46 protein-coding genes, 1 tRNA gene and 1 riboswitch (1 of these 48 running past the window's edge) are annotated in these 57,671 nt (G+C 50.3%); of the genes, 36 read left to right on the top strand and 11 right to left on the bottom strand.

The genetic code is table 11. The annotated features are described in order from the left end of the window. Positions 1-164 precede the first annotated feature (164 nt). Complete coding sequence (locus tag B5F07_RS22375) at positions 165-338, bottom strand: Arc family DNA-binding protein (RefSeq protein WP_140398034.1); 174 nt, start codon at positions 336-338, stop codon at positions 165-167. A 405-nt stretch (positions 339-743) separates the two neighbouring features. Between B5F07_RS22375 and B5F07_RS14870 the strand changes: the two genes are divergently transcribed. Further along, a complete protein-coding gene (locus B5F07_RS14870) occupies positions 744-1,016 on the top strand; it encodes a hypothetical protein (RefSeq protein ID WP_087162076.1) in 273 nt (90 codons plus the stop codon). Positions 1,017-1,412: 396 nt separating this feature from the next. Then, entirely contained in the window at positions 1,413-2,441 is a 1,029-nt protein-coding gene (locus tag B5F07_RS14875; RefSeq protein ID WP_162613146.1) for a site-specific integrase, read from the top strand. Positions 2,442-2,528: 87 nt separating this feature from the next. Here B5F07_RS14875 and B5F07_RS14880 read toward each other — a convergent pair. Further along, a tRNA-Trp gene (locus B5F07_RS14880) sits at positions 2,529-2,599 on the bottom strand. A gap of 160 nt (positions 2,600-2,759) precedes the next feature. Further along, positions 2,760-3,632, bottom strand: a complete 873-nt coding sequence (locus B5F07_RS14885) for a hypothetical protein (RefSeq protein ID WP_087162078.1) — start codon at positions 3,630-3,632, stop codon at positions 2,760-2,762. A 433-nt stretch (positions 3,633-4,065) separates the two neighbouring features. Between B5F07_RS14885 and B5F07_RS14890 the strand changes: the two genes are divergently transcribed. The 13 genes from B5F07_RS14890 to B5F07_RS14950 all read left to right on the top strand — a co-directional run bounded on the left by B5F07_RS14890 (position 4,066) and on the right by B5F07_RS14950 (position 18,403). Next, on the top strand, positions 4,066-4,596 hold the full coding sequence (locus B5F07_RS14890; protein WP_087162079.1) for an RNA polymerase sigma factor: 531 nt from the start codon (positions 4,066-4,068) through the stop codon (positions 4,594-4,596). Continuing rightward, complete coding sequence (locus tag B5F07_RS14895; RefSeq protein WP_087162080.1) at positions 4,593-5,555, top strand: hypothetical protein; 963 nt, start codon at positions 4,593-4,595, stop codon at positions 5,553-5,555. The genes B5F07_RS14890 and B5F07_RS14895 overlap by 4 nt, the downstream gene beginning before the upstream one ends. Further along, a complete protein-coding gene (locus B5F07_RS14900) occupies positions 5,537-6,502 on the top strand; it encodes an ABC transporter ATP-binding protein (RefSeq protein ID WP_087162081.1) in 966 nt (321 codons plus the stop codon). The genes B5F07_RS14895 and B5F07_RS14900 overlap by 19 nt, the downstream gene beginning before the upstream one ends. Continuing rightward, the gene (locus tag B5F07_RS14905) at positions 6,489-7,595 is read left to right on the top strand and encodes a hypothetical protein (RefSeq protein ID WP_087162082.1); all 1,107 of its coding nucleotides are present in this window, start codon (positions 6,489-6,491) and stop codon (positions 7,593-7,595) included. The genes B5F07_RS14900 and B5F07_RS14905 overlap by 14 nt, the downstream gene beginning before the upstream one ends. 141 nt (positions 7,596-7,736) lie before the next feature. Beyond that, a complete protein-coding gene (locus B5F07_RS14910) occupies positions 7,737-10,367 on the top strand; it encodes a beta-glucosidase (protein ID WP_242972546.1) in 2,631 nt (876 codons plus the stop codon). 330 nt (positions 10,368-10,697) lie between these two features. Further along, entirely contained in the window at positions 10,698-11,798 is a 1,101-nt protein-coding gene (locus B5F07_RS14915) for an iron-containing alcohol dehydrogenase family protein (protein ID WP_087162084.1), read from the top strand. 2 nt (positions 11,799-11,800) lie between these two features. Continuing rightward, positions 11,801-12,934: a YkvI family membrane protein gene (locus tag B5F07_RS14920; protein ID WP_087162085.1), complete on the top strand. Its 1,134-nt coding sequence runs from the start codon at positions 11,801-11,803 to the stop codon at positions 12,932-12,934. Positions 12,935-13,000: 66 nt separating this feature from the next. Beyond that, positions 13,001-14,422 (top strand): alanine/glycine:cation symporter family protein, encoded by a 1,422-nt coding sequence (locus tag B5F07_RS14925; RefSeq protein ID WP_191404578.1) that lies wholly within the window; start codon positions 13,001-13,003, stop codon positions 14,420-14,422. A 29-nt stretch (positions 14,423-14,451) separates the two neighbouring features. Continuing rightward, a complete protein-coding gene (locus B5F07_RS14930) occupies positions 14,452-15,600 on the top strand; it encodes a TIGR02452 family protein (RefSeq protein ID WP_087162087.1) in 1,149 nt (382 codons plus the stop codon). Then, positions 15,587-15,976 carry an HI0074 family nucleotidyltransferase substrate-binding subunit gene (locus B5F07_RS14935; protein ID WP_087162088.1) on the top strand — a complete coding sequence of 130 codons (390 nt, stop codon included), beginning with the start codon at positions 15,587-15,589 and terminating at the stop codon, positions 15,974-15,976. Before B5F07_RS14930 ends, B5F07_RS14935 begins: the two co-directional genes overlap by 14 nt. Positions 15,977-16,048: 72 nt before the next feature. Beyond that, positions 16,049-16,672 (top strand): sugar O-acetyltransferase, encoded by a 624-nt coding sequence (locus B5F07_RS14940; protein ID WP_087162089.1) that lies wholly within the window; start codon positions 16,049-16,051, stop codon positions 16,670-16,672. Between the two features lie 10 nt (positions 16,673-16,682). Continuing rightward, a complete protein-coding gene (locus B5F07_RS14945) occupies positions 16,683-17,399 on the top strand; it encodes an HAD family hydrolase (RefSeq protein WP_087162090.1) in 717 nt (238 codons plus the stop codon). A gap of 131 nt (positions 17,400-17,530) precedes the next feature. Continuing rightward, positions 17,531-18,403, top strand: a complete 873-nt coding sequence (locus B5F07_RS14950) for a DegV family protein (RefSeq protein WP_162613147.1) — start codon at positions 17,531-17,533, stop codon at positions 18,401-18,403. A gap of 67 nt (positions 18,404-18,470) precedes the next feature. Here the strand turns inward: B5F07_RS14950 and dapA are convergent, their stop codons facing one another. Both dapA and B5F07_RS14960 read right to left on the bottom strand, forming a co-directional pair. Next, positions 18,471-19,355, bottom strand: a complete 885-nt coding sequence (gene dapA, locus B5F07_RS14955; protein WP_087162092.1) for a 4-hydroxy-tetrahydrodipicolinate synthase — start codon at positions 19,353-19,355, stop codon at positions 18,471-18,473. Between the two features lie 79 nt (positions 19,356-19,434). Further along, positions 19,435-19,606: riboswitch (Lysine riboswitch) on the bottom strand. Positions 19,607-19,647: 41 nt separating this feature from the next. Then, positions 19,648-20,712, bottom strand: coding sequence for a reverse transcriptase family protein (locus B5F07_RS14960; protein WP_087162093.1), 1,065 nt, complete (start codon positions 20,710-20,712; stop codon positions 19,648-19,650). A gap of 496 nt (positions 20,713-21,208) precedes the next feature. On the opposite strand from B5F07_RS14960, the gene B5F07_RS14970 reads away from it, so the two are divergent. The 3 genes from B5F07_RS14970 to B5F07_RS14980 are packed head-to-tail and all read left to right on the top strand — an operon-like array spanning position 21,209 to position 24,826. After that, positions 21,209-22,012 carry an FAD binding domain-containing protein gene (locus tag B5F07_RS14970; RefSeq protein WP_087162137.1) on the top strand — a complete coding sequence of 268 codons (804 nt, stop codon included), beginning with the start codon at positions 21,209-21,211 and terminating at the stop codon, positions 22,010-22,012. A 1-nt stretch (position 22,013) separates the two neighbouring features. Then, complete coding sequence (locus tag B5F07_RS14975) at positions 22,014-22,538, top strand: (2Fe-2S)-binding protein (RefSeq protein ID WP_087162095.1); 525 nt, start codon at positions 22,014-22,016, stop codon at positions 22,536-22,538. Beyond that, the gene (locus B5F07_RS14980) at positions 22,535-24,826 is read left to right on the top strand and encodes a xanthine dehydrogenase family protein molybdopterin-binding subunit (protein ID WP_087162096.1); all 2,292 of its coding nucleotides are present in this window, start codon (positions 22,535-22,537) and stop codon (positions 24,824-24,826) included. Before B5F07_RS14975 ends, B5F07_RS14980 begins: the two co-directional genes overlap by 4 nt. A gap of 346 nt (positions 24,827-25,172) precedes the next feature. On the opposite strand, the gene B5F07_RS14985 is transcribed toward B5F07_RS14980, so the two are convergent. Then, a complete protein-coding gene (locus B5F07_RS14985) occupies positions 25,173-25,661 on the bottom strand; it encodes a GNAT family N-acetyltransferase (RefSeq protein WP_087162097.1) in 489 nt (162 codons plus the stop codon). A 153-nt stretch (positions 25,662-25,814) separates the two neighbouring features. On the opposite strand from B5F07_RS14985, the gene B5F07_RS14990 reads away from it, so the two are divergent. From B5F07_RS14990 to B5F07_RS15015, 6 genes are all read left to right on the top strand, one after another. Continuing rightward, positions 25,815-27,032, top strand: coding sequence for a Gfo/Idh/MocA family protein (locus B5F07_RS14990; RefSeq protein WP_242972547.1), 1,218 nt, complete (start codon positions 25,815-25,817; stop codon positions 27,030-27,032). A 230-nt stretch (positions 27,033-27,262) separates the two neighbouring features. Further along, positions 27,263-29,521, top strand: a complete 2,259-nt coding sequence (gene pflB / locus B5F07_RS14995) for a formate C-acetyltransferase (RefSeq protein WP_087162099.1) — start codon at positions 27,263-27,265, stop codon at positions 29,519-29,521. A 247-nt stretch (positions 29,522-29,768) separates the two neighbouring features. Then, positions 29,769-30,497: a pyruvate formate-lyase-activating protein gene (gene pflA, locus B5F07_RS15000; RefSeq protein WP_087162100.1), complete on the top strand. Its 729-nt coding sequence runs from the start codon at positions 29,769-29,771 to the stop codon at positions 30,495-30,497. Positions 30,498-30,673: 176 nt separating this feature from the next. Continuing rightward, positions 30,674-30,901 carry a hypothetical protein gene (locus tag B5F07_RS15005; RefSeq protein WP_087162101.1) on the top strand — a complete coding sequence of 76 codons (228 nt, stop codon included), beginning with the start codon at positions 30,674-30,676 and terminating at the stop codon, positions 30,899-30,901. A 31-nt stretch (positions 30,902-30,932) separates the two neighbouring features. Then, entirely contained in the window at positions 30,933-31,808 is an 876-nt protein-coding gene (locus B5F07_RS15010) for a DUF3737 family protein (RefSeq protein WP_087162102.1), read from the top strand. Between the two features lie 25 nt (positions 31,809-31,833). Next, complete coding sequence (locus B5F07_RS15015) at positions 31,834-33,150, top strand: MATE family efflux transporter (RefSeq protein WP_087162103.1); 1,317 nt, start codon at positions 31,834-31,836, stop codon at positions 33,148-33,150. Between the two features lie 159 nt (positions 33,151-33,309). On the opposite strand, the gene B5F07_RS15020 is transcribed toward B5F07_RS15015, so the two are convergent. Continuing rightward, entirely contained in the window at positions 33,310-35,340 is a 2,031-nt protein-coding gene (locus tag B5F07_RS15020; RefSeq protein WP_087162104.1) for a glycoside hydrolase family 31 protein, read from the bottom strand. Positions 35,341-35,471: 131 nt separating this feature from the next. Between B5F07_RS15020 and B5F07_RS15025 the strand changes: the two genes are divergently transcribed. From B5F07_RS15025 to B5F07_RS15060, 8 genes are all read left to right on the top strand, one after another. Further along, complete coding sequence (locus tag B5F07_RS15025) at positions 35,472-36,479, top strand: AraC family transcriptional regulator (RefSeq protein ID WP_087162105.1); 1,008 nt, start codon at positions 35,472-35,474, stop codon at positions 36,477-36,479. 119 nt (positions 36,480-36,598) lie between these two features. Further along, positions 36,599-37,657 (top strand): phosphotransferase family protein, encoded by a 1,059-nt coding sequence (locus B5F07_RS15030; RefSeq protein WP_087162106.1) that lies wholly within the window; start codon positions 36,599-36,601, stop codon positions 37,655-37,657. Positions 37,658-37,710: 53 nt separating this feature from the next. After that, entirely contained in the window at positions 37,711-39,057 is a 1,347-nt protein-coding gene (locus B5F07_RS15035; RefSeq protein WP_087162138.1) for an MATE family efflux transporter, read from the top strand. A 125-nt stretch (positions 39,058-39,182) separates the two neighbouring features. Further along, positions 39,183-40,910 (top strand): ABC transporter ATP-binding protein, encoded by a 1,728-nt coding sequence (locus B5F07_RS15040; RefSeq protein ID WP_087162107.1) that lies wholly within the window; start codon positions 39,183-39,185, stop codon positions 40,908-40,910. Beyond that, entirely contained in the window at positions 40,910-42,799 is a 1,890-nt protein-coding gene (locus B5F07_RS15045; RefSeq protein ID WP_087162108.1) for an ABC transporter ATP-binding protein, read from the top strand. Before B5F07_RS15040 ends, B5F07_RS15045 begins: the two co-directional genes overlap by 1 nt. A gap of 25 nt (positions 42,800-42,824) precedes the next feature. Then, complete coding sequence (locus B5F07_RS15050; RefSeq protein WP_162613149.1) at positions 42,825-43,271, top strand: MarR family winged helix-turn-helix transcriptional regulator; 447 nt, start codon at positions 42,825-42,827, stop codon at positions 43,269-43,271. 139 nt (positions 43,272-43,410) lie between these two features. Next, positions 43,411-44,358 carry a hypothetical protein gene (locus B5F07_RS15055; protein WP_087162110.1) on the top strand — a complete coding sequence of 316 codons (948 nt, stop codon included), beginning with the start codon at positions 43,411-43,413 and terminating at the stop codon, positions 44,356-44,358. A gap of 250 nt (positions 44,359-44,608) precedes the next feature. Then, positions 44,609-45,895: an aminotransferase gene (locus tag B5F07_RS15060; RefSeq protein ID WP_087162139.1), complete on the top strand. Its 1,287-nt coding sequence runs from the start codon at positions 44,609-44,611 to the stop codon at positions 45,893-45,895. 100 nt (positions 45,896-45,995) lie between these two features. Here the strand turns inward: B5F07_RS15060 and B5F07_RS15065 are convergent, their stop codons facing one another. Then, positions 45,996-46,880: a LysR family transcriptional regulator gene (locus B5F07_RS15065; protein WP_087162111.1), complete on the bottom strand. Its 885-nt coding sequence runs from the start codon at positions 46,878-46,880 to the stop codon at positions 45,996-45,998. A gap of 308 nt (positions 46,881-47,188) precedes the next feature. Here B5F07_RS15065 and B5F07_RS15070 point away from each other — a divergent pair, with 308 nt between their 5' ends. The 3 genes from B5F07_RS15070 to B5F07_RS15080 all read left to right on the top strand — a co-directional run bounded on the left by B5F07_RS15070 (position 47,189) and on the right by B5F07_RS15080 (position 51,373). Next, on the top strand, positions 47,189-47,665 hold the full coding sequence (locus tag B5F07_RS15070; protein WP_087162112.1) for a MarR family winged helix-turn-helix transcriptional regulator: 477 nt from the start codon (positions 47,189-47,191) through the stop codon (positions 47,663-47,665). Beyond that, the gene (locus B5F07_RS15075; RefSeq protein ID WP_087162113.1) at positions 47,662-49,401 is read left to right on the top strand and encodes an ABC transporter ATP-binding protein; all 1,740 of its coding nucleotides are present in this window, start codon (positions 47,662-47,664) and stop codon (positions 49,399-49,401) included. The genes B5F07_RS15070 and B5F07_RS15075 overlap by 4 nt, the downstream gene beginning before the upstream one ends. Positions 49,402-49,489: 88 nt before the next feature. After that, positions 49,490-51,373 (top strand): ABC transporter ATP-binding protein, encoded by a 1,884-nt coding sequence (locus B5F07_RS15080; RefSeq protein ID WP_087162114.1) that lies wholly within the window; start codon positions 49,490-49,492, stop codon positions 51,371-51,373. A 105-nt stretch (positions 51,374-51,478) separates the two neighbouring features. On the opposite strand, the gene B5F07_RS15085 is transcribed toward B5F07_RS15080, so the two are convergent. The 3 genes from B5F07_RS15085 to B5F07_RS15095 form a co-directional block, all read right to left on the bottom strand. Continuing rightward, positions 51,479-53,380, bottom strand: coding sequence for a sigma-70 family RNA polymerase sigma factor (locus tag B5F07_RS15085; protein WP_087162115.1), 1,902 nt, complete (start codon positions 53,378-53,380; stop codon positions 51,479-51,481). 16 nt (positions 53,381-53,396) lie between these two features. Continuing rightward, on the bottom strand, positions 53,397-55,388 hold the full coding sequence (locus B5F07_RS15090; protein WP_087162116.1) for a sigma-70 family RNA polymerase sigma factor: 1,992 nt from the start codon (positions 55,386-55,388) through the stop codon (positions 53,397-53,399). Between the two features lie 141 nt (positions 55,389-55,529). Beyond that, positions 55,530-56,546: a YeiH family protein gene (locus tag B5F07_RS15095; RefSeq protein WP_087162117.1), complete on the bottom strand. Its 1,017-nt coding sequence runs from the start codon at positions 56,544-56,546 to the stop codon at positions 55,530-55,532. Between the two features lie 201 nt (positions 56,547-56,747). Here B5F07_RS15095 and B5F07_RS15100 point away from each other — a divergent pair, with 201 nt between their 5' ends. Then, positions 56,748-57,671, top strand: the 5' portion of a protein-coding gene (locus B5F07_RS15100; protein ID WP_087162140.1) for a LysR family transcriptional regulator. The gene runs 18 nt beyond the window's last position; only the first 924 of its 942 coding nucleotides appear in the window; it begins with the start codon at positions 56,748-56,750; its stop codon lies off the right edge, out of view.

Raw genomic sequence — 57,671 nt, forward strand, 5'->3', positions numbered from 1 at the left:
AGAAAGAGACACCTTCACAGGGAATTCAGGTTTGAAAAAGCCTGGATTTTGTGGGAGTGTCTCTTTCCTGTATATCAGGGGCTAAAAATTGGTATTATCCGACAGCCCCCTGCAAGATACAATTACTTCCTTATAGGTGGGCGGCTAAAGAGAACGGCACCTTTTTATAGTTCTGTGTTTATTTTCCCATGTTCTTTTTCAAACTTGGCTACATGCCGTTTCATCAGTACCTCAAGTTCGCGATTTGCTGAACGGGCATTGTATTCAGCCACATACCGGAATTTCTTTAATAACTCGGGATCTGTCCTCAATGTGAATTTTGCTGTATCAGATGGCATATAAAGTTCCTCCAATTTGTTATGCCACTAGTATAACGTCTAAATGACGGCAATATTCGATGTGACGGCTTTGTGACGGCTCAAACTATTAATCCTCTATTTTCCCATAACGTTCTTCAAAATTACGGATATGCCTATTGATAATTATCTGCAATTCATTATTTGCAGAACGCCCATTATATCCGGCTATATATCGAAATTTTTTCAATGAATTGGTGTCTATTCTTAACGTGAATTTAGATTTATCCTTGTTCAAAATGTTCCCCCGTTTATCAACATTTCTTTGACTTTATTATACCGTCAAAGCGACGGCATTTTTGAATTGACGGCATTGTGACGGCATATTATAATTTATTCAAATCAGTATAAAAATATACAATGTCGATTAAGAAAGAAGGAAAAACAATGAAGAAATTTAAAAATTTGTTTCGTATATTAGGATATGCAATATATTTTTTGTTGGGCTCTTTTGTTATATTTATCAATTTCATGACGATTCCGAATATCTCTACATCATCATCTGCACGGTTAGAAATTGCTGTCGCTATTTTGGCAGCACTATATTTTCCCGGAATGATCTGCATACAGTTTCACACTATCCGTAATTTGGAAAATAAAATTGAAGAGTTAGAAAACGAAAGATCCGATAAAAATCCGGATGCGCATCTATCTTTGTAAAGATTTAAATTATAGTTATGCCATGTATTTGGCAGATTTGTACTTAAATCTGCTTGAGTGCTATTCAAAATGAAAATAAGTCAGTGTCAACAAGACGTGCAAACGTCGGCGCAAGCCCTTGTTGTTGATAATGGCTTATTTTTATTTTACTGAAAAAAACTCTCAGAATCGAGTGTAAAAACTTAAATCGAAGTATTCTCCCATATTACTTCTGAATCCGTTGCAATAGCAAATTTTGCGGATTCAGAAGGAGCAAGAATATGGATCCAATAGAACTAAAAGAAGAAAAAACGAAAACAATCCTTTTTCTCAATTTGTATCATACTTAGAGCCGAACGCAGACAAGGGAAAAATATGTACTGGTATACATATCTGCCGGATACACGGAAAGGACGTGTGCTGACCAAGAGAAAAAATAGAAAAGACCTGGAAAATGCTATCGTGAAAGATTTTAGAGACCGTGACAAATGCATGACTATTCATGATTTATTTTATGAATGTTATTTAAAACGTGTCGAGTGTCGTTCAATCTCAGAAGCCACATATACACGATATTGTAATGTTTTTAAAAAGTACTATGTGAATTCAGAAATGGAAAATAGAATAGTAAAAGAACTGGACGAACGGGAATTGTATGATTTTATCCTTACGATCGTAGCGGAAAACCATATCAGTGCAAAAGAATACGGACTACTTAGAACGATAACAACTGCAATGTTGAAAACCGCAAAACGCTTCGGATTAACTAATATCAGTCCCTCGGCATTTTTCAGTGATCTGGATATCGGGAAAAGAGCTTTTACCAAAAAGAAGAAGCCTGATTGCATGGAAGTATATACCCTTAATGAGCTCCATGCCATCAAAGAGTATGTGAAAGAGAATCCGTCTATACGCAATATCTCCGCAATTATTATTGCAAAAACAGGTATGCGTGATGGAGAATGCGTTGCATTAAAACCGGAAGATATTGATTTTAAAAAGAGCACAATACATGTTCACCGCACTGAAACCAAATACCGGGATCGGACAACAAACAAATATGTTACAGAAGTTGTTGACGTAACTAAAAGCGATGCCGGGGACCGATATATCGTTGTAGATACGGAAACCTTGGATTTTTTCAGACTGGCGATGCTGTTGAGCAAGGACGAGTATATTTTTTCTGACAATGGAAGAAGAATCCGCGCACACGCTGTCCGTAGAAAGCTGAAACGAATCTGTGAAGCTCTGGAAATCACATACCGTCCGCCGCATAAGCTGAGAAAAACATATATCACAGAACTTGAGAAAAATCAGGTTCCAAAAAGCATTATTATCTCGCAGGTCGGACACAGTAACTTTAAGACAACAGAACAATATTACATTTTTGATAATTCAGAATTGTCAACCAGAAAGGATATCATCAGCCGCGCGCTGACGTATTAGTGGTGATTACTCAATGATTACTCAGAGAAATGCAAAAATAAAAGTGCTGAAAACCGCCCAAACAACGGATTTCAGCACCCAACCCAACAGGGGATGAGAGAATCGAACTCCCACCAAAGGTTTTGGAGACCCCTATCATACCATTTGACCAATCCCCTATCTTGTGGCTTGCCACTCACAAGCCACTTACATAGTATAATGTGAACCGGAGATTTTGTCAAGAATTTTTTGGAATTTTCTATTTTTCTATTCTGTTTTACCTATTCACCTATTTCACATTGTTTCCGGCTATTTTTGTCGTTGCTTCAACACATCAACTTAAATCCCATATTCTTTGTAAAGCGCTTCCCGATATTCCGGATCGGATGCGATTTTTATAATCAGATCAGTCCGGTTATCTTCGCTCAGAAGGAGAATAAGGCGACTGTAGCGATCGGAAGCCTGCTCCTGTCCCTCCGTACGCCCTTCTTTTCTCCCCTGTTCAAGGGCATCGTTCCATATCATCTGTCCAAGTTTCGTCATAGAAATTGCCTCCTTAATTGATTTCAGATCATTTTCATCAAGAAATTTTACTGCAAAGGTATAAAGAATTGCCTCCATTTTCTGAATATCGTTCCTGGAAAATACATTTTCGGCTGACCTCAGGACCTCTATGGATTTCAGCATCCGCTCCTTTCGGTCGGAGCGCCCACCCATAAGCGGAGCAAAGAGCAGGGGAATAATATCTTTCCGGTCCGGCGGGAGCGATTGCTTTTCAGAAAAACGTTCCAGAATCAGGTCTGCATCAGTATCTTTCAGACGAATTAGTTTTACCCGGTACGTGTTGATCCCTTCTGTAATACTGTCCTGCAGATGTTTCACCTGCGAAGAACAGATCACGTAAGTTATAACGGGAGCATTGTAGAGTCTTGCAGTGGAAGCTTCATACTCCCGGAAACGTTTGAGATCTTTTTCAGAAATCGCATCACTTTCAAATTCAAAATGATAATAAGAACCATTTTCCATTTCATATAGGAAATCTTCATACCTGTGCCGGGCTTCCAGTTCCACGATCTCTGTAGGAGCTGCCCGGAGTACTTTTTCCTCAATGCCAAGCCACTGTATCATTTCATCTCCAAAGTAGGCGGCTGATTTGAGGGCAAGATCTTCAGCCTGGGAAAGACTGGCTGTTCTTTTGTGTGTGTTCTGCAATATTACCTCCGTTTCTAACAGGCACAGCACAATCTCCATATTAGTATAATAACACAACAGACAGCAGTTTGTTTTATCTTTTGCAAAATTTCATGTCAATAAGTTACCTGTTCATTGGATATCTGTCCGAAACGGACGGCGATATTCAGATGAGTGTTTGATGAAAGAAATGTTTCTGAAAAAAACATAGAAGGAAAACATTTCATGTTAATATTGTTGCAGTGTATATGGTGACGGTTTCTGTGCCGTACTGTTGTCTGTAGATCAAGGATAACGCAATGAGTACAAAAATACAATCGGGATTTTTGCCAAAATATTTTTTCAGATTTTGTTAAACTTTTTCTGATATCCGGCAGTTATTTATAATGAGACAGCCGGACTGCAAGACTGACAAAGCAGAAGAATAATACAGTGGAGAAGGGGAAAAAGAGACATGAAGGACAGAAAACTGATCGAGAGAGCCCGAAACGGCGACAAAGACGCTCTTGACGAAATTGTTATCAGATATTACGACGACATTTACCGATTCTGTCTTTACATGACCGGGGAGGAACAGGATTCCTATGACATCTCCCAGGAAGTGTTCCTTCGTTTTTTCTCCTATATGAATTCTTATCGCCACAGGAACCTGAAAGGTTATCTTCTGATCATAGCGAGGAATCTCTGCCGGGATTATTTACGCAGAAGGAGCCGGGAAAATGAAACCGGATTTCCGGACGGGCTGGCGGAGAAGAAAGATCCCATCGGCAGCGTCGAACTGGAACTGCTGATGAACCGCCTGTTGGGGCAGCTCCCATGTGAACAGCGGGAGGTAATCATCCTGCGTATCCGGGAGGAGTTTAAGTTCAAAGAGATCGCTGGGATAACAGGGGACAGCCTGTCCACGGTAAAATCCCGGTACCGCCTGGGAATTGCCAGAATGCGCAGTCTGCTTGAATCAGAGAAAGGGGATGACAGTCTATGACGAGCAAGCGCGAGGAAAGAAAATTAAAAAAACTGTTCAGAACTGCGGACAGCCGGATTATGATCGATCCAAAGCAGCGGCGCCGGACGGCGGTCCTTCTGCAGCGGATGGCGGTTGGAGAAAAGGTGGCAGTCGTAGAAAGCATGGAAGCCGGAGACCGAGTGACAGTCATAGAAAGCGCGGCGGGCGGATGGGATAGTGAACGAAGGCTTATTGATACGAAATCAACGTGGCAGATCCTGAAAAGCCAGCTGCACTATATGGAAAAGAAATTCTGGGCGGCGGATATTCTGGCAAACCTGGTGTTTGTTTCGTTCTTTTTTATCCTGCGCTTTTACGGAGCCGGGACTGCGGATATCCGGATGTATTCTTCACTTGCCGCTTCGATATTGGGGAGCGTATCCATTCTGGTTCTGTCAAATGTTTTCGAAAACGGCATGGCGGAGCTTACGGAGACGTGTTTTTTTAATATGAAGCAGCTTGCGGCACTGCAGATGACGGTGCTGGGGGGAGTAAATCTTGCGGGGCTTACATTTGCGGCGGTTTATGCGGGGATACAGTGGCGGATTCCGCTGATCTGGATGGGACTTTATGTGGGGGGGCCTTTTCTGTTTACTGCGGCGGTGAGCCTGTCCTGTCTGATAAAGGAAAAGCTCAGAAATCAAGCTTTTTGCGTGCTTGCAGCGGGAATGATCTCAGCGGTGCTGTTTTCTGTACTTGCCTCTCTTTCGGGTCTCCCGGCGGGAGTGCGGAGGGCTGAATCGGCTGGGGCTTTTCTGCACAGGAATGAATGGATATCAGAAAGTGTCCTGATATCCGGAAAGGAACTGCTGAGGGAGAGCGGACTGGCACTGTGGATTGTCATATTTGCAGGGGGAGCAGTTCTGCTAGCTGTGCAGACAGCCCGGCTGTTTGGAAAAATCGGGAAAGGGGAGATTTTATGCACAGACTGGAACTGACAGGAATTGAAAAGGAATTTAAAGGGAAAAAGGCCGTGGAGTGTACAGACCTGCAGCTCGCGAGCGGCATATACGGTCTTCTGGGGGAAAACGGAGCGGGAAAAACGACCTTGATGCGGATGATCTGCGGCGTGCTGCGGCCGGACAGGGGCGTGATCCGATGCGATAAGATTCCTATCGGAGAAATGGGAAAATCCTACCGCGCCCTGCTGGGGTATCTGCCTCAGGATTTCGGATATTATAAGGACTTTACTGCAAGGCGTTTTCTGAACTATATGGCTGCTCTGAAAGCTCTGCCGGAAAAATACGCGGCAGAGCGGATCGATGAACTTCTGGAACTGGCAGACCTGAAACCGTTTCAGAACCAGAAGCTGAAGACATACTCCGGCGGAATGATCCGGAGAGTGGGGATTGTCCAGGCACTTCTGAATGATCCGAAGATCCTTGTTCTGGATGAGCCCACAGCGGGACTTGACCCGAAGGAGCGGGTGCGGTTCAGAAATATGATCAGCGCCCTTGGGAAGGAACGGATCGTGCTGCTTTCGACGCATATTGTGACGGATGTGGATTACATTGCAGGCCAGATTCTGATCATGAAGGAGGGCAGGATCATCCGGAAAGGGACAGAACGGGAGCTTGCGGAGGCTCTTCCGCAGATTGTGTGGGAATGCAGAGTGTCCGAAAGCAGTGTGGAGCACTTTGAGAAGAAATACATCGTCAGCAATCTGCGCCGCAGCGGAGATGAGAGCGGAAGAGAAGTGGAACTGCGGATTGTCTCAGAAGAAAAGCCGACAGTAGATTCCATACCCCGGGAAGCGGTTCTGGAAGACATTTATCTGTATCTGACACGGGAGCGGCAGCACTTTGCGGAAAATTTTACAGAAAAAGCAGGGCGGAAATCCGGCAGAAGAACGCAGACGGGAGGAAATGCAGATGAGATTATATAAAATGGAACTGTACAAACTGATCGGCAGAAAGTTTTTCCTGGTCAGCCTGGCAGCAGGGATGGCACTGCTTTTTCTTTATTTCTGGTTTGTCAATGTAGGCGAAGAGAGGTCCACGGTGAACGGGACACTGTACACGGGATATGAGGCAGTCCGGACGGACCGGCGGATTACGGAAGAATTCAGAGGTGTATTTACCGATGAGACCGCGCAGCAGATCATTGACAGGTACGGATTCCCTTCCCAGGTGGAAGAATATTACGGCGGGTTCCGGGATGAAAATTATCTGAACGGATTTGTCACCGAGTATCTGGGAAACGGATATTTCAGCAGCTGGGACGACTACCGGGTGTCGGATGATCTGTACCCGCTTGCTGATACCGAACTGGGGAAAGCGGCGGAACTTACGGGGAAGGAACTGATATTTGACTATGTGAAAGGGTGGGGCGTTCTTCTCGATACACTGCAGATGGGAATGGTTTTCGCAAGCATTCTGATCCTGATCGGGATCTCGCCTGTATTTGCAGAGGAGAGACAGTGCCGGACTGCGCCGCTTTTGTTTACAAGCGAGGAAGGAAAGAACAGGGATGTTGCGGCGAAGGCTGCCGCGGCATTTACCCTTGCCGTGCTGGTATATGCTGTGATGGCAGCAGGCGCGCTTCTCATGGTCGGAAGCGTCTACGGCACCGGCGGAGGGGAGTGTATCAGCGGGATTGTGATGATGCGGACGCTGAACACGGCGAATGCGGCGTCCATGATCCCGGTGTCCCGTTTTACAGGCATTGTCCTGGCGCTGAATTTCCTGGCGATTGTTTCCCTGTGCGCCATTACTCTTTGTGTATCCGCGTATTTCGGGTCCCTGTTTCAGGCGGTGTCCGTATCCTGTATGATCTGGCTGGCGCCTCTGATGCTCCGGATTCTGTTCGGCGGGGCGGGATATATGCTGGCGGCGGGAATGCCCCTGTTTCTTATTATGTACGGAATTGTCGAGGACTGGTACCGGATACTTTTTATTCCGGCAGGCGTTGCGTTGGCGGTTCTTGTCTGCTGTACGCTGGACGGGTGCAGAAAATACAGGGCTTCGGAAACAGTGTGAGTTTCTGTTGCACGGAATTTGTATAAAATATATAATAGTTCCATGGGTTTACAAAAATATTCTTGTAAAGTGAGGGAAAAGACTATGCCAAAAATATTTGCAGCAACAAATCCTGAAATCAGTGAAAGAGAAAAACGCAACATGGAATGCTCCAGAAAGATAGCTTCCCAGGGGATGGTTCTTCTGGAGAACCGGGGAGCCCTTCCTCTGAAAGAAACAGGCAAAATCGCTCTGTTCGGAAACGGCGCCCGCCGTACGGTCAAGGGCGGGACTGGTTCCGGCGATGTGAACAGCCGTTTTGTGGTAAATGTGGAACAGGGACTGGAGGAAGCCGGTTTCACAGTGACAACAAAGGCGTGGATGGACCGTTATGACCAGGCGGTGAATGACGCACGCAGAACCTATTTCCTCGGGATCAAAGAAGCTTTGGAAAAAGAGGGAAGAGCCGCGGTTATGAGACTTTTTACAGAGCCTTTCCAGGCTCCGGGGATTATTCCCGTGACAGAGGAGGATGTCAGATCCGCGGATACGGATACCGCAGTGTTTGTGATCGCCAGAAATTCCGGAGAGGGCAAGGACCGCTCGGCGGGAGCCGGAGATTTCGAGCTGTACGAGGAAGAGAAGGCGGCGGTGAAGCTTCTGGCAGAACGCTTTGAAAATCTGGTCGTCGTCCTGAATGTGGGCGGTGTGATCGACACTTCCTGGCTGAAAAGCGCGGAAGGAGTCGGCGCAGTTCTCCTGATGAGCCAGGCCGGAAATATTGGCGGATATGCGCTCGCTGACGTGCTGACCGGAAAAGTGGTTCCGAGCGGACATCTGACGACCACATGGGCAAAGAACTATCTGGATTACCCGATGGCAGCGGATTTCAGTTATAAAAACGGGGATCTGGATGATGAATACTATAAGGAAGGCATTTTTGTGGGATACCGCTATTTTGACACATTTGGCATCGAACCGTCCTATCCTTTCGGGTACGGGCTGTCCTATACGGATTTTTCTGTGCGGACACTTTCTGCAGAGGCGGATGAAAAGGAAATCTCCGTAAAGGTGGAAGTTAAGAATACCGGGGAGAGTTACTCCGGAAGAGAAGTCGTGCAGGTCTATGTCAGCGCGCCGGCGGGGCGTCTGGAAAAGCCTTATCAGGAGCTTGCCGCGTATAAAAAGACAAAGGAGCTGGCGCCGGGAGAAACCCAGGAGCTTACGATAAGCTTCCCGACAGAGCGCATGGCGTCCTATAATGTGGAAAAGGCTTCCTGGGTGCTTGAAGCGGGAACGTACTATATCCGTGTGGGTGTGAATTCCAGGGCAACCCATATTGCGGCGGCGGTGGTTCTGGACCAGGAGGCAGTGACTGAGAAACTCTCCAACCGTCTGCCTTTAGACTGTGAGATGGACGAGCTCTCCGCCGACGGTGCTGTACCGTATACATATGAAGGGGAAGATGCAGAGAAGAAGGAAGCGGTAAGGCTTCCGATTTCCGCCGGGAAGATTCCCTGCAGAGAAGCTGTCTATCATACGGGAAATGAAGAGCTGCCGAAGAGCACACGCACGGATGTGATCACCATGGATCAGGTGCGCGCCGGGGAAGCCTCTCTGGATGAACTTGTATCCCAGCTGACTGTTGAACAGATGGCAGAACTCTGTGTAGGCACTGCAAGAGGAGGCATGGGCGGTGAATCTGTGATCGGAGCGGCGTCTGCCCTCTGCCCGGGAGCAGCAGGAGATACCACGTCTATTATGATAGAGGACAGAAATGTGCGGAACATGATTCTTGCCGACGGACCCGCAGGATTGCGTCTGTCCCGGTATTTTGTCGCAGATTCCCAGGGAAATATTGTTCCCGGGACCGGAGATTCTCCGATGCCCGATATGGATGAACTCAAAGGGATGATGGGAATGGAGGACAAAAAAACGGAACTGCCGGAAGACGCTGTGACCTATTACCAGTACTGCACGGCAATCCCGATCGCGACTCTGCTGGCCCAGACCTGGGATGTGGAAGCCGTTGAGGCGGCAGGAGACATCGTAGGTGAGGAGATGAACGAGCTGGGCGTTACACTCTGGCTTGCACCGGGCATGAACATTCACCGCAACCCGCTGTGCGGACGTAATTTCGAATACTATTCGGAGGATCCCCTTGTATCCGGTATGTGTGCGGCTGCCGATACCCTCGGTGTACAGAAACACGCAGGTGTGGGTACGACAATCAAGCATTTTGCATTCAATAATCAGGAGGATAACCGGATGCATGTGAGCGCCCATATCGGTGAGCGCGCCATCCGCGAGATCTATCTGAAAGGATTTGAGATTGCGGTAAAATATGCACAGCCCATGTCCATTATGACGTCCTACAACCTGATCAATGGAACCCATACAGCCAACAGCCGGGATCTGCTGACCGCGATTGCACGGGATGAGTGGGGCTTTAAGGGAATGGTAATGACGGACTGGGGAACAACGGGCGGTATTGAGATGAATCCGGGACAGACGCACAGATATGGATGTTCCAGTGCAGCGGGATGTGTGGCAGCAGGAAATGACCTGACCATGCCGGGCTCCCAGAATGATGTGGATGAGATCATCCGCTCCGTGGGCGCGGCAGAAGGAGAGGCTGCATATCCGATTACGCTGGGAGACCTGCAGGCATGTGCGAAACGGATTCTGAATATTATTCTGCAGAGTTCTGCCTATGCCGATGCTGTCCCCTATGCTGTCCCCTATGCAGCTTCCCGGGGAAAGCATGTTGACATTTCTGCTTTCCAGTGGTAAAGTGGTAGAAAACCATTGAGGGAGAGCAAGTAATTTCAGCAGATGCTTCACAGAGAGCTGCAGATGGTGGGAATGCGGCATGTCAGAACTGAGATGAATGGGCTCCTGAGGGCGAGTTGAAAAGAGAAGTAGGCGAGCCGGAGACTTAAACTCCGTTATCAAAGAAAGCATATGTCGGTATGCGTGAGTGGATGCGGTTGATCTGCATCAAGCCGGGTGGCACCGCAGGAGTTTTGTTGTGAATAACAGCTCTTGTCCCTGCATGATATTTGTCAGGGACAGGAGCTTTTTTTGATGTCCTGAACCTGAAGCAGAAAGGAGATCCAGAAAATGAAACTTGAAAACTATGAGGTACACCTTCCAAATTATTCGATCGGAGATAAAATCTATGACAAGATCGGTCCGGTCTGCGAATCTTACGGGAAAAAAGTGCTGGTGATCGGCGGAAAGAACGCGCTCGCCGCAGCTTTTGACAAAATCAGTTCCTATGTGGAAAAGACCGGGCTGGAGATCATAGGCAAAGAATATTATGGGGAAAACTGCACCTACGAAACGGTAGAGCGCCTGCGTGAAATGCCTCTCTACCATGAGGCGGACATGGTGTTCGGCGTGGGCGGCGGGAAGGCGCTTGACACGGTGAAATGTCTGTGTATCCCGGATGACAAGCCGGTGTTTACTTTCCCGACCATCGCTTCCAATTGCTCGGCATGTACATCGGTGTCCATCATGTACAATGAGGACGGGACATTTCTGAAGCCTCATTTCTTTGTCCGCCCGTCTATGCATGCGTTTATCGACACAGAGATCATAGCGAAGGCGCCGGCTCAGTATATGTGGGCGGGAATCGGTGACACCTACGCAAAATACTATGAGGCGACGATCTCTTCGAGAGATGAGCGTCTGGAACACTTTACCGCACTGGGGGTGGCGGTCAGCCGCATGTGCCTGGATCCTCTGGTGGATTACGGCCCGAAGGCACTGGAAGACCACAAAAAGGGACTCTGTACTTATGAGGTGGAACAGGTGGTGCTCGCCGTTGTCGTGACTACCGGCATTGCGTCGATATTTCTGACCAAGGATTATACACCGGATTACAACAGCGGACTTGCGCATGCGGTCTTTTATGCCATGACATCCTATCCGGTAATTGAGGAAAGGCATCTCCACGGCGAGGTGGTGGGATTCGGAGTCCTTCTTGCCCTGCTTGTGGACCATCAGTATGATGAGTTTGAAAAGATCTATAAGCTCAACAGGGCAACAGGACTTCCTGTCTCTCTCGAGGAAATCGAGATTACGGATGCACAGTGGGAGGAGTGCATGACGCGCATCCCGGAGATGTCTGATGTGGCGCATTATCCTTACAAAGTGACGCGGGAGATGCTGGATGATGCGATGAGGAAACTCAAAGAGCGCTGCGGCAGGGAGGCATGAACATGAAGAAAAATAACAGCACTGCAGTCATTCTCGGTGTATCGTTTGTCTGGTTTACCACACATTTCGGAGGCGGTTTCGCATCGGGAGCACAGATTTACAGTTATTTTGTGAGATATGGTATCTGGTGTATTCTCATGCCTGTCCTTGCGATGCTCTACAACGCTGTATTTTTCGCTTACAGCCTTTATTTTGCCAGAAAGCATGGAACTTATGACTACCGTTCCTATAACAATGCATTTTACGGCAGATTTGCCCCGGTGTTTTCCAATCTGTTCGAAGTGCTCTACATCTGCGTGATGTGTGTGGCTCCGGCGGTCGCATTCGCCACAGGCGGCGCTACACTGAGCACGCTGACCGGACTTCCGTATCTGCTCTGTACGTTCCTGATCGGTGTGTTTATCTTCGTGGTTGCCATATTCGGGACAGACCTTGTGAGAAAGGTGGCGTCAGTGCTTTCCATCTGCATTATCGCAGGGCTTCTGATCGTGTATATCCCCAACATTATCGTGGGATTTTCCGGAATCCGGGCTGCGGCAGAGAGCATGACACAGGAGAATCTTCCCCTTGGGGACGCCCTTTATTCGGCGTTCCTTTACGGTACATTCCAGCTGTCCAACATCGCGGTTTTCGTCCAGCACGCGAAATCCTTTGAAAGACCGAAGGACGCGGTGAAAAGCATGGGGGCCGGATTTGTGGTCAATTCTCTGATGATGGTCATGGTTGTGCTCGGACTTATGACAGTCTATACGAATCCGGATGCGGCAGGACAGAGTGTTCCGACTCTTTTTATGGTTCAGAATGGCGTGGGAGCATCCTTCATGACGCCGCTGATCTCCATCCTGATTATCCTGGGGGCAGTTTCCACTGCAGTAAACATGGTGGCTGCAATGGTGAAACGAGTCTGCGGGGAAGAAAAACCGGCGCTGGCAGAAAAATATGTATCTGTGGGAAAGAGCCGGATTCCGAAAAAGGAAATCGCCGCTGCGCTTGTCTGCTGTCTGGCTGATTTCGGAATCGCCCAGTTCGGTCTGCTCACGCTGATCCAGAAAGCTTACAGCGCTATTGCATACCTGGCAATCCCGGTGATCCTGATCCCTTATATCATTCACATGATAGCAGGGCGGAAAGATTAATTTACAGAATCACTTTTTTAGGGTATACTGGACTGAAAGTTCAAAAGAAATGAGAGGTTAATTCATATGGCGATTTTTCGGGCTGTCTACAATATACTCTGGGGTGATATCATCCGGATTCCCCTGCCGGGAGGAAGTACGCTGGGGCTTTCCCTTCTGGTGCTGATTCTGGTTCCGGCGGGACTTTATTTTACGATACGGACGCGGTTCCTGCCGTTCCGGCTTTTCCCGGAGATGCTGAAAGTGACGTTGGAAAACAACAAAAAGATTGAGCATGAGGGAATCTCGGGGGTACAGGCGCTGATTGTATCCACGGCATGCCGGGTAGGCATGGGAAATCTGGTGGGCGTTGTGGCGGCGATCTCTGCCGGAGGCGCCGGAGCGGTATTCTGGATGTGGGTGATTGCCCTGGTCGGCTCTTCAACGGCATTTATCGAGGCAACTCTGGCGCAGCTCTACAAGGAGAAAGATCCGCTCTACGGCGGCTATCGGGGAGGACCGGCATATTATATTCATCATCTGTTTATAAAAGAGGGAAGCAAAAGAAAACATTCGGTTCTTGCGTGCCTGTTTGCCGCGTCAGGACTGATCTGCTGGTTCGGAATCAGCCAGGTGACGGGAAATTCGATCTCCTCCTCTTTTGAAAATGCATTTCATATCCCTCCGCTTTACTCGACCATCGCACTTGTGGCTGTAGCAGCGGTGATTGTTCTCAGAAAGAATGCGACGGTAAAAGTGCTTGATATTATGGTGCCGATTATGGCGGCATGCTATTTCTTTATTACGATCTTTATTATCGTAAAAAATGCCGGTCAGCTCCCCTCGGTATTTGAAAGAATCTTTGCGGAAGCTTTCGGATTCCGCCAGGTTGTGGGCGGAGGAATCGGAGCGGTAATCATGAACGGGGCAAAGAGGGGGCTTTTCTCCAACGAAGCAGGCTCCGGTTCCGCTCCCTGTGCGGCGGCTGCAGCGGACATCAGCCATCCGGCAAAGGAGGGGCTTCTTCAGGCACTGGGCGTATTTATCGATACTCTGGTGATCTGTACCTGCTCTGCGATGATTATGCTTCTGACGCCGGAGAGCATGACAAGCGGGCTTGAGGGAATGGATCTCCTGCAGACGGCGATGCAGTACCATCTGGGAGAGTTCGGCGTGATTTTCATTGCCGTGATTCTGTGGCTGTTCAGCTTTTCTACCTTCCTGGGTATCCTGTTCTATGCCCGGTCCAATGTGGCGTACCTGTTCGGCGACAACTGGATTTCCCAGACGATTTACAAGGTCATTGCACTTGTGATGCTTTTTATCGGCGGTCTGGCGGCATACCAGTTTGTATGGGATCTGGGCGATGTGGGCGTGGGCCTGATGACGGTGTTCAACATGATCGCACTCATTCCCCTGGCGCCCAAAGCACTGGAGTCGCTGAGAGACTATGAGAACAATGAGATGAAGCAAAAGAAAAAAGTGGCGGGAGAAACAGAAAAGCAGTAAAATGGAATACGATCGGACAGGAGGGTGTTATGATGGCGGACAGAGAACAGTTGATTGAAGTTTTTCACGATACGGAAATCTGGTGGGAAACAAGCCGGAAACTTTCTGACTCAGTGAAGAGATCCGTGTCACAGACAAAGCTCTACCGGGAAGATGAGTACCCGGCTCTTCCGGCGACAGAGGTTCCCCTGACAGAGATCTCTGTGACAGCTTCCAGATCTTTCGAGGCGGCGATAAGGCTTCGGAAAGAATTCCCCTCGGAAAAGATCGCCGTGCACAATTTTGCCTCAGCGACAAATCCGGGAGGCGGAGTGACGAAGGGGAGCCGTGCTCAGGAGGAGTGCCTCTGCAGATGTTCCACTCTGTATCCGGTGCTCTCTTCCGAGTATCTGTACCGGGAGTTTTACCAGTTTCACAGGGCGCGCGGAGATGTCAGATATACGGATGCCTGTATTTACACGCCGGACATTCTGATCATCAAGAGCGATGTGGATCTGCCTCAGAGACTGCCGGAAGACCAGTGGTGTACAGTGGATGTGATCACCTGTGCGGCGCCCAACCTGCGGGCAAAACCGTACAACCGGATGAATCCGGGGACGGGCAGCGCTGTCTCGGTGACGGATGAGGAACTTCTTGCCATCCACAAAAAGAGAGCCCGGCATATGCTGACTGTTGCGGCGGCAAATGGTGCCCGGGTGCTTGTTCTCGGCGCCTTCGGGTGCGGAGCCTTCCAGAATAATCCGGAGATCGTGGCACAGGCATATAAGGATATTATGCCGGAGTTTGAGAGATGTTTCCGGAAGATTGAGTTTGCGGTCTACTGCACGCCGCGGGATCAGAAGAACTATCAGGTATTCCGGCGGATTCTGGGAGAAGGGGGCATGGAAGACCCGTATGGAATCTCAGTTCGTGTTTTAAACGAGATCCGCAGTCTGGCAGAAAAGTACGGAATCGGAAAGGTGATCCTGTTCGGTTCCAGGGCGAGAGGCGATTTTAAGCGGACCAGCGACATCGATCTTGCTGTCTCCGGGGGAAATATCAGCGCATTTGCACTTGCAGTCGATGAAGAAACCTATACGCTGCTCAAATACGATGTGGTAAATCTGGATGGAAGCGTACAGGAGGAGCTGCGGGAGTCTATTGCCAGAGAGGGGAAATTGCTGTATGAAAAAGTATGAGAATTTTTCCAGGGCACTGGATAATCTTCAGGATATTTACCGTTATCAGGAGCCTTATGACAACGTGGTGCTGACCGGACTGGTGGCACTCTATGAGATCTGTTTTGAGCAGGCGTGGAAGGCGATGAAAGAGATCCTGGAATACAGCGGCTATAAAGAGAGCGCAACCGGGGCTCCGAGACAGATCTTAAAGACGGCATATCAGGCAGGTATGATTGGGGACCAGCAGCTTTGGCTGGATGCGCTTGCGAGCCGGAACAACGTGGCGCATGCCTGTAATAAGGATGTCGCACTGGATATTATCCGGGCGGTAAAATCGAGGTATTATGAGATGTTTGTCAGTCTGAAAAATGAGATAGAGACAGAATGGCTGTAAAATATAACTGAGCCGGAAGTCAGATCAGGAGAAAAACAGATCAGAAAAGAATCAGACCAGGAGGAAATCAGAATGAATAATATTGAGAGAAGAGACAGAGAGATGGCTTATATTTCCGATGATTCCGTGATGGAGGAACAGAAAGTATGCCGCAGGATTCTGCAGAGACTGAACACGGTGGACCGCTCGGATTTTGACGAGATCGGGAAGATCGTAAAGGAACTGCTGGGAAAATCAGAAGGGGCGTTCATCAACCCGCCGTTTTACTGCGATTACGGCAGCCATATCGAAGTGGGAAAGAATTTCTTTGCAAATTATAACTGTACAATTATCGATGTGGCGAAGGTGAAAATCGGCGATAACTGCCAGATGGCTCCGAATGTGGCAATCTATACGGCAGGACATCCCCTTCATCCGGTTTCCAGAAATTCCATGTACGAGTATGGCATCAGTGTCACTATCGGGGACAATGTGTGGATCGGCGGCAATACGGTGATCCTGCCCGGGGTCCACATCGGAGACAATGTGGTGATCGGCGCCGGAAGTGTGGTGACAAAGGATATTCCGGACTGGAGCGTGGCGGTCGGCAATCCCTGCAGAGTTGTGAAGACGATCACGGAAGAGGATAAGAAGTATTACTATAAAGACCGCGAGTTTGACCCCGAGGCGTGGGCTGCGATAGAGAAGCTTGGTTGAGGTGACGGAAATGCCTGATGTAAAACACATTTTATTTGATCTGGACGGAACGCTGCTCCCCATGGTGCAGGATGAGTTTGTAAAATTCTACATGCCGCTGCTGGCGAAATCCTACATTTCCGCAGGAGTCCCGGTGGAGCCGAAGGCGTTTATCAAAGCTGTGTGGAAAGGCTATGAGGCCATGGTAAAAAACGACGGAAGCCGGACGAACCGGGAGGCTTTCTGGAGTTACATGGAGGATATCCTTCCGGTTTCCACGGAAGAGTCCGAGGCGCTGGCGCTTAAGTTTTATGCAAATGATTTCAATCAGGCGATAAAGTCCACATCGCCGTCCCCCTATGCGGACAGGATTGTGAAGGCGGCAAAAGAGCGGGGAATTCACACGTATCTGGCAACCAACCCGGTTTTCCCGCGGGTGGCCACCATGAACCGGATCCGGTGGGCGGGAATGGATGCACGGGATTTTGAACTGATTACGACATATGAGGATTATTCCTACTGCAAGCCGAATGTGGAATATTTCCGGACTGTTTTACAGGAACTCGGCCTGAGGCCGGAAGAGTGTCTGATGGTGGGAAACGACGTGGAGGAGGATCTGGTGATCCGGGAGCTGGGAGTGAAGACCTATCTGGTGACGGACACCATGGAGAATAAGAAAAATCTTCCCATCCATACGGATTACATGGGAACTCTGGAAGAACTTTTTAAAGTTGTCACATCAGCGTAAGGCTGATATAATAAATAAGACTGAATATGCCAGAAAAGTAAATCGAAAAGGACGGGGCTTTCATGGATGTGCAGCTGCGGAGAAAGGCAGAGGTTCGTGAAAGTCCCCGATTCAGACTAGGAGGAAGAAGAATGGCTGATTATGTGGTTACGACAGACTCAAATTCAGATGTTCTTCCCGAATTTATCGCGGAGAACCATCTGACGATTATCCCGCAGTACTATGCATTCGGGGAGACCGTTTACGGGGACGAGCTGAACATGGAGCCTCATGAATTTTACGAAACCATGAGGAACGGGGAACTTCCCAAGTCCATGGCAAACAACCCGGCAGTGATCCGGGAGCGTTTCGAAAAGATCTTAAAGGAAGGGAAAAATATTTTCCACATCGCATTTTCCAGTGCGCTGAGCGGAAGCTGCAACAATGTAATGATGGTGGCAAACGAGCTTCTGGAAGACTATCCGGAACGGAAGATCACGGTGTTCGATTCACTGAACGCATCTCTCGGCGAAGGACTCAGCGTCTACCGGGCAGTCGAACTCTGGAAAGCCGGAAAGACAATGGAAGAAGTATATGATATCCTGATGGAAGAGAGAGATCATGTAAACGTATCTTTCACGGTCAATGACCTGAACCACCTGCAGAGAGGCGGCCGTGTCTCCAGGACAACGGCGGTTGTGGGAAGCCTGGTAAACATCAAACCGATCCTCACTGTGACAAGTACCGGAGAGCTGAAAGCTGACGGGACAGTGAGAGGAAGAAAGAAATCTCTGAAAACTCTTGTGACCCGCATGGAAGCGGCGCTTGATCTTGACAATTACGGAAAAGACAGGCTTGTCGCCGTACTCCACGGGGACTGCAGGGACGAGGCACAGGGAGTGGTGGATATGGTGAAAGAGATGGGATTCACCAACGTGCTGCTCAACGACGTGAGCCCCAGCATCGGAACCCACGCGGGCCCGGGAGTTGTGGGACTTGTGTTCTACGGGAAGAAGAGAGCGTAGAAAGAAGAGAGCGAAAAAAGAAAGCTTTCACGGAAGAAATACCTTCCGCGAAAGCTTTTTTCCTGTCTTACAGCAGTCCGAAATCCGCCATTGCCTTTCTCAGGACTTCTTTGTGCGCGTCTTCCATCTCTGTCAGCGGCGCTCTTAAGGAACCGACCTCTTTGCCCATCATGTTCATGGCTGCTTTTACCGGGATCGGGTTGACTTCGCAGAACAGTGCGCTGCAAAGCGGCAGAGCATCGAGCTGCATTTTACGGCTTCCCTCAACGTCTCCGGAGAGATATTTCATAACCATGTCGTGTACGTAGGCCGGCGCAACATTGGAGAGAACAGAGATTACACCGATTCCTCCAAGGGAGAGAAGCGGAACAACCTGGTCGTCGTTTCCGGAATAGAGATCAATGTTGCCGTCGCACAGGTGCATGATCTGCGCCACGTTGGAGATATTTCCGGAAGCTTCTTTTACGCCCACGATGTTGTCAACGTTTTTCACAAGTGTGGCAAGCGTCTGGGGCTGAATGGAACAGCCGGTACGGCTTGGCACGTTGTAAAGGATGGCCGGGATCTTAACTTCATTGCAGATCGCGGTATAGTGTGCGATCAGACCGTTCTGTGTCGCCTTGTTATAGTAGGGAGTAACGAGAAGAAGTCCGTCCGCCCCGTCTTTTTCCGCCTCTGTGGAAAGCTGGATTGCAGTGGCAGTGGAATTGGAGCCTGTGCCTGCGATAACCGGGATTCTGTGTTTTACGCGCTCAACTGTGAAGCGGATCGCCTCGCTGTGCTCCTCTTCTGTCATGGTAGCGGATTCGCCGGTAGTTCCGCAGATGATGATGGCGTCGGTTCCGCCTGCGATCTGCTCCTCCAGGATCTCGTCCAGTTTGTCGTAATTAATTTCAAGATTTTCTTTCATTGGTGTGACAATGGCTACACCTGCACCTTTGAAAATTGCCATTCTTTTTTTCCTCCTTAAAATGGTGAATAAAATAAAAGAAACGGCAAGAGGCGCCGTTCCAAAATATACGTTTCGGTATAAATCAGATAGCTCTCCATCCTGCGATGACAGTCATGACACTGTTCGCGCCATGCCCAGGAACAAAGCTTCAGGTTCTTCATCCCTTCGGCATCTTCCCCTTTCCGGCGGCTTCTTCTGTCCCTGAAACATCCGTCACCGTACTTTTGAAAGATGCGACCTCTATCTACGTTTCTGTATCCAATGCAATGATAACACTGCGGCGGGGGCGCTGTCAATGATAAGTTGCGGCGTCGGTCCGGGTGTCGGTCCGGGACTGGAGCGCCAGCTTTATCTCCTGAAAATAGGCATCCTCCGGACAGCACTGAAGGATGTGGTTCACTTTTCCGGAGAAAGAGGCGAGATAGGCTTCTTCCGTGTTACTATAATTTATGCGCGCAAGATGTCCTTTGAGACCATATTTCCGGATATAATACCATTCCTGGCGGAGACGGCGGCGGTACGCTTTTGAGACCTGGATATGATCGTTTACCACCAGGCCGGTCACTTCCTGCCTGCCGCTCTGTGTGATGATGCGCGTCTTCTTTTCGTTGAGTTCAAAACCGAGGCGAAGGAGAAAGGCGCGGACTTTGGCGGTGACTTTCCGCGCGTCAAAAGAGCCGGAGAAGGTCATGTCGTCGCAGTACCGGGTGTAGCTGATGTCCCGCTGGCGGCACCATTCTTCCATATACCTGTCAAAAGGCTTCATGACCAGATTGGAAATGTACGGGGATGTGGGCGCACCCTGGGGAAGCATGCTGTCATAGCAGCAAAGACTGGCAAGGAGCGTCTGCACCTGGGGCGGGAAAATGGTCCCGGGAAATGCGTGCTGACACACACTGATATAGGAAATGCTTCCGAAAAAGTCATGGATGTCGAGCTTGAGAATCTTCTCTTTTCCCACATGGGGAAGGGCATTGTCCCGGGTGGAAGCGCCGCTTCGGTAAGCGCAGGCACACCCGGAGACCGGGAACTGTACAAGAACCTTCCGGAGAATCTGGCGCTGGACATACTTCAGCAGCGGATCCGGCGCATAAAGTGTGCGGAATCCTCCGTTTCTTTTCGGAATCTTCTTTTTTGCGTAGTGGTCTTCCGTGTGGTTGGACAGCCCGTAGAGAAGGGCGAGCTGTTTTTCGGAGGAGAGACGCATGGAGCCGGTGAGGTTCAGTGAGAGAATAAAATCCCGGCACTGTGCAGGCGTACAGTATTTCCACAGACCGTGCCCGGCCGGGGAGTCAGTAGTCTCTTCCGACTGCTTTTCTTCGATTTGTGTATCGTGGTTTATAAGGACAGCACCCATAGAGACAGCTCCTTGTTATCAACAGTTTTTTATTAACAGAAAACCGGGAACACAATATGGTGATACCGTAATCCGCGGATGTGTACCGGCGCCGCAGGCGCATGCACATGGAAGTGTGCAGTAGTACACAGGAGCGGCGGAGGGACGGCAGTGCCGTTTCACCGGATAAAAATAACAGGAAGGCGACTCGCCTCCCCCTGCGGAAAAGTCTGGTTTCTGCAGTAAGCTGTTCCCGGTATCTGATTTTCAATATATCAGGTTTCAATATATCACAGGAAAAAGGAAAGAACAACCTTTGACATTTCATCCGGAGTGTGATAAGCTAGATACGCTTCAAAGTGTAAATGACTGGAATTCATTTGCACTTTTTTTGCGCGGTTTTACGGCATCAGGGTCAGACAGCATGGCAGGAGGAACGAAAAGACAATGTAACAGAAAAACAGGCACAGAAGAAACGGAAAAAACAAGAGCTGCGGAAGAAGAAAGGAGAGACGCTGTGATTACGATCGGTAATTATGTGAAGGCGAAGACGGTTGAGGAGGCATATGAGCTGAATCAGGCGAGAAACAGCCGCATTATGGGAGGCATGATGTGGATGCGCCTGGGAAATGCGAGGGTCAAGACGGTGATTGACCTGTCGGATCTCGGTCTGGATCAGATCGAAGAGACAGACCATGTATTTCGGATCGGGGCGATGTGTACGCTCCGTCAGCTTGAACAGTGTGAAGGATTAAAGGAGCTGTATGGAGACGGGATCGCCGAATCTGTCCGACATATTGTGGGGGTGCAGTTCCGGAACCAGGCTACTGTAGGGGGAAGTATTTACGGGAGATATGGATTCTCGGACGTGCTGACCGCGCTGCTCGCCCTGGATACCTTTGTAGAGCTGTACGACGGCGGAACGATCCGCCTCTCGGAGTTTGTGAAGAGAAAACCGGACAAGGATCTTCTGCTCTCCGTGATCGTGAGAAAGAGCAAGAGAAAGTTCCACTACGAATCCATCCGCCGGACAAAGACGGACTTTCCGGTGCTTACCTGCGCGGTTGTTACCGGAATCGTAAACGGTCAGGAGTCCTGGTATTTTTCCGTGGGGGCACGTCCGATGAAGGCGGCTCTTCTGGAAAAGCAGTGGGAGGTGCCGAAAGATGCGGCGGAAGATGTTCTCGCTGATTTTGCGAAACAGGCGGCATCTGAGTTTAACTACGGGACAAATATGCGCGGCAGCGCCGAGTACAGACAGCATCTGGCGGAAGTGCTGATCCGCCGTGCCATGAGTGCCATTCTGGCGGAGGAAAGATAGTATGGAAGTTCAGTTTATTTTAAATGGAAAAAATATCACAGCAGAAGCAGGACCGGATACGATCCTTATGAATCTTCTCCGCGACCTGGGATGTAAAAGTGTGAAATGCGGCTGCGAGACGACAAACTGCGGCCTCTGTACCGTGTGGATCGACGGTAAATCAAGACTCTCCTGTTCGGTTCTGGCAGCCGGCGTGGGCGGTCATGAGGTTACGACTCTGGAGGGAGTTGAGAAAGAGGCGGCGGAGTTCGGTGAATTTCTGGCACAGGAAGGTGCGGAGCAGTGCGGATTCTGTTCCCCCGGATTTATCATGAATGTGCTTGCCATGGTGCGTGAACTTGAGAACCCGGATCTGGAGGAGATCAAAGAATCTCTCTCCGGAAATCTGTGCCGCTGCACCGGATATATGGGACAGCTCAGGGCGATCCGGAAGTATATGCAGAGTAAAAACATGAAGATTCAGGAAGAGAATCGGGAAGAAAGTCAGGAAGAAAATCAGGAAGAGAAGAAGGAGGTAGGCGCATGAGTACAGACAAGTTGCGTTTTGTAAACCAGCCGGTGAAGAAAGTAGATGCGGATGCCCTTGTGACGGGAAAAGCAGTTTATACGAATGATCTTGCGCCCGCTGACTGCCTGATTGTGAAGATTATCCGCAGTCCCCACGCCCATGCCCTGATCAAAGATATCAACGTGACCCGGGCCCTTGCCGTGCCGGGAATCGAGTGCATTCTGACATACAGGGACTGTCCGGACAAGCGGTTTACCATGGCAGGACAGACTTATCCCGAACCCAGTCCCTATGACAGACTGATTCTGGATCAGAGGATGCGTTTCGTAGGGGATGCGGCAGCTATCGTGGCAGGAACCAGTGAAGAGGCTGTAAAAAAGGCCATGAAGCTTGTGAAAATCAAATATGAGGTGCTGGAGCCGGTTCTTGATTTCAGAAAGGCGAAAGACAATCCCATCCTCGTACACCCGGAGGATAACTGGAAAAGCCTCTGTCCGGTGGGCGCGGACAACAAGCGCAACCTGTGCGCCCATGAAGTGAGCGAATCCGGTGATATTGACGCCGTGCTTGACTCCTGCGATATCGTGATCGATCAGGTTTATCACACAAAGGCGAACCAGCAGGCCATGATGGAGACGTTCCGCACGTATACGTATCTGGATACATACGGCAGGCTCAACGTGGTTTCCTCCACCCAGGTGCCTTTCCATATCCGGAGAATCCTGGCAAATGCCCTGGACATCCCGAAGCATAAGATCCGTGTGATCAAACCCAGGATCGGCGGGGGATTCGGAGCAAAACAGACTTCCGTATCCGAGGTCTATCCGGCGCTTGTCACCTGGAAGACAGGGAAACCGGCAAAGATCATTTTCACAAGGGAAGAATCTCTGATCGCATCTTCGCCCCGGCATGAGATGGAGATGCACGTCCGCCTGGGCGCGGATAAAGACGGGCGGATCCGGGGAATCGATCTCTACACCCTGTCCAACACGGGCGCTTTCGGCGAGCATGGACCGACAACCGTGGGGCTTTCCGGACACAAGTCCATTCCCCTCTACGGAAAGACGGATGCTTTTCGGTTTACCTATGACGTGGTCTATACCAACGTGATGTCCGCCGGGGCATACCGGGGATACGGGGCTACCCAGGGAATCTTTGCCGTGGAGTCCGCGGTAAATGAGCTCGCCCGGAAGCTTGACATGGATCCGACGGTTTTAAGAGAGATGAACATGGTCCGGGAGGGACAGGTGATGCCCGCCTACTACGGTGAGACGGCGCAGAGCTGCGCCCTGGACCGCTGCCTTGCCCGGGCGAAGGAGATGATCGGATGGGACAGAAAATATCCCCGCTATGACTGCGGAAACGGAAAAGTCCGGGGCGTTGGCGTCGCAATGGCGATGCAGGGCTCGGGGATCTCTTCCGTGGATACCGGAAGCGTTGCCATCAAGGTAAACGACGACGGATATTACAGCCTGATGATCGGCGCCTCGGATATGGGAACCGGATGCGACACGATCCTGGCGCAGATGGCGGCAGAGTGCCTGGAGTGTGATATCAGTGATATCCTCGTACATGGCGTGGATACAGACGTCTCTCCTTACGACTGCGGCTCCTATGCGTCCAGTACGACCTACGTGACCGGAATGGCTGTGGTGAAGACCTGTGAGACGCTGAAAAAGAAAATCTGTCAGAGAGGCGCGGAATATCTCAACTGCGCTGTGGACGATGTGGAATTCGACGGACAGAAAGTGACAGACCTGAAAACAGGGAAATCCATCAGCAGACAGGAAATCGGCAACCGGGTTATGTGCTTTAACAACGAGGCGCTTTCCGCAAGCGAGGCGTTTTCCTCTCCCACATCCCCGCCGCCTTTTATGGCAGGTATCGCCGAGGTGGAGATCGATAAGGAGACGGGAACCGTGGAGATGGTCGATTACGTGGCTGTCGTGGACTGCGGAACCGTGGTGAATCCGAATCTTGCCCGTGTGCAGGTGGAGGGCGGTATCGCCCAGGGAATCGGCATGGCGCTCTTCGAGGATATTGTCTACAATGAAAAAGGAAAGAACTACAGCAATTCCTTTATGCAGTACAAGATCCCCAGCCGTCTCGATGTGGGAACGATCCGTGTGGATTTCGAGAGCAGCTATGAGCCCACCGGGCCTTTCGGGGCGAAATCCATCGGAGAGATCGTCATCAACACCCCTTCTCCCGCCATCGCCGACGCCGTTGCCAACGCCGTGGGCGTGACCGTGCGCGAGCTGCCGATTACGGCGGAGAAAGTGTACTGGGGGATGCAGGGGAAATAAAGCTTTCGCCAGGAGATAAGATCCGGTTCAAATATAAAAACTGAATACTTGTGAAAGAATCCGCAGAGGATACAGAGTTTTCATCACAGTGCGGGGCTGCGCTTCACCCTATTTGTCGGGTCCGCCAAACGCACTGCTCACGAAAACTCCGTATCCTCTGCTTGTTTTTTCAAATCGGAAGTTTTTAATTCGAACCGGAGTATTTATCCCCGATGCGGAAGTTTATTTTTCGAAAAAGACATCAAAAATCGCGGTACGGTTTTCTTTGCTTTTACCTATGCAGAAAAATGAAGTTTCCAGGAGATATCTTCCTGATGGGATAGAAGAAATCTCCGCCGCGAACTTTTTATGCTTCGCACTTCTGATATGCCAGCCGTTCGCTTCCGTCATCGGTATAGATGATACCGCAGTAATGAAAACCGTTTTTTTCAAGCATATGCTGCATTACGTGGTTATCGCGGTGGGTGTCGATTTTCAGATTGCCGCACTGTTTCAGTGCCCAGTCAAGACAGAAGGAAGCGGCGCCTTTGATCGTGCCGGCGGATGTGATGCGGTGGACGACACCATAGGGGCGTTCGTTCAGCCACTGGCCGCTGTAGATCCGGGCGTAAGTGTCGTCCGGTCCTTTTTTATAATAGAAAGTGGCGATAATCTCCGAGTGCTCCACGCATACATAGCTGCATCCGGAGAGGATATCCTGTTCGATCAGAGAAACGGAGGGATATGTAGTGCCCCACTGGGAGGGATTCCCGTGGGAAGCCATGAACATCCGGGCATTCTCGTACATCTTTATCAACAGTTCCATTTCATCATGTCTGGTTTTTCTTATTTCCATGTATTACCTCATATACCTCTCATAAACTGAAAATTTCTGCAGTCCAGTCTATTATAAACATATTCCGGAGAAAGATACAATTCTTTTTTTCTGACAGTTTTTGCAGTAAACTTCTTTTTAAAAAGAATAACAGCAGAATGGAGGCTGGAAAAGATGAAGATTGCGGTGATTGGAATGGGAAACATGGGAAGCCAGTACGCGCAGATGATTGCGGAGGGGAAGATTCCCGGGATGGAGCTTGCAGCGGTGACGCGGGTGAGAAAAGAGCGGTGGGAGACTTTGAAGGATATTATGCCGCAGGGGCTGAAGATATACGAGTCTGCGCAGGCGCTGTACGATGCTTTTGACAGGGGCGAGGTACAGGCGGACGGGGTGATTATCGCCACGCCCCACTACGCTCACAGCGAGGAGGCGGTGCAGGCTTTTGAACGGGGGCTTCACGTACTGTGTGACAAGCCCGCGGGCGTGTATTCCAGACAGGCACGGGAGATGACGGAGGCGTACAGAAAGGCGGCGGAGAGGAAGAACGCGGAGCAGCGGAAGGCAGCAGAAGAGAAGCCGGGGCTTTTATACGGATTTATTTTCAATCAGAGAACTATGCCTGTATACCGGAAATTAAGAGAACTTGTGCGGGGAGGAAAGTACGGGGATCTGAAGCGGGTAAACTGGGTGGTGACGGACTGGTACCGTTCTAATGCCTACTATACGTCCAATGCCTGGAGGGGAACATGGAAAGGCGACGGAGGCGGTACGCTTCTGAATCAGTGCCCCCACAATCTGGACCTGCTCCAGTGGATCTGCGGGATGCCTGCGCGGGTTCAGGGATTCTGCCATGAAGGGAAATATCATCCTATCGAGGTGGAAGACGAAGTGACCGCCTATATGGAGTGGGAAAACGGCGCCACGGGAATTTTCATCGCTTCCACGGGAGAAGCGCCGGGAGTCAACCGCCTGGAACTGAGCATGGACAATGCTCTGCTGGTCTGTGAAAACGGGAAGATACGGGTCTGCGAATTGGACAAACCGGAGATCGAGTACCGTCTTGGAACGGGGGATCCCTACGGACAGCCGCGGGGAACATGGAGCACCATTGACTGTGAAAACGAACAGCATCCCCACGAAAAGGTACTGCAGGAATTTGCCCGGGGGAACATGACTGCATCCGGGAAGGAGGCGGTTTACAGCCTGCTTCTGTCAAACGCCATCTATCTGTCCTCCTGGGAAAAGCAGATGGTGGAGATACCGAAGCCGGATACAGAGGAAGAGAGAAGATTTGAGCAGAAGTTTGAAAAATACCTGGAGGAAAAAGTACGCAAGCAGGAGAAGAAAAGAGAAAATCTGCCGGAAAATCCGGGGAAAAACATAAAATAGTGCTAGCAGAAAGCAAAAACACAATATGTAGTGTTTACACAAAAAATCCGGGTGGATTTTGTACAAAATCGTGTACAATAACGATAATGATAACAATTATCATAATAACTCTTGCCTTTTTCAGAACGTGATGATATACTAGCGCATGTAAACAAGGAGCGGCAGAGAATATGCAGCACTTAAGATAACAATTACACAGTAATTCAGTTTCATGAGGAGGTTTTCAGAAAATGGCAAAAGTTAATTTTGACCAGTGGGAAGGCTTTAACGGAAAACTCTGGAAAGAGGAAGTCAATGTGCGTGATTTCATTCAGCACAACTACACACAGTATGACGGAGACGAGTCTTTCCTGGCAGGACCGACAGAGGCGACGAACAAACTCTGGGGAGAACTTCAGAAGCTTCAGAAAGAGGAGCGTGCCAAAGGCGGAGTTCTGGATATGGAGACAGAGGTTGTTTCCGGCCTGACAGCATACGGCCCGGGATATATCAACGAAGACATGAAAGATCTGGAGCAGATAGTGGGACTTCAGACAGACAAGCCGCTCAAGAGAGCGTTCATGCCTTACGGTGGAATCAAGATGGCAGAGCAGGCGTGCACGACTTACGGTTATACACCTAGCGCAAAGCTGCATGAGATTTTTACAAAATATCATAAGACACACAACCAGGCAGTGTTTGACATCTACACACCGGAGATGAAAAAAGCCCGTCACAACAAGATTATCACAGGACTTCCGGACACATACGGAAGAGGACGTATTGTAGGCGATTACCGCCGTGTGGCTCTCTACGGAATCGATTACCTGATCGAGAAGAAGCAGTCCGATTTCGTTGAGTATGAGAGACACGGAATGAAAGGAACAGATTTCCGTCTCCGTGAAGAGATCGCAGACCAGATCCGCGCCCTGAACGGTATGAAAGAAATGGCTGCCGCTTACGGATACGACATTTCCAAACCGGCGACAAACGCAAAAGAAGCAGTACAGTGGCTGTACTTCGGATACCTTGCAGCTATCAAGACACAGAACGGCGCGGCGATGAGCGTTGGTCGTATTTCCACATTCCTTGACATTTATATCCAGAGAGACCTGGAGAAGGGAATCCTCACAGAGGAGCAGGCTCAGGAGCTTATCGACCACATTGTCATGAAGTTCAGAATGGTGAAGTTCGCAAGAATCCCGTCCTATAACGAGCTGTTTTCCGGAGACCCGGTATGGGCGACACTGGAGATGGCGGGAATCGGAATGGATGGACGCCATATGGTAACAAAGAACGATTACCGTTTCCTCCACACACTGGAGAACATGGGACCGTCACCGGAGCCGAACCTGACCGTGCTTTACTCTTCCCATCTGCCGGAGAACTTCAAGAAATATGCAGCATATATTTCCGTGAAGACAAGCTCCATCCAGTATGAGAACGATGATGTAATGCGTCCGGTATGGGGCGACGACTACTCCATCTGCTGCTGCGTATCTGCAACAGAGACCGGAAAAGAGATCCAGTTCTTCGGAGCACGCGCAAATCTGGCAAAATGCCTTCTCTACGCGATCAACGGCGGTGTTGACGAGAAGACGAAACAGCAGGTGGCTCCGCTGTACAGACCGATCACATCCGAATACCTCGACTATGATGAGGTTATGGAGAAATATGACCAGATGATGGAGTGGCTGTCCAAGCTGTACGTTGATACACTGAACATGATCCACTACATGCATGACAAATATTACTACGAGGCAGCAGAGATGGCGCTCATCGATACCAATGTAAGACGTACATTTGCAACAGGTATCGCAGGCTTCTCACATGTGGTTGACTCCTTAAGCGCAATCAAATATGCAAAGGTAAAAGTGATCCGCGATGATGACGGACTTGCAGTTGATTATGAAGTAGAGGGAGATTTCCCGAGGTACGGAAACGACGATGACCGCGCGGACGAGATCGCGGTATGGCTGCTCCGCACATTCATGAGCAAGCTGAAAAAATGCCATACCTACAGAAATTCCGAGCCTACAACATCCATCCTTACCATCACATCCAACGTGGTATACGGAAAGGCAACAGGATCCCTTCCGGATGGAAGAAAAGCAGGCGAGCCGCTGGCACCGGGAGCAAACCCGTCCTACGGTGCAGAGAAGAACGGCCTTCTGGCATCCCTCAACTCTGTGGCAAAACTGCCCTATGAGCAGGCACTTGACGGAATTTCCAATACACAGACCATCAGCCCGGGAGCACTCGGACATGATGATGCCGAGCGCACAGACAACCTGGTACATGTGCTTGACGGCTACTTTGATCAGGGTGCACATCACCTGAACGTGAATGTATTCGGTACGGAGAAACTGATCGATGCCATGGAGCATCCGGAGAAAGAAGAGTACGCGAACTTCACGATCCGTGTATCCGGATACGCAGTTAAGTTCATCGACCTGACAAGAGAGCAGCAGCTTGACGTAATCGCAAGAACATGCCACGATAGAATGTAATATTCGGGGACGTAGTAAAATTCAATTTGACTACGTCCCTTTTTAGACGCCGCCCTGTCCCTTTTTGCAGATAGCCCTGTCCCCACTTGAAATTTCCACAAACTTGCTTCTTATTATTGAAGAAAATGAAAGTGTTTTTCGTCAATTTGCACATAGGGGACACAGTAAATCGCAAAAAGGGACAGGGCGGAGGTTAATTGGGGACGTAGCAAAACTTAATTTTACTACGTCCCCAAAGGAGGTAATTATGCAGGGATACATCCATTCAACAGAGAGTTTCGGGTCGGTTGACGGCCCCGGAGTCCGCTTTGTCATCTTTGTCAGCGGATGTCCGATGCGCTGCCAGTTCTGCCACAATCCGGACACATGGAACATGCAGGCGGGGGAGCTGAAAAGTACAGATGATCTTTTAAAGCAGGCTCTCCGCTACAGGGCATACTGGAAAAACGGCGGCGGCATCACGGTCAGCGGCGGGGAACCGCTTATGCAGATCGATTTTCTGACAGAACTGTTTAAAAAGGCGAAGGAGCAGGGAATACACACAACGATCGATACGAGCGGAGCTCCTTTTACCCGTGAGGAGCCGTTCTTTGGCAAATTTAACGAGCTGATGAAATATACGGATCTGCTTCTGCTCGACATCAAGCATATCGATGAGGAGCAGCATAAGAAGCTGACAGGGCGCACGAATGTCAACATTCTGGACCTGGCGAGGTATCTTTCCGATATCGGCAAACCGGTCTGGATCCGCCATGTGCTTGTGCCGGAGCGCAGCGATTATGATGAATATCTTGAAAAGCTGAACGCGTTTATAGAGACGCTGAATAATGTGGAGAAAGTAGAAGTTCTCCCCTACCACACTCTTGGAGAATACAAATGGAAAGAGCTGGGGTATGACTATCCCCTTGCGGGAATCGAGCCTCCTTCAAAAGAGAGGATTGAAAACGCGAACCGCCTTCTTCACACGAAAGGTTAATATTGAAAATTTCGGAGAAATCCCGGGACCTGATGCATTTATCCCAGTAATCAGGCTCTGGGATTTTTTAATACTTTTCAGCTATAGATTGCTATAAAGAATAAGTATTGGCTATTTTCATGATAAAGTGCTACATTTATAACTGTAAAGAGCAGAGAAGGAAGTGGTGACAAGTTATGAAAAATGGAGAAGAAAATACGGTTATCCAGAATCTGCTTGATGCCGGCTGCGGCAAAAAGTTTATCGAAAACTTTCTGACATGCCGCAGAAAAGGCGAAGTGGGAAAACAGCTGAAGCTGCTTTCGGGGCAGCGGGATGAACTGCTTACGCGTGTACACGAGGAGGAAAAAAAGATTAACTGTCTGGATTACCTTGTGTATCAGATTGAAAAAGAAAAACACTGAAAGAATGATATAATAAAGGAGTAGATGAATTATGAAAATGATTGAAAATCAGAGATTTGATGAGGAACGGGCATTATACGGAAGCCACGGGATTACGGTGAAGAATTCTTCCTTTGACGGTCCGGCAGACGGAGAGAGTGCGCTCAAAGAGAGCAGCGATATCGCTGTGGATCATGTTTTCTGCAATCTGCGTTATCCGTTCTGGCATGACCACCGTCTGGAGATCCGGGACTGCGAGATGACGGAACTGTGCCGGGCAGCGCTCTGGTATTCGGATCATATTACAATTACGAATACGAAGATGCACGGGATCAAAGCTCTGCGGGAGTGCAGCGATGTAAGGATTGAGAACTGTGATATTATCTCACCGGAGTTTGGCTGGTCTGTGAAGAATATTGACATGAGACATACAACGGCAGAGAGCGAATACTTCATGATGCGTTCCGAGAACCTGCATTTTGAAGATGTGAATTTTAAAGGCAAATATTCATTCCAGTATACGGAAAATTCCGTGTTCGACAACTGTGTTTTTGACACAAAAGATGCATTCTGGCATTCGAAAAATGTGACAGTCAAAAACAGCGTAATCAAAGGCGAGTACCTTGCATGGTATTCCCAGGGACTCACGCTGATCAACTGTAAGATTACGGGAACACAGCCGTTCTGCTACTGTGAAGGCCTGAAGCTGATCGACTGCGAGATGGAGGATACGGACCTCTGTTTTGAAAAATCCGATGTAAACGCTGTGATCACCACGCCTGTGATCAGCATAAAAAATCCGAAATCCGGAGTGATCCATGTACCGGCTCTTGGCGAACTGATTATGGATGATGAAAATGCGGCGGGCAAGGTTATGATCGGAAATGATGCGGATGATGCGGTCAGTGAAAAATCTGTCTGCGCATAAAAGCCGGTCTGTATAAAATGTAAATATGAAATCAGAAAATTTGAAAACACTTATTTCACTCTCCATGCCTGCAGTGATCGAGCAGATCCTTGCTACGCTTCTGCAGTATGTTGACACAGCCATGGTCGGGCAGCTGGGGGAGCGCGCCACAGCATCAGTCAGCATTACCACAAATGTGACCTGGCTGGTGAACAGTGTGCCGGGAGCAATCGGTACGGCAATGCTCGTGCTGATTTCAAGGGCTGCCGGGGCAGGAGAGAAAAAACGGGTTAAAAAACTTTCACAGCAGGCATTTCTCCTGGCTGTGGCAGCAGGGCTGATCCTCGGGACCGGCTCTGTTTTGCTGAGCCCGTACATACCGGTCTGGATGGGAGCAGAGCCGGCGGTTCAGGCGGATGCTTCGCGGTACTTCTTCCTGATCAGCCTTCCCATGGCATTCCGGTCGGTGAGTTCCGTGCTCGGTTCCTCGCTGCGGGCGGTACACAATACAAAGACGCCGATGCTCATAAGCATAGCTGCCAACGGAATCAATATTGTCCTCAATTACCTGCTGATCTACACGGCGGGACTGGGTGTGACAGGAGCGGCAATCGCTTCTGCGGTTTCCTATACGGCATCGGGGATTCTGATGTTCTGCGCCTGCCAGAGAAACCCTCTCCTTCGCTGGAAAGCAGGTGAGTTCTCTGTGGACGGCGGACTGATCCGGGAGTGCGCTCTTGTAGGAACTCCCGTACTGGGCAGCAGTGTGGTCTCCTGCATGGGATATGTGGTGTTTGCCAGCCTGGTATCCGGGATGGGAACGACGGTGTTTGCCGCCCATTCCATCGCCGTGACGGCAGAGGAGATCTTCTACGTCCCGGGATACGGACTGCGCACGGCGGCGTCCACCATGATAGGAAATGCAAGAGGAGAAGGAAATGTCCCCCGGCTGAAATCGGTGGCGAAGCTGAGTGTGGTGCTGACGGTGGCAATGATGTGTGTCAGCGGACTTGTCCTTTACATATGTGCGGCTCCGCTGATGCGACTTTTTTCCCCGAGTGAACCGGTTGTCCGCCTCGGCGCGGAAATGCTCCGCCTTGTGGCTCTCTCGGAACCTTTTTTCGGGTTGATGATTGTTCTGGAGGGGATTTTCTACGGAATGGGAAAGACCGGATATTCCTTTTTCGTTGAAATGACCGGAATGTGGGGCGTGAGGATCCTTTTTACATTCCTGTGCGTAAACTGGTGGAATCTGGGGCTTCGCGCAGTCTGGTACTGTATGATCGCAGATAACGTGACCAAAGCAGTCCTGTTCGCACTCCCTTTCCTCCGCAGAGGGGAAAAATCGGTCTTTCGTGTATAGACTAACGAACGTCCCCGGGAAAAACCGATACTTCCTGTATGAGTAAACGTAATCCCGGAGAACGTATCATATAAGCAGACCTTCAAGCGGGAGCGGGTCTGCGTTATGATACGTTCTCCGGGATGGATGTTGTCTCATACAGAAAGCCGGGATTTTTCCCTATTTTTTAAGGGTATGCCAGTTCTCTTTCTTCTCATATTCTTTATGAATGCCGTCATCGTTATAGAGCAGGTATTCGGCTCCATCATATCCGAGCATCTTCAGGTCATCCCAGTTTACCATATCCACGCACTCTGCAGCTTCGGCAACGGGGATGCATTTGCCGGCGCGGATGAAGAGGGGCACCTCGTTCAGCGCCACGTCGATCCAGTGAGAACCTTTTTCCATGATCTCCTCATAGATCGTTCCGTCCGGAAGGAATTTGATGAACTGCATTTCCTCCGGCAGGTACACAAGACGTCCGGCTGCGTTCTGCTGGCAGACAGGTGCGATCATGATCTCGTCTCCAAGCATCAGCTGGTCTTCGATCTGGCGGGCGGTTTTGTCCTCCGGGTAAACGAAGGCCAGAGGCTTGAAGTACATGTCGTCATTTAAGGCTGCCTTCATGTATTCGCTGTAGAGATAGGGCAGCAGGCGGTATCTTACGCCGACCACGTGGCGGAAATCTTCCACATTTTCGAACTGATAGCATTCCTGGTCACGGGTTCCCAGGGCAGCGTGGTTGCGCATCAGCGGGGTAAATACGCCCAAAGCAAGGAAACGAAGCAGAAGCTCTCTTGTGGTGTCGGCGCCGAATCCGCCCAGGTCCGCTCCGGCATAGAGGAAACCGCACATGTTCAGGGACGGCATCATCTTCAGGTTCAGGAGCAGATGGGACCACCAGGACTTGTTGTCTCCGGTCCACACTCCGCCGTAGCGGTGCATTCCGATGTAGGAAGAGCGGGAGAACATAAGGAAACGTCTGTCCGGATCGATCCGCTCGAACCCTTCCCCTGCCGCACGGGTCATATTATAGCCGTAGAGGTTGTGAACCTGGTCATGGCGGACGCGCCCGACTGCTGTCTCATGGTAGAATCTCTTATAGTTTTCGTGGTTGTCGGAAAGCATCTGCATCCGCCAGCCCATTTGATCCTGCGGAATTTCTCCCGCCATGAAACGGGTGAACAGATCCTTCATTTCCTTCTGGCTTTCCGGCGTGTAGAAAATCGCAGGCTCATTCATGTCGTTCCAGAATCCCTCGATTCCCTGGTCTGTAAGGAAACGGTACTGGTCGCCGAACCATCTGCGGGCGTCGGCATTTAACACATCCGGAAAATGGGTGTCGCCTGGCCAGACCGCAGCTACAAAGTTGCTGCCGTCCTCCCTCTTGCAGAAATAATTTTTCTCAACCCCCTCCTCATAGACGCGGTATCCCTCTTCGATCTTTACCCCGGCGTCAATGATGGGGATCAGGCGGATGTGATTGTCCTTCATTTCCTGAACAAATCCCGGGAAATCATCCTGGAAATTTTCCTCATTCAGGGTGAAATCCATATATTTTTCCATATAATCAATGTCCATGTAAACCATGTCAAGCGGGATATGATTCTCGCGGTAGCCTTTTACCACGTTGCGGAAATCCTCTTTGGTCTTGTACCCCCAGCGGCTCTGCCCGAATCCGAAGGCAAATTTCGGGGGGATATAGCTTCTGCCGATAATATGGCGGAACTGTTTTACAATGTCGTACGGGGAATCTCCGGTGATGACATAGAGATTCAGGTCCGCCTTATCGCAGGTGACTTTCAGAGTGTCCGCTCTCGTGTATCCGATGTCAAATGTCAGGTAGGTGGGATAGTCGAAGAACAGTCCGAAATTGTCTTTTCCTGCTATGATGATGAAATTGTGCGCTCCGTAGAGAGAGATCTTGTCCTCGGTGTGGTTGGGGTCGTCGGTGCAGTCGCTGACATAGCGGAATCCCCGCTTGTTGATGCCCCGGTTCGCCTCGCCCAGGCCATAGACGATATCTTCGTTATCCATTATATATGTAAAAGTAAATCCCGCCTCTCCATCTGTTCCGGAAAGGCTGATTTCGCCGTAGGGAACGGTTTCCGGCGCATTTTTACTTTCTGTTCCGCCAATAGCGGCAGCTTCAACATCCTCCGTCACGGCTTCGGTCGGAAATGGTGTACCGAATACATACTTCTTGATCATGATGATTTCCTCCTGTTCTGGTGTAAATGAAATTTGAACTGTTATCTCATTATAGGGAAATTTGTGAAAAAAAGCTTGCACCATACTGCACTTTCATGACACAATAATGCTGTGATGGAAAGGAGCGCCAAATGAACAGACAGATTGCAGAGTTTCTGAGCCGGCAGGAAGAGCAGGAGCGGCAGATATACAGGTCGGAGGAACAGTTAAGGAAAATGATCGAAAATGATTTTCTCGACAGTGGTAATATTTTCCGTACAATCGGAGAAAAGTACCGCGGAAGGGAGAACGGCACAGTGCGGTTCTTCCGAAGGACTTCGTTTTTTCCCCTTCAGGAGACAATGCCGGTTCCGGTGAGAAAATGCAGCTCCTTCTATATCAGTAAACATACGATGAGCCAGGTTCCGTATTTCCATAATCATGACTTCTATGAGCTGGTCTATGTCATGCAGGGAAAATGTACCCAGTGGTTCCCGGGAAAGATACCGGAGAAAAGTTCTCCGGCAGCGGAGCCGGAGACACCTTTGGTTCTCTCAGCCGGGGAGGGGAGTCTGATCCGTCCCGGCATGGTCCATGCTGTCGGCAGATGCAGCGCGGATGACCAGATCCTGAAATTTATGATTCCCCGGAAGCTTTTTGAATCCTGCGTGCCGGCAGCAGATATTCCCCTTACCTTCTGCGGTGCCGGTCCCCGGATCGACTATCTGATCTGTATGATGCTCTCAGAGAGCACCGGGCGGCGGATATACTGGGAGGAGTCAGTGAAACATTATCTGGCGCTGTTTTTTATCGAACTGATGCGGGGCCCGTCCGGACAGGGAGGAGAGATGGCGCGCAGGTTGGAACAGTATTTTGAGCTTCACCCGGATACAGCGGCGCTCAGGACGTTTGCCACAGAGATCGGATACAGCAGTGCATATGCGGGGAAAAGAATCCGGGAGCAGACCGGGGAAAATTTCTCCCGGAATCTTCTGGACTGGAGGATGAAGAAGGCTGCCCGGCTTCTTTCCGATACGGATGAGCCCGTGGAGGCGGTTGCGGCGGCGCTTGGATATGCAGGAAGATCCGGCCTGTATAAACAGTTTCAGGAGCGATACGGCATGACGCCCGGCGAATACCGGGAGCTTTTCCGGAAATAAAAGAAAAGATACAGATATCTTTACAGGAGACAGACAGGTGCGCTGAGTGGACAGTCTGTCTCCGTTCTTTTCTGTATAATTATAAGCATGCACAGTACAGAGAAATGAGGAGGAAAGCGATGAAGAGCAGGACGAAAAACCATCTGACAGACGAAAAGATCCGGGAACTTCTGCGGATTCATTTTGGCAGCGCATGCGAGGCGGATACAATCGAAGAACTGGAGGGGGGCATGTTTAACGCCATCTACCGGATCGGAAGAAAGAGGGAAAAGGACCGCATCATACTAAAAGTGGGAGTTGTGCCCGGCACTCCGCTTCTGACCTACGAGCAGGATGTGATGCCAACAGAGGTGGAGTGCTACCGGCTGATCCGACAGGAAACCGGTGTTCCGGTTCCTGAGATTCTTGCATGTGATTTCAGTAAAAAATACATAGCAAGCAATTATTTTTTTATGACGGAACTGACCGGACAGCCCCTCTCGGAGGTGATGCGGAAGATGGATGGGGAAAACCTGAAAAAGATCCGCAGGGAACTGGCAGGGTATCTGGAGCAGATCCACAGGATACACGGATCCTATTTCGGATATTTCACGGAGGATCCCGGACGGAGATACGGGACATGGAGAGAGGCGTTCTTCGCCATGTTCGCCCAGATTCTGGATGATGCACGGGAGCATGGAGTGCGGCTTCCCTATCACCGGATTGAGAATGTCCTCAAGGAAAAAGCATACTGCCTTGATGCCCTCAGGGAGCCGTCCCTTGTGGAATATGACTGCCATGAAGGCAACATATTTGTAAAGCGGTCAGAAGACGGAGCCGGGGAATATGTGATCGAAGGGATCATTGATTTTGAGAGAGCCTGGTGGGGAGATCCGCTGGCGGATTTCCCGGCGGCCTTTGTCCTTACGGATGATATCCGGAAGGAAAAGGATTTTCTGGACAGTTATCTGGAAGCCTCAGGGCGGCGGGCGTTTACGGAAGAGGACGCTGTCCGCTGCCAGATGTACCGGATGTATCTCATGGTGATCATGGCGTCGGAGACCTTCCGTTACAGTTTCCCCTACTCTGCGCTGCAGGGATTCTGGGCGAAGGCACAGGTGCGGAAATGTCTGAAATACCTGGAGACGGGGAAGGAATATCCGGAAGGAAAGAAGCGGCCGGAAAGTGAGGGAAAATGATGAGAGGCGGCAAAAAGCGATACTCTCAGGGAGGACAACGGCAGATACTGCAGATGCTAAGGAAGAAACAGAAGCCCCGGGAGAAGGAGCAGAAGTACCCGGCGGAGCAGCTTGGCACCGCGCCTGTGGGGCGGCTGATTCTGGAGATGTCCGTTCCCTCTGTCATCGGAGTGATGGCATACAGCATTTATAATCTGTTTGATACGGTATTCCTGTCGCAGGGGGCAGGTATGGAGGCAGTGGGAGGGGCGGCGGTCTCGTTTCCGCTGTTTCTTTTTCTCTCTGCAGTCTCATCCACCCTGGGGAGCGGGGCGGCGTCTGTCATGTCCCGGGCATTCGGGCGCGGAGACATGGAGCAGGCGGCGAAAACGGCGGGGAACACGTTTGCCGTTTTCTATGGGACGGCCGTTCTGGTCACCGTGTTCGGGCTTCTGTTCCTCGACCCTGTTCTCTATGCCATGGGCGTGACGGACGATCTGCTTCCCTACGCCAGAGACTACACCCGCATTATTCTGGCAGGTGCGGTGACAAGCACGGGATTTTCCAGTCTGATCCGGGCGGAGGGCAGCAGCCGGTACGCCATGAATATCTGGGTGATTCCCCTGTCGGCGAATGTAGTGTTTGACTGCCTGTTCATTTTCGCATTCCGCATGGGTGTGACGGGAGCGGCTCTTGGGACGGTTCTGGGACAGTGCATTTCCATGGGGATGAGCATCTGGTATTTCTTCCTGTCGGGAAAGAGCTGTCTGAATCTGAAGCTCCGGCATTTTATTCCGGATTTTCCGGTTATAAAAGAGATCCTGCTGACCGGGCTTCCGTCGTTTGTCCAGACATGCGGGACCGGGCTGTCCACGGTGATTGTCAACTGGTTCCTGAGAAAATACGGAGGCAGCCTGTCCATCGGCACTTACGGGATCGCGGGGCGGGTCATGACATTTGTCCAGTTCCCGGTTATGGGGCTTGCCCAGGGGATACAGCCGGTGATCGGATATAACCGGGGCGCGGGAAAACGGGAGCGCGTCAGAGAGACTATGAAGAAATCCCTCCGGGGCGCCGCAGTGTACGGGGGAGCTGTGTATCTGCTGACAGCGCTGTTCCCGGAGACGGTGCTGGGGATTTTTACGGGGGATGAAGAAGTCCTCAAGCTTGGAAGCAGGATCCTGCGCATTGCGGGATTGGGGCTTGCCTTCAGCGCAGTTGTGTGGATCCGCGCCACATACTTTCAGGCGGTGGGAAGAAAGCGGGCGGCTCTTCTGGCAGGGCTTCTCGGTCCGGTGATTTTCTTTGCTCCTGCGGCGTTTGTTCTCGGAGGGATGTTCGGACTGGACGGGATCTGGTACGCCTTTCCCGTGTCCGCTGCAGCAGCCTGTCTTGTGACAAAAAACTGTACTGACAGATGAATGAACTGACAGATGAATCATGAAAAATTGCATTGACATTTCCGTTCTGTTGCGCATACAATAGTTGTATGCGCAACTGTTGTTTTTGGCAGGTTATTGAGAAAGATTACGGGAGGTTGCAGGAGATGATCAGACGGATTTTTTCTTATTCCGGGCAGTACAGAAAGTATCTTATCTTTGCCGCCCTGTGTGTGGCGGCGGAATCGGTTTTTGAACTTCTGATTCCCCTTATTATGGCGAATATCGTGGACATCGGAGTGGCAAACGGAGACCGGGCTTACATTTTTCAGCAGGGAGGGCTGATGATCCTCTGTGCGGGAGGGGCGCTGATCCTGGGAATCGGCAGCGCAAAATTCTCTGCCATCGGCGGGCAGGGGCTTGGCGCCAACATCCGGGAGGCAGAGTATGCGAAGCTGCAGCAGTATTCCTTCGCAAATGTGGATCACTTCCAGCTTTCCTCCCTGGTCACCCGCATGACCAGTGACGTCACCAATATCCAGAACAGTATTTCCGGGGGAATGCGCCCGGCGTGCAGGGGACCGGTGATGCTGGTGGCCGCCACCTTTGTGGCGTTTACGATCAACGCGGAGCTGGCGGTTGTATTTCTCGTGGCGCTTCCCACGCTTGGAATCTGCCTGTTCCTGATTATCCGCAACGTCCGTCCGCTGTATGCGAAGATGCAGGGGGCCATCGATCTTGTGAACCGGATCATTCAGGAGAATCTGACGGCAGTGCGCGTGGTAAAGGCGTATGTCCGCGGTGAATACGAGATCGGTAAATTCGGGGAAGTCAATACCAATCTGCAGACCCAGTCCGAACGCGCGTTCAGGCTGGCCACGACAAATATGGCAGCTATGCAGTTTGTCATGTACGGAACGATCCTGAGTATCCTCTGGTTCGGCGGAAACATGATCCAGGTGGGAGATATGCAGGTGGGAGAGCTGACCGGATTTTTAAGCTACGTCCTGCAGATTCTCAACTCTCTGATGATGATCTCCAACATTTTCCTGATGCTGACCCGCTCTCTTGCTTCCGGAAAGCGGATTCTGGAGGTGATGGACGAGGAGATCGACATCCGGGAGGACAATGCCCGGGATATCGAGGTGACAAGGGGAGAGATCATTTTCGACCATGTGTATTTTAAGTACCGGAAAGATGCGCCGGAGTATGTGCTCTCCGACATTTCCCTGAAAATAGAGGCGGGGCAGACTGTGGGAATCGTAGGGCAGACCGGATCCGCCAAGTCCACCCTTGTCCAGCTGATCCCCAGGCTGTACGACATTACGTCGGGAAGCCTTCTGATTGACGGATATCCGGTTGACCAGTATCCGCTGAAACACCTGCGTGATGCGGTGGCTATGGTTCTGCAGAAGAATACCCTGTTTTCCGGAACTCTCCGTGAGAACCTGCTCTGGGGGAATCCGGAGGCGGATCAGGAAGAGATCGAGGAAGCCTGCAGGATCGCCGGCGCGGATGAGTTTATCGGGCGCCTGGAAAAAGGGTACGACACGGAGATGGGGCAGGGCGGCGTGAACGTCTCCGGAGGGCAGAAGCAGCGGCTCTGTATCGCCCGTGCGCTTCTGAAAAAGCCGAAGGTGCTCATCCTGGACGATTCCACCAGCGCGGTGGACACGGCAACAGAGGCTCGGATCCGGCAGGAACTGTCGGAAAAACTGCCTGATATGACAAAGATTATCATCGCCCAGAGAATTTCTTCGGTGCGGCACGCAGACCAGATCATCGTCCTGGACGACGGGAAAGTGCAGGGAATCGGAACTCACGAAGAGCTTCTTGCAGGAAATGAGATCTACCGGGAAATCTATGATTCACAGAAGGAAGGAGCGGATCTGTAATGGCGAGATATACGGGATATAAAAGGCCGAAGAATACCAGAAAGGCTCTGGCGGAACTGTTCCGATACATGGGATACCACAAGTGGATGCTTCTTCTTGTGGCGGTTCTTGTGCTGATCAGTACCGGGGCAAGCGTGACAGGAACATACCTGTTGAAGCCGGTGATCAACCGGTTCATTCTTCCGGGGGACATCCGGGGCCTTATCATGGCTCTTGCCGGAATGGGGATCATGTATTTCTGCGGAGCGCTTTCCACTTTCTTCTACAACAGGCTGATGGTAAAGACCTCCCAGAAAGTGGTGGGGGATATCCGCCGGGATCTGTTCGTCCACGTGCAGAGACTTCCCCTGAAATACTTCGACTCCCATACCCACGGGGAGATGATGAGCCGTTTTACCAATGATGTGGACACGGTACAGGAGGCGCTGAACAACAGCTTTACCATGGTGATCCAGAGTTCCCTTACTCTTGTGGGAACCGTGGTGATGCTCCTTGTGCTCAATGTGAGGATGTCCCTGATCGTGATTGTGTTCCTTTGCCTGATGTTCTGGTTTATCAAGTGGAACGGGAAACGGAGCAAGGAATACTATAACCGGCAGCAGGCGGAACTTGCGGGAATCAACGGATTCGTGGAGGAGATGGTGGCAGGACAGAAGGTGGAGAAGATCTTTAACCATGAAGAGGAAGATATGAAGATCTTTAAAAAGAGAAATGAAGCCCTGCGCAAGGCTTCCACGAAAGCTCTCGCCTATTCCGGAATGATGGTGCCGTCCATCGTAAGCCTCTCCTATGCAAATTATGCCATATCCGCGTGCGCGGGAGGACTTCTTGCCATCGCCGGACTGATGGATCTGGGAAGCCTGGCGGCGTATCTGGTCTATGTGCGGCAGAGCGCCATGCCCCTGAACCAGTTTACCCAGCAGGTAAACTTCATCCTCTCTGCCCTTGCCGGAGCAGAACGGATCTTCGAGATGATGCACGAGGAGCCGGAGGTGGATGAGGGAACAGTAACTCTGGTAAATGTAAGGGAAATGGAGGGAAATATATGTTCTGAGAACTACCCGGAATACACAGGCAGCACACATCTCATGGAATGCCCGGAATATACGGGGAAATATGCGTGGAAGGATGGAAAAACGGGCGCGCTGACACCCCTTCGCGGAGACGTGCGGTTTGAAAATGTGACCTTCGGATACGTTCCGGGGAAAACCGTTCTCTCCGGAATCAGCCTTTACGCGAAACCGGGACAGAAGATCGCATTTGTCGGATCCACCGGAGCGGGCAAGACGACGATCATCAACCTGATCAACCGTTTCTATGAGATCCAGGGCGGAAAGATTACCTACGACGGAATCGATGTGAGGCGGATCCGCAAAGATGACCTTCGCAGATCCCTGGGAATGGTGATCCAGGATACCCACCTCTTTACCGGGACGATCGCGGACAATATCCGCTATGGAAGGCTGGACGCCACGGATGAAGAAGTCCGGGAAGCGGCGCGGCTTGCCAATGCAGATTCGTTTATCCGCAGGCTCCCGAAGGGGTATGATACGATGCTCTACAGTGACGGCAGCAATCTCTCCCAGGGACAGCGGCAGCTCCTCGCCATTGCCAGGGCGGCGGTGGCGCATCCGCCGGTGCTGATTCTGGATGAGGCGACTTCCTCTATTGATACCCGTACCGAGCGCCTGATTGAAAAAGGTATGGATGCGATCATGGAGGGAAGGACTGTGTTCGTGATTGCCCACCGGCTTTCCACCGTCCGCAATTCCCAGGCGATCATGGTACTGGAACATGGACAGATCATCGAGCGTGGAAACCACGAGGAGCTTCTGGAACAGAAAGGACGGTATTATCAGCTTTATACGGGAATGTATGAACTGGAGTGACGCCGGAAGGAAGAGGTATAGAGAGATGACAGAGAAAGAAAAATTCAGAAAAATATTGTTTCAGGTTGAGCTTCTGAAACGGAGAAAGGTACAGGCGTATCTCCGGCAGATCGGCCTGACACCGGGGCAGGGGCAGGCGCGGATCCTGATGTACCTTTCGGAACATACAGATGTCACCCAGCGCCAGCTTTCCGATGAATGCCTTCTGGATGTGACGACCATGTCCCGGGTGCTTGACCGGATGGAGAAAATGGGGGTGATCATCCGGGAGCGGGACCCCGAGTGCCGCCGCGCATACAAAGTCAGCCTGACCGGAGCCGGGGAGGCGAAGGCGGAAGAGGTAAAGGTCGGATTTCGGGAACTGGAAGAAGTGATGTGTAAGGGGATCTCCCGGGAGGAGATCCGGGTGCTGACGGAAGGGCTGGCGAAGGTGGAGGAGAACCTGCGGGAGATGCCTGGCGAAAAAGTATAAAAAGAGTCTGAGAAGATCCGGTACGGAGGAAAGCTCCGGAGCCGGATTTTTTCTTGCTTTTATTGTCCCCTTTTCCTCTCCTGATACGAATACATATACAGAAGAGTATTCATATCAGGAAAAGGGGACAAGGGGTGAGATGGAAAAATACGGGAGAATACCGGAAGAATTTCTGCCGGTTATGAAAGCGGCACAGGCATGCATTGATGATGCAGGCGAAGAACGGCCGGAGGTGGTGTGGCTGAAGGAACGGTTTGATAATATAAGGAAGAAATATTTCCTGCGAACCAGAATGGAAGCGGACCGGTTTGTTTTTGAGCGCATGTACGGGTGCCCTCCGCAGACGGATACGGACTGTCTGAAGATCCGCTACTGGCGTACCGGAAAATATACGCCCATCAACCGGGAACAGTGCCGGATGCTTGGGGAGGCGTTGGAACTGTCCGGGGAGGAGATGCTCTTTTTGTTCCAGGGGTATTATGACCGCAGTGCCACAGTGTATATGGAAGGAGAGGACAGTGAAGAATACCGGGAAAAATGCAGGAGAATGGAAGGGCTGATCCGGAGATACCTTGCGCATATTCCGGAAGAGACCCTGAACCGGCTGAAGATAGCTCCCTCGGAAAGAGACCATTATTTCCGGCATCTGTACTTTACCGATGCCTTCCGCTATGTCTGTGAACCCGTCCGGGAAAACACGGCAGCGCTGAAAAAACATATCACCAGTACCCGCTATGATTCGGAGATTCGCAGACAGATGAAGCTTCTGGGAGAGATTCCGCGCCGGACCATGATCCGTCATCTGATTATTCTGGGGGCGCCGGAGCTGACTCTGGATTGGATGAACCGGCAGCTGAAAGCGTTCGGATATCTGCCATTAAGGGAAGAACATACCATGACCGGAGGAGAGCGGCTGGACCGGCTTCTGATCTCCATACTCGCGGAATACGAGAAGACACGCGCCGGGAAAACGAACGAGGAGAACAGGATATGGCTCCGGAGAAGCTGCCGGATACTGGATGATTTCTATAAGAAGAAAAAATACAGACGCATGAGATTTATGCATTTTAAGTCGCTGGAGATATAGAAAAGCGGAAGATACAGGAGAAAATTGCACAGAATGAAAATACAGGGAAAAATACAGGAAAAAGCATGGAAAACTCTGAAAAATGCATGAAAGAGCGTGAAAAACTTCAAAAATGCTGATAAAAACAGAGAAAAACCGCGGCAGCGAGAGAAAAATGCAGGAAATCATTGACGAACTCTCAAAAATTCTATACAATAACATTCAGTGCGACTTAAGAGAAAATATAGAGAAAGAGTGGAGGAGTCCTGCAATGACTGCATACAAAGATTTAAGTAGGGAAGAATTACTGGAACTCAAAAGCGGCCTGGAGGCACAGTTTGAAGAAGTAAAGGCAAAAGGCCTGAAGCTTGACATGTCCCGCGGAAAACCGTCCGCAGATCAGCTTGATCTGTCCATGGAAATGATGGACGTGCTTCACAGCGGTGTGAACCTTGTCTGTGAGGACGGCATTGACTGCCGCAACTATGGCGGTCTGGACGGAATCGACGAAGCAAAACAGCTCATGGCGGATATGATGGAAGTGCCGAAAGACAATGTGATCATTTTCGGAAATTCCAGCCTGAACGTGATGTACGACACAGTAGCGCGCGCCATGACACACGGCATTATGGGAAGTACACCGTGGTGCAAACTGGACAAGGTGAAATTCCTCTGCCCGGTTCCGGGATATGACAGACATTTTGCCATTACAGAATTTTTTGGCATTGAGATGATCAATATCCCAATGACTCCGACGGGACCGGATATGGACATGGTGGAAAAACTGGTCAGCGAAGATCCTGCTGTTAAGGGAATCTGGTGTGTGCCGAAATATTCCAACCCGCAGGGCATCACCTACTCTGATGAGACGGTATACCGCTTCGCAAACCTGAAGCCGGCAGCAGAAGATTTCCGTATTTTCTGGGACAATGCCTACTGCGTTCACCATCTGTATGAAGATAAGCAGGATTATCTCCTTGAACTGCTTATGGAGTGCAAGAAAGCGGGCAATCCGGATATGGTTTACAAATTCGCTTCCACATCAAAGATCAGTTTCCCGGGATCCGGTATCGCGGCGATGGCAGCTTCCGAGGCGAACTTAAAAGACATCCGCAATATGATGAAAGTTCAGACGATCGGGCATGACAAGGTAAACCAGCTCCGTCATGTGCGTTTCTTCAAGGACGTTCACGGAATTGTGGAGCATATGAAGAAGCATGCGAATATTATGAGACCGAAGTTCGAGGCGGTCATCGAGGTTCTGGAGAGAGAACTGGGCGGTCTGGAGATCGGATCCTGGATCAAGCCTCTGGGAGGATACTTTATCTCCTTTGATGCTATGGACGGCTGTGCAAAGGCCATCGTGGCGAAGGCGAAGGAGGCAGGTCTTGTGATGACAGGTGCGGGAGCAACCTTCCCCTACGGAAAGGATCCGCATGACAGCAACATCCGAATTGCTCCCTCCTATCCGACACCGGAAGAACTGGCGGTTGCGGCAGATATCTTCGTGCTCAGCGTGAAGCTGGTAAGCATTGACAAGATTCTGGAGAGCAAGTAGTCTGAAAGACAGACGGAATAAAGCAAAAGCAGAACAATACAGATTTTACCGAAGAAAATGGCGGCAAGAGGAAGAAACTCCTTTTTGCCGCCGTTTTTCCTTATCCGCGTTGCATGCCGCTGTCGAGATACTGTGCGATCAGAGTGAGAAAACGTTTCAGTACCGGATGGTCATCGTCTTCCAGATAAAATACGCCGAAAGAGATTTTCGGCAGGTTGGTGATGGGAATGTAGCACAGTCCGGCTTCCCTTGCCTGGGGAATGTCCGGATAAAGCGTGTAGCCGATCTCTGCTTTTGCCATGGTAAATGCACTCTCGATATTCTCTGCAAAGAACCGGCATTCGGGGGGCAGGTTCACGAGGATATTGTTCTGGATCGTGAAAATGGCGTCAGGGACCTGGCGGGGAGAACAGGCAATAAAATTCCCGGAAAGCTGGCTTTTGACGAGTGTCCTGTGCACGGACAGAGGATGTTCCGGGGAGCAGACGCATGCCATGGGAACAGAACAGAGTTCCCTGAAGGCAAGAGAGGATTTTTTCTGCTCCTCTCTGATCCCCAAAACGGCGTGTACCTGTCTGTTTTCCAGCATATTGAAAATAGAAGGAAAAGGGACAAGATGGAAGTTGGGGCGGAGCAGCGGAAACTCTGCATAAAGCGTCTTCAGGACCGGCGGAAACAGGCTGAGCTCCATGTGGTTATGGCAGCCCAGCTCAAGATGGATATTATGCTCGTGCTTTCCGAGCCGCTCCTTTGCGGACATGGCAGTTCTCAGGATCAGCTTTGCATCGCTGAGGAACAAAATGCCTTCCGGTGTGAGCGAGACGCTCTTGCTGGTCCGGCTGAACAGTTTTACTTCCAGCTCTTCTTCCAGAGCCTGGATCTGGTGGCTCACGGCGGGCTGAGTGATTTTCAGTTCACGGGACGCCTTCGAAAAATTCAGATGTTCTGCCACAGACAGAAAACATTCCAACTGTACGGTATTCATAGAATAATCTCCTGTATATCACAAAAATTAATAGAAAATAATAAAGAATTTTAATAGATTATAGCATTTTTCGATTTGCACTTCAAGACAGGACGAAAAATCAGATTGACGCCTGATTTGCAGGGAAAAGACGGAGAGATAAAGAAAAAGAATGGGAAACTATTAAAATTTTTTATAGGTGATAAGTTTTTTGAATTTCCCATTTGGAAAAAACCGAGCTAAAATCTACTATGGACAGAAAATAAGGTTACGAACTGTTCGGATTTGAACTAATTACGAAAAATGATTTACAGGAGGTGTTCTAAGAGATGACGGACGAGTTCAGGACGGAAGAGCTGCTCTCGATGATGAAGAAAATCAGCCTGAACCTGACAACCCAGTTGGAAGTGTATTTAAGATACCGGGACATGAGCGGTATTCAGGTGTATCTGCTGGTTTATATCCTGAGGCACCATCCGGAAGGTACATATCTGACAGAGCTGTGTCATGAAATCGGGGTATCAAAACCGACGCTGTCCGCACTGATAAAAAAACTGAGAGAAAAAGACTATCTTTATTTTCAGGAGAATCCGGAAGACATCCGGAAAAAGAAAGTCCTCCCCACGGAAAAGCTTCTGAATGAAGGGGAAGAGTTCCTGCAGAAAGCCCGCAGAATGGAGGCTGAGATCTACAGCGTATTCGACGGAAAAGAGAAAGAACAGCTGTGGAAACTGGAACAGAAGCTTCTCAAGCAGCTTTCCGGGATGGAGCACAATGAAAACAGACAGGAGGTTATTTTACAGTGAGAAAAGTGTTACAACAGCTTAAACAGTATAAGCGGGAGACCTTTCTGACGATCGGGCTGACCGCGCTTGAAGTTATAATGGAAATACTGATGCCATTTATCACTGCCCTGATTATAGACCAGGGGCTTGAAGTCAGTAATCTTTCCGCCGTTTACCGCTATGGAATCATCATGGTACTCATGGCGTTCCTGAGCCTGGTTTTCGGCGCACTGGCAGGAAAGAATGCGGCCGGGGCTGCATCGGGGCTGTCTGCCAACCTGCGTGAAGCGATTTATGCGAATATTCAGACATTTTCATTTTCCAATATCGACAAATTCAGCGTACCCGGACTGGTTACACGTATGACAACGGATATCACAAACGTGCAGAATGCATTTATGATGATCATCCGTGTGGCAGTCCGTGCTCCGTTGAACCTGATTTTCAGCTTTATTATGTGCCTGATTATCAGCCCGCACTTAAGTTCCATGTTCCTGATCGCGGTTGTATTTCTTGTAATCGTTATCGGATCGATCATGGTTGTCACGCTGAAGATTTTCCGCCAGGTATTCCGCAGGTACGATGACCTGAATGCCAGCGTACAGGAAAACGTTACGGCAATCCGTGTCGTCAAGGCGTTTGTCCGTGAAGATTACGAGAACGTGAAGTTTTCCAAAGCATCGAAGATGCTCTATGATCTTTCCGTCAAAGCAGAAGGTCTTCTGGCGTTTAACAACCCGGCGATGATGGTTGCCGTTTATTTCTGTATTATTTCGGTATCATGGTTTGGCGCACAGTTTATTGTGGGCGGTTCTCTGACGACCGGAGATCTGACCAGCCTGTTCAGCTACATTATGTCGCTGCTTATGAGCCTGATGATGCTCTCCATGATCGTTGTCATGATCAGTATGTCCATGGCGAGCATCCGCCGTATCAGCGAGGTGCTGAATGAAAAGGCAGACCTGACAGACCCGGAAAATCCGGTTATGACAGTGAAGGATGGAAGCATTGATTTCAATCACGTGAACTTTTCCTACAAGCACGGCAGCGGGAAGAACTCCCTTTCCGATATCGAACTTCATATTAAGAGCGGAGAGACTATCGGCGTGATCGGAGGCACGGGATCCGGAAAAAGTACTCTGGTCAATCTGATCTGCCGTCTGTATGATGTGGATGACGGTTCGGTATGTGTAGGCGGAATCGACGTCCGGAAATATGATACGGAAGTGCTCCGTAATCAGGTGTCTGTTGTGCTTCAGAAGAATACCCTGTTCTCCGGCACGATCCTCGACAACCTGCGCTGGGGAAATCCGGACGCCACAGAGGAAGAATGTATTGAGGCATGTAAGGCGGCCTGCGCGGATGAATTTATCGACCGGATGCCAGATGGATATCACACCATGATCGCACGGGGAGGAGCCAATGTATCCGGCGGTCAGAAACAGCGTCTGTGTATTGCCCGCGCACTTCTGAAGAAGCCGAAAGTGCTGATCCTGGATGATTCGACCAGCGCGGTAGATACAGCGACAGATGCAAGTATCCGTAAGGCTTTCGCAGAGCAGATCCCGGGGACGACGAAGATCATTATCGCGCAGCGTGTTTCCAGTGTGCAGTCAGCAGACCGGATTCTCGTGCTGGACGATGGAAAGATCGATGCATTTGACACCCATGAGAACCTGCTGAAGACGAACGCGATCTATCAGGAGATCTACAACTCCCAGCTTGAAGGCGGCGGAGACTTTGATCAGCCGTCATAGAAAGCACGGCAAAAACATGGAAACACCGCAAGGGTGTACCACTATGCCGTGAGAGACACGGCAGAAATAAGGAAAGGAGAACTGATCTATGAGCGAAAAGAGAAGACCTGAAGTGAATACAGCGATGAAGCTGATCAACAGGGTCATACGATATATGCTTCACTATTATAAAATTCCTTTTTTCTTTGTAGTCGTCTGTATCCTGATCACTGCCATTGCAACGGTGGTCGGAGCTACGTTTCCGCAGACTCTGGTAGACGATTACATTACCCCGATGCTTGCAAACGGATCGGATGATTTCAGCGGACTGGCAGCGGATCTTGTCCGGCTGGCATGCATCATGGGAATCGGCGTTATCACGGCATTTACCTACAACAGAATTATGGTAAATGTCAGCCAGGGAACGATGCGCCGCTTAAGGGATGACCTGTTCCGCAGAATGGAGTCGCTCCCGATTAAGTATTTTGATACGCATGCACACGGCGATATCATGTCCGTGTACACCAATGATGTGGATACCTTAAGACAGCTGTTAAGCCAGAGTATCCCGCAGATCATCAACTCGGTAATCACCATGGCGGCAACCCTGGTTACCATGATCATCCTGAATCCCGCGTTGACAGTGATCTCGATTCTGACGGCATGCGTCATGCTGGTTGTCACCTCGAATTTCTCGAAGCTTTCCGGAAAGTACTTTATCCGGCAGCAGATCGACCTTGGCGCTGTGGACGGGTTTATTGAAGAAATGCTGGACGGTCAGAAAGTGGTAAAAGTATTCTGCCATGAGCAGGCGGCAATGGATGATTTCCATAAAGTAAACGAGGAACTGAGGAACAGTACCAACAAGGCAAATACTTATGCAAACCTGCTGATGCCTGTCAATGCCAATATCGGTTGGATCAGCTACGCGCTGGTTGCCATTGTCGGCGCTATTCTCGGTATCAACGGAATCGCCGGAGTTACCATCGGTACGGTTGTTACGTTCGTGGGATTAAACAAGAGCTTTACAAACCCGATCACTCAGGTCAGCCAACAGATCAACTTCGTTGTCAACGCCGCAGCCGGTGCACAGCGTGTGTTTGACCTGATGGACCAGGAGCCGGAGAAAGACGAAGGATATGTAGAGCTTGTCAATGCAAAGGTGGATGAAAACGGAAACCTTACCGAATCTCCCACAAGAACAAACCTCTGGGCATGGAAACATCCCCACAAAGCAGAGGGTACGGTTACTTATACAAAGCAGGAGGGCGGTGTTGTATTCGACGATGTGGACTTCGGATATGACGAGAAGAAGATCGTCCTGCACAACATCAGCCTTTACGCGGAGCCGGGACAGAAGATTGCCTTTGTCGGCGCTACCGGAGCGGGCAAGACGACGATCACCAACCTGATCAACCGTTTCTACGATATTGCGGACGGAAAGATCCGCTATGACGGTATCAATATCAACAAGATCAAGAAACCGGATCTGAGAAGGTCCCTTGGTATGGTGCTCCAGGATACCCACCTGTTTACCGGAACGGTTATGGACAATATCCGCTACGGCAAGCTGGATGCTACGGATGAAGAATGTATCAAGGCGGCAAAACTTGCCAATGCGGATGGATTTATCCGCCGTCTGCCGGACGGATATAATACCATGCTTACCGGCGACGGTGCGAACTTAAGCCAGGGCCAGAGACAGCTTCTTGCCATTGCCCGCGCCGCAGTTGCCGATCCGCCGGCACTGATTCTGGATGAGGCGACGTCCTCCATTGATACACGTACCGAGAAACTGGTGCAGGCAGGCATGGACGCGCTGATGAAAGGACGTACCACATTCGTTATCGCCCACCGTCTGTCCACGGTCAAGAATTCAGACTGTATTATGGTCATGGAACAGGGACGCATTATCGAGCGCGGCACCCACGATGACCTGATCGCGGCAAAAGGAAAATATTATCAGCTGTATACGGGAAATTTCGCTTCGTAGGAAGAAGGAGAAGGGAGAAACCCGGAAAATGAAATGTGACAGGTGAAACACAGGATCCCTGCACTGGAAACGAGAAGATTCCAGTGCAGGGATCCTGCATTTTATTCAGCGCTCCTGCGCCTCCGTATGGAAGATGAGAGGATGTTTCCAACAGTATGTGATGCCTCCGGTGTCTCCGGTGAGAAGGAGATCCCGGAAGTTTTCTTCTTCAGCAATCTCGATACCGATTCCCCAGTAAACATATTCGTCCTCCGCTCCTGAGACAGGATCAGAAATACGGATGGAAGAAAAAGAGCAGGGAACCGGCGACTCGGAAGGCTGCTGCGCGTAGCGCACGGAAAAGCCGAGAGTCTCACATGTCATATCATCCCGGGAAGGGATGACCTCAATGGGGATATACAGTTCCTGCCCTTTCGCCACATCGGAAAGCAATTCCTCAATTTCTTCCGGAATCAGGATCTTGTTCGGATTTTTATCTGTTGGTCCGCCCAATCGTGCAGTGCCAAGAGGCACATTCCTGATAACCGTCTCATTCCCGGGAGAGAGGAGTTCAGAGAGGTTCACCCGGAGTTCCGGATCCAGGGAGGCGGAAAGAGACAGCGTATCCATACAGATTTTGTAGGATCCGGGTTCTGCCGGTCCGAAATCGATGGTCGTCATTCCGGCTCCTTTTAATGTCTGGCTGAATAATCCTGAGGTTTCCTGCATTTTCGGAAGGACAGTTCCGTCTTCGGATACCGCATAGATGTCGGAGGGAATGCCGAGTGTCCAGTCTGCTTCCTTTAAAGTGTAAATATCTGCAGTGAGCCTTCCGTCCTGGATAAAAGTATCAACGAGAAATCCGCCGAATTCTGTCATCTCATAGCAGTAGGAATCCGGTGGGACATCGGTGACAGGAATCAGGGAAAACGGGATTTCCACATTGCCGTCTTTATATTCCACGCAGAATCCTTCCGTATTTATCCCGGATTCGGCCGCTTGCCTTTCAATCGCCCCTGCGGATAACTGTATGGTCTGGTAGCTGACGGCGCTGGCATCCATGTTAAGGGAAGCTCCGGGCGTCAGGGGGACTCCCAGGCAGGTGATCTCAATATAGGGAATGATCCTGTTGTACCAGAAAAGTTCTTCCGGCGGCAGCCCGTCGGGAACCTGCTCCATCGTTGCATCCATTCCGAGATCGGCGGCAAAGGAATTATTGACGAGCTTAAGTTGGATACACAGTGTTCCCTCGTTCAGAATTCCTTTCTGGACTGTGATCGTGTACAGTCCGTCTCCAGTCACGGCGCTGCGCTGTTCTTCCGGCACGCTGACATCTACAATATAAAAAGGTGTTGACGGATCAGTATTCACCCCGTATCCCGGCACGATGCCGAAGTAGCGCAGGATGATGTAAGCGCATGCGGTGAGGACAGCCGCGATGAGCATAAGGATCAGCGCCATGGTCAGGAACCGGCGCAGTTTCACAAGGGAGCGCTGATGGCGCTTCTTTACCGTCTCATAGGGCAGGTTCATGGACTTGGCGATTTCCTGGATGGACATGCCGCCGTAGTATTTCATGCGGATCAGATCCAGGTCCTCCGGGGAGAGGGTGTTAAGGGCTGCCTGCAGATCGATTTCTGTGATCACCTGTTCCTCAAGACTATGAGGATCCGTCAGTTCTTCGGCAGACTTCATCTGTATTTTCTTCGGGCGGTCAGCCTGCATTCGGTCGATCTGTATCTGACCATTCCATGCCTGGTCAGCGCGGATTTTACGAAAGCGGTCCACTGCCTTGTTGCGGGCAATGGAGACAAGCAGAGCGGCAGGTGAGCCCTTATCCGGATCGTAGGCATCTTTCTGCATATAAAACGCCAGAAAAGTATCGTTGACGCACTCTCTGATATCTTCCGGATTATCGAGGTACGCGGCTGTCGTCTTCCAGATGAGGGCAGCATACTGCCGGATCAGTTCTTCCGGTGAGGGAAGATTCCTCCCCGGCTTTCCTGTTGTTCTCTGCGGCTGTTCCATAGCTACCCCCTTTCAGTTAATTCTCTGTTTCTTCTGGATCTTCAGTATGTTCCTTCGCTTCCGTCTCTATGGAGAAGGTATAGTCCCAGGAATATATGACGGAGGCAGACTGATATTTGTTGGAGAGCAGGGACAGGTCGTCGGTACTGACATCTTCCGGCCAGGAGTATTCCAGTCCCCAGAATCGCCATTCCTCATAGTTCGGATCGGTGACCGTTCCTGTGGAGGACGGATACAGCAGCTCATCCGGGGCGTCTGTCAGCCCGATTCCAAAAGTCAGCATATAGCAGCTTAAATCTTCCCTGTAAGGTGTGACCTCAACGGGAAAATAGAGCCGCACAGTTCCTTCATTCAGATAACTGTCGCGCGCCTCCGGAAGAGGGTGCTCATCGGTGGGAGTGCCGAATTCGGCAGTGCCTCCCGGGATCTCAAGAGTGTGGTCCTCCTCCGGGTCAAGGATCCGGGAGAGGGAGATGGATGTATCTTCCGGCATGTCGGCCGAAATAAGGATAGAACTCAGCTCAATGGTATAGCTGCCCGGCTCTGCCGGACCGAAATCCCAGGAAGAAAGTCCGGTTCCGATCAGGCCTCCGTTTCCTGCCGGTGAACCGGTCAGCCTGCTTCCGTCCTCGGACACGGCGGTAATCTCATCATAGGACGCCGGGACAAATGTCTCCCCGGGCAGTGCATATACATCTGCCATAAGGTGTCCGTCTTCGATATATGCATCTGTCATAAATCCGCCAAGCTCTGTGAGCTCATAGCTGTACTGCTCCAGCGGGAGCTCCTGGATGGGCGTCAGGCGTATGGGAATCTCGAAGAAGCTGTTTTCCGAGACGAGAATAAATTCGTGCTCCTCAGTATCTTCTCCGTTGGAGTCCGGCTCTCCGGAATCATTTTCCACAGAATCCGGTTCCCCGGATGCCGCTGTGCCGGGCATTTCATCCAGAAACCAGATCATCTGCATAACCTGGGTGTCCTCATCTGCGGCGTACCCGAGGCTCTGTATGTGTGCCCCTGTATTTTCCGGTTCGCCTTTCAGAAACCAGTAATCCACCGGGGAATACCATGGCGGCACATATTCGGCAGCTTCGTTTCCCGATTCGCCGTCAATAGAGATAATCTCAGCGATGATCGGCTGCTGGGGCTCGGCGTTTCCCGCTTCATAGCTGTTTTCCGGGAATGGCGCACCCGGAGTGTTATTGTGAACGGTGATTTCCGCTCCAAAAGTGCCATTGCTCAGCAGAGCGCGGTTGATGGTGATATGATACTGACCGTTGTCCGATGAGACGGGCTCATTGAGGACGAAGATCTTATTTTCGATATCCAGGTTCACTCCATAGCCGGGCACAATGCCGAAGTAGCGCAGGATGATGTAAGCACATGCAGTAAGTACAGCTGCGATAAGGAGGATGATGAGTGCTGTGGTCAGGAACCGGCGCAGTTTAAAAAGAGAGCGCTGATGACGTTTCTTCACAGTCTCATAAGGCAGATCCATGGACTCTGCGATCTCCCGGATGGACATGCCGTTGTAGTATTTCATGCGGATCAGGTCGAACTCTTCCGGTGAAAGAGTGTCCAGCGCGGCTTTCAGATCCGTTTCTGTGATGATGCGGTCTTCCAGATTTTCCGGATCGGGGATCCTTTCGATATCAAACGCTTCTGTGCTGCCGGCCGCAGGAAAACTGCCGGCCGTTTTCCCGGAAAATGCGCCGGAGTGTGCGTCAGATCCGGAAGCACGGTTCTTCCGGTATCTGTCCACCGCCTTATTGCGGGCAATGGAGACAAGCAGGGAGGCGTAAGACCTTTTAGCCGGGGTAAAATTTTCGATCTGCATGTAAAATGCAAGAAAAGTGTCATTTACACATTCCTTGATGTCTTCCGGGTCCCGGAGATATGTTGCGGCAGTTTTCCATACGAGTAACGCATACTGCGCCATCAGTTCTTCCGGGGAAGGGAGAACTGACGGCGCAGTATCGGATTTCGGATCTGGTCTGGAGGATCTCATGGAGCGTCTCCTTTTCAGTGGATTTGTAAAAATATTTCCTAACAAAAGAAATGTTAGACTTTACATGGTTATAGAATACCATAATGTGACCGGTTTCGACAACAAGGTAAAGTCTAACATTTTTCAAATTTTTCTGAATATTTACCATACTCCGAGTACATGCTGCATTCCCAGGCTCACCAGGGCAATGCCAACCCAGCAGCAGAATCCGGTGAAGATCGGTTTGCCGCCGGTTTTTACCAGCTTGATAATGTTTGTGTTCAGACCGATGGCAGCCATCGCCATAACGATAAGGAATTTACTCAGGTCTTTCAGCGGAGCGGTCACTGCAGCGGGCAGCGAGAATACGGTAGTCACCACGGATGCCAGCACGAAGAAGAGGACAAAATATGGGAAGGACTTCTTCAGACTGAATGTGGACGCTGCAGAAGAGGTCGCAAGTTTCGCTTTCCTCCCTCTGTAAATGGCAAGTGCAAGGGTGATGGGAATAATCGCCAGTGTCCTTGTCATTTTGACGATGGCAGCAGCGTCCAGGGTATTGCTCCCGTGGATGCCGTCCCATGCAGTGGCAGCAGCAGTGACAGACGATGTGTCATTGATTGCCGTACCTGCGAAAAGCCCGAATCCCTCATTGCTTAAGCCCAGAAGAGAGCCAAGGGTAGGGAAAATGAGCGCAGCCAGAACGTTGAAGAGGAAGATAACGGAGATGGACTGTGCCACTTCCTCGTCCGACGCGTCGATTACCGGAGCAGTTGCTGCGATGGCGCTTCCCCCGCAGATGGATGAACCCACCCCCACCAGGATGGCATTGTTCGCCTTCAGCTTCAGTGCTTTATAAAGAAGAAAAGCGATGATTAGTGATGTGGCGATAGTGGAGATAATAATAGGAAGAGACTGTCTCCCTTTTGCCAGAATCTCGGTCAGATTCATGCCGAATCCAAGAAAAACCACAGCGGCCTGCAGAATTTTCTTGGAGGTGTAGTTGATCCCTCCGAGGAATGGCTCTTTGTTTGTAACGATCAGAGTCACGATCATACCGATGAGAATGGCGAACACCGGCCCGCCGACAACCGGTACGGCCTGTCCCAGAAACCAGGAAGGCACGGCAATTATAAGGCAGAGCAGCAGTCCGGCCCCGTTTTTCTTTATAAAGTTCATTTGTTTTTCCTCCTTCAGACTGTATCTTTTTTCCAACTGGAAAAATCATACCATAAATTTACAATAAAATGTAATTATATATCTTTATTTTATCATAAAAATATGTTATGATAAGACACAGGGAGTAGTTAAGTATAAATGGAGGGCGGAGGTTTGGGTAAAAACTCCGCCCTTCTGCGTTTTATGGAAGAAGGGGTTTCTATGCTTGATTTCAGAATGGAGACATTTCTTGCAGTATGTCAGTGCATGAATTTCACACGGGCCTCGGAAAAACTGAATATCACACAGCCTGCGGTATCCCAGCATATCCGTTTCCTTGAGAAACATTACAATACAAAGCTGTTCCGCTATGAGGGGAAGAAGCTGCGTCTGACCGGAGCGGGAGAGATTCTGAAAAATGCATCCCTTACGATGATGCACGATGAGCTTTCCATGGCAGATGAGATGAAGAAATCGCAGGAAGAGGAGCGGGAACTCCGGTTCGGCGCCACGCGGACGGTCGGGGATGCGCTGATGGGGCGGATTCTGCGGGATTATCTTGAAAAATATCCGGATGCCAGGATTCAGATGATTGTGGAGAACACCCATGATCTCCTGGAAAAACTGGACGAGGGGGCCATTGATTTTGCTCTTGTGGAAGGATTTTTCAAAAAGACGGAGTATGATTTCCGGAAATTTTCCGATGAGAAGTTTATTGCAGTCTGCAGTCCTGAGTATTGCAAAAGACTTCCGGTGAAGGTAGATCCGGCAGACGGAATGCCGCAGAAGATCAAAATTGAAAATCTTTTTCATGAACGGCTTCTTCTGCGGGAACCCGGTTCCGGTACAAGAGAGGTGCTGGAACGCTTTCTTGACGCGAGAAACCTGAGTCTTGCAGATTTTGAAAAAGTTATGGAAGTAGGGAGCCTGCACACGATCAGGGAGTTGACAAAAACGGGATGTGGTATTACATTTTTATATGAGACTGCGGTGGAAGAGGAGCTGGCTGCGGGAGAACTTGTAAAGATCCCTCTGCAGGATTTTGACGTCTCCCATGAGTTTACCTTTATCTGGAGACGCGGAAGTATCTATGCGGAGCGTTACAGGGAAGTGTTCCGCAGATTCCTGGAATCCGGACGCGGTCAT

The organism is Lachnoclostridium sp. An169, from assembly GCF_002160525.1.
Classification (GTDB): domain Bacteria; phylum Bacillota; class Clostridia; order Lachnospirales; family Lachnospiraceae; genus Mediterraneibacter; species Mediterraneibacter cottocaccae.

Bases quoted from the DNA above. Each gene is read 5' to 3' on its own strand.
- B5F07_RS15070 (WP_087162112.1), top strand. From the start codon at position 47,189: ATGACGGACGAGTTCAGGACGGAAGAGCTGCTCTCGATGATGAAGAAA.
- B5F07_RS14870 (WP_087162076.1), top strand. From the start codon at position 744: ATGAAGAAATTTAAAAATTTGTTTCGTATATTAGGATATGCAATATAT.
- B5F07_RS15050 (WP_162613149.1), top strand. From the start codon at position 42,825: ATGACAGAGAAAGAAAAATTCAGAAAAATATTGTTTCAGGTTGAGCTT.
- B5F07_RS14915 (WP_087162084.1), top strand. From the start codon at position 10,698: ATGAAACTTGAAAACTATGAGGTACACCTTCCAAATTATTCGATCGGA.
- B5F07_RS14945 (WP_087162090.1), top strand. From the start codon at position 16,683: ATGCCTGATGTAAAACACATTTTATTTGATCTGGACGGAACGCTGCTC.
- B5F07_RS14905 (WP_087162082.1), top strand. From the start codon at position 6,489: ATGAGATTATATAAAATGGAACTGTACAAACTGATCGGCAGAAAGTTT.
- B5F07_RS14895 (WP_087162080.1), top strand. From the start codon at position 4,593: ATGACGAGCAAGCGCGAGGAAAGAAAATTAAAAAAACTGTTCAGAACT.
- pflA (WP_087162100.1), top strand. From the start codon at position 29,769: ATGCAGGGATACATCCATTCAACAGAGAGTTTCGGGTCGGTTGACGGC.
- B5F07_RS14985 (WP_087162097.1), bottom strand. From the start codon at position 25,661: ATGGAAATAAGAAAAACCAGACATGATGAAATGGAACTGTTGATAAAG.
- B5F07_RS14980 (WP_087162096.1), top strand. From the start codon at position 22,535: ATGAGTACAGACAAGTTGCGTTTTGTAAACCAGCCGGTGAAGAAAGTA.
- B5F07_RS15040 (WP_087162107.1), top strand. From the start codon at position 39,183: ATGATCAGACGGATTTTTTCTTATTCCGGGCAGTACAGAAAGTATCTT.
- B5F07_RS15025 (WP_087162105.1), top strand. From the start codon at position 35,472: ATGAACAGACAGATTGCAGAGTTTCTGAGCCGGCAGGAAGAGCAGGAG.
- dapA (WP_087162092.1), bottom strand. From the start codon at position 19,355: ATGGCAATTTTCAAAGGTGCAGGTGTAGCCATTGTCACACCAATGAAA.
- B5F07_RS15085 (WP_087162115.1), bottom strand. From the start codon at position 53,380: ATGGAACAGCCGCAGAGAACAACAGGAAAGCCGGGGAGGAATCTTCCC.
- B5F07_RS14910 (WP_242972546.1), top strand. From the start codon at position 7,737: ATGGAATGCTCCAGAAAGATAGCTTCCCAGGGGATGGTTCTTCTGGAG.
- B5F07_RS14935 (WP_087162088.1), top strand. From the start codon at position 15,587: ATGAAAAAGTATGAGAATTTTTCCAGGGCACTGGATAATCTTCAGGAT.
- B5F07_RS14890 (WP_087162079.1), top strand. From the start codon at position 4,066: ATGAAGGACAGAAAACTGATCGAGAGAGCCCGAAACGGCGACAAAGAC.
- B5F07_RS14900 (WP_087162081.1), top strand. From the start codon at position 5,537: ATGCACAGACTGGAACTGACAGGAATTGAAAAGGAATTTAAAGGGAAA.
- B5F07_RS15005 (WP_087162101.1), top strand. From the start codon at position 30,674: ATGAAAAATGGAGAAGAAAATACGGTTATCCAGAATCTGCTTGATGCC.
- B5F07_RS14990 (WP_242972547.1), top strand. From the start codon at position 25,815: ATGAAGATTGCGGTGATTGGAATGGGAAACATGGGAAGCCAGTACGCG.
- B5F07_RS15080 (WP_087162114.1), top strand. From the start codon at position 49,490: ATGAGCGAAAAGAGAAGACCTGAAGTGAATACAGCGATGAAGCTGATC.
- B5F07_RS15090 (WP_087162116.1), bottom strand. From the start codon at position 55,388: ATGAGATCCTCCAGACCAGATCCGAAATCCGATACTGCGCCGTCAGTT.
- B5F07_RS15015 (WP_087162103.1), top strand. From the start codon at position 31,834: ATGAAATCAGAAAATTTGAAAACACTTATTTCACTCTCCATGCCTGCA.
- B5F07_RS14960 (WP_087162093.1), bottom strand. From the start codon at position 20,712: ATGGGTGCTGTCCTTATAAACCACGATACACAAATCGAAGAAAAGCAG.
- B5F07_RS15035 (WP_087162138.1), top strand. From the start codon at position 37,711: ATGCTAAGGAAGAAACAGAAGCCCCGGGAGAAGGAGCAGAAGTACCCG.
- B5F07_RS15095 (WP_087162117.1), bottom strand. From the start codon at position 56,546: ATGAACTTTATAAAGAAAAACGGGGCCGGACTGCTGCTCTGCCTTATA.
- B5F07_RS15045 (WP_087162108.1), top strand. From the start codon at position 40,910: ATGGCGAGATATACGGGATATAAAAGGCCGAAGAATACCAGAAAGGCT.
- B5F07_RS15060 (WP_087162139.1), top strand. From the start codon at position 44,609: ATGACTGCATACAAAGATTTAAGTAGGGAAGAATTACTGGAACTCAAA.
- pflB (WP_087162099.1), top strand. From the start codon at position 27,263: ATGGCAAAAGTTAATTTTGACCAGTGGGAAGGCTTTAACGGAAAACTC.
- B5F07_RS14950 (WP_162613147.1), top strand. From the start codon at position 17,531: ATGGCTGATTATGTGGTTACGACAGACTCAAATTCAGATGTTCTTCCC.
- B5F07_RS22375 (WP_140398034.1), bottom strand. From the start codon at position 338: ATGCCATCTGATACAGCAAAATTCACATTGAGGACAGATCCCGAGTTA.
- B5F07_RS14975 (WP_087162095.1), top strand. From the start codon at position 22,014: ATGGAAGTTCAGTTTATTTTAAATGGAAAAAATATCACAGCAGAAGCA.
- B5F07_RS15055 (WP_087162110.1), top strand. From the start codon at position 43,411: ATGGAAAAATACGGGAGAATACCGGAAGAATTTCTGCCGGTTATGAAA.
- B5F07_RS14940 (WP_087162089.1), top strand. From the start codon at position 16,049: ATGAATAATATTGAGAGAAGAGACAGAGAGATGGCTTATATTTCCGAT.
- B5F07_RS15020 (WP_087162104.1), bottom strand. From the start codon at position 35,340: ATGATCAAGAAGTATGTATTCGGTACACCATTTCCGACCGAAGCCGTG.
- B5F07_RS15065 (WP_087162111.1), bottom strand. From the start codon at position 46,880: ATGAATACCGTACAGTTGGAATGTTTTCTGTCTGTGGCAGAACATCTG.
- B5F07_RS15030 (WP_087162106.1), top strand. From the start codon at position 36,599: ATGAAGAGCAGGACGAAAAACCATCTGACAGACGAAAAGATCCGGGAA.
- B5F07_RS15010 (WP_087162102.1), top strand. From the start codon at position 30,933: ATGAAAATGATTGAAAATCAGAGATTTGATGAGGAACGGGCATTATAC.
- B5F07_RS14920 (WP_087162085.1), top strand. From the start codon at position 11,801: ATGAAGAAAAATAACAGCACTGCAGTCATTCTCGGTGTATCGTTTGTC.
- B5F07_RS14925 (WP_191404578.1), top strand. From the start codon at position 13,001: ATGGCGATTTTTCGGGCTGTCTACAATATACTCTGGGGTGATATCATC.
- B5F07_RS14930 (WP_087162087.1), top strand. From the start codon at position 14,452: ATGATGGCGGACAGAGAACAGTTGATTGAAGTTTTTCACGATACGGAA.